Consider the following 53,046-nt stretch of genomic DNA (forward strand, 5'->3'; position numbering starts at 1 on the left):
CGCTCCGCCGGTTGGCCGGGTGGTGAGGCTGCCCCCGTCAAGAAGCCAGGGGCGTTCAAGCGCTGAGAGCTCCGCCGGTTGGCCGGGTGGTGAGGCCTGCCCCCGTCAAGAAGCCAGGGGCGTTCAAGCGCTGAGAGCTCCGCCGGTTGGGCCGGGTGGTGAGGCCTGCCCCGCCCTGTCAGGGAGCTGGGCGTTCAAGCGCTGAGAGCTCGGCCGGTTGCTTTCCGTCGGCGGCTGACCGCTCGTCGTGGCTTGTCGCGCAGTTCCCCGCGCCCCTTGAGGCCCTTGTCCCCCAAGCCCCTTTGCGTCCTGAGGCCCTTGTGCCCTGTCTGTGAGAAGGCCCCGCATCTGCGTGATGCGGGGCCTTCTGGCTTGCTGGTCGGGGGCTAGCCCAGCAAGCCGCCCACCAAGCCCGGGCGGCCCGTGGAGGAGGAGCCTCCGGTGCCTGAGCCGCCGGTCGAGCCCGAGCCGCCCGTCGTCGTGCCGCCGGAGGTGGGGCCGGTCGTGGTGCTCGGCGCCTGGTTCTCCGGGGTGGACTGCTGGGGCGGTGCCTGGCCCGCGGTGCCCTGGGTCTGGCTGGGGGAACCACCGGTGACGGTGCCGGTGTCGCGGGTGGCACCGGGCCTGGTCGTGGTGCCCGCGGTGGGACTCGCCGAGCCGGCCGTGGCGTCCTGGGTGGGCGAGGAGGAAGCCGACGGCGTCCGCTTCTCCTTGCGCTTGCCGGGCTCGCCCGGGAGCGGGGAGCCGGGCAGCTCGTTGCGCGGGGCCTCGCCGGGGCCCGGGACGACGACCCGGTCGGCGTCACGGACGGCGCCGCCGAGCAGCGACCCGACGAGCAGGGTGACGCCGGTGGCGATGGCCGTGACGAGGGCGCCGCGCCGCAGCACGTAACGGCGCAGGTCCCAGATGTCGGCGCGGGGGCCCAGACGGCGCCAGGCACTGCCGGCCAGCCGGCCGTCGACGGAGTAGACGGGGGCACCGGCGATGATCAGCGGGGACCAGGCGGCGAGGTAGATGATGTCGGGGGTCTCGTAGGCGGGGACGCTCTTCCAGCTGACCGTGACCAGCAGCGCCGCCGACAGCAGGGCGCCCAGACAGGCGGCGACCCGCTGCCAGCAGCCCAGCACCGTCAGGACGCCGACGATGACCTGCGCGAAGGCGATGACCAGGCCGGCGCCGACCGGGTGCTCCAAGGCGAACTGGCGCAGCGGCTCGGCGACTTCCCACGGGTGCAGGGTGTTGAGCCACTTGACCATGGAGCCGCGCTTGCCGCCTTCGAAGTAGACGGGGTCGCACAGCTTGCCCATGCCGGCGTAGATGGAGATGAAGCCGAGGAAGACGCGCAGCGGGAGCAGGACGACGCCGAGGTTCATCCGGCGCCCGGGGTAGTAGGCGTGCCGGGCCGGGTCGTCGCCGTGTCGCTTGGCCCGGCGCCCCATGTCGTCCGCTTCGGTGCCCAACTCGTCGAACTCGCCGTCTTCGTGGGCGGGTTCGTCGTAGGCACTGCCGACGGTACGCATGGGCGGCAGCAGCCGCGTGCCGTCGGCGGGATCGTGCGTGCGCTGCGGGCCGACGACCGGGGTCTCGACGGTCTGGGCGAGGTCGCCCTCGTAGCCGTCGCCCGCGTAGTCGTCGCCGCCGTAGCCCGCGCCCTGGTATCCGGGGCCGTCGTACCCCGGGCCCACGCGGGAGATGACCTGGGTGGCCCCGGTGTCGGAGGCGGGCTCGTCGGCGTGGCGGACGCTCTCGTGCCGGACGGCCTGCAGAAGCCGGTGCGCGCCGGTGTCGTCGGGGGCGGATCTTCCGCTCCAGACGACGGGCCGGCGGCGGGCGGTGGCCCCGTCCGCCCCGCTCCTCACCTGGGGGATGCGGGCGGTGTCCTCGGTGGCGGTCAGATGCCGTGCGACCCGGGGGGACTGGACGCGACGCGTCGAGACGCCCAACTGCACGCGGAAACTCGCGTGATTGACGATGACCTGCGCCGGGTCGCTCGGCACCTTCACCATGCTCAGCGCGGGAGCGTCGTCGAGTCCCGACGAGCGGTCCCCCGTGGGTGTGCGGGGTGTTCTGGTGTCCACACTCATCTAACCGAGTGACGTCGCGTTAGGACACTGCTTTGACCCGCCGGATCTGTCCGGACCCCGTCAAGCTTGCCCTCATCGCCCCGATGACACCGGAATTACCCCGTTCGGGTGAAGTTCCGGACGCCTGTTCAGCGACGTCGGCGAGCCGCCTCGTACAGCACGATCCCCGCCGCCACACCGGCGTTGAGCGACTCGGCGCCACCCGGCATCGGGATCCGCACCCGGAAGTCGCAGGTCTCCCCGACCAGCCGGGACAGGCCCTTGCCCTCGCTGCCGACGACGATGACGACGGGGCCGTCCAGCGCCTCCAGCTCACCGAGCTCCGACTCGCCGTCGGCTGCCAGGCCGACGACCGCGATGCCGGCCTTCTTGTACGCCTCCAGGGCCCGGGTCAGGTTGGTGGCACGGGCGACCGGGGTGCGGGCCGCCGTACCGGCGGACGTCTTCCAGGCACCCGCCGTCATGCCGGCCGCGCGGCGCTCGGGGACGACGACGCCGTGACCGCCGAAGGCGGAGACGGAGCGGACGACCGCGCCGAGGTTGCGCGGGTCGGTGACGCCGTCCAGCGCGACGATCAGCGGGTCCTCGCCGTCGTCGTGGGCGGCGGCCACCAGGTCCTCGGGGTGGGCGTACTCGTACGGCGGGACCTGGAGGACCATGCCCTGGTGGTTGAGACCGTTGGTCATCCGGTCGAGCTCGGGCCGCGGGGCCTCCATGAGGTTGATCCCGCCGCGCTCGGCGGCGACCTGGAGGGCCTCGCGCACCCGCTCGTCGTTGTCGATGAACTGCTGGACGTAGAGGGTCGAGGCCGGGACGCCTTCGCGCAGCGCCTCCAGGACCGGGTTGCGTCCGACGACCAGCTCGGACGTGCCCTTGCCGCCGCGGCCGCGCACGGTGGGCCGGCGTACGGCCTGCTTCGCCTTGGCGTTGGCGACGCGGTTCTTCTTGTGTCCCTTGCGCATCTCGGCGGGCGGGGTGGGGCCCTTGCCCTCCAGGCCCCGGCGTCGCTGGCCGCCACTGCCGACCTGCGCGCCCTTCTTGCCGGACATGCGGCGGTTGTTCGCGGCCATTGAGCTACTCGTCTCCGTGAGGTGATGTGTACGTACGACTGCGGCCGTACGGCTGTGTACGTCTGTTCCGTCTATGCAGTGTGCCGCCCGGAGGCCCGGGCGGCACAGTCGATCAGCCCGTGGGGCTCGTCTCAGCGCGGGCCGAGGCTCCAGCGCGGGCCCTGTGGGCCGTCCTCGATGACCAGGCCGGACTGGCTCAGCTGGTCGCGGATGGCGTCCGCGGTGGGCCAGTCCTTGCGGGCCCGGGCGGCCTCGCGCTGGTCGAGGACCATGCGGACGAGCGTGTCGACCACGCCGTGCAGGTCGTCGCCGCGGTCGCCCTCCCCGGCCCACTGGGGGTCCAGCGGGTCGAGGCCGAGCACGCCGAGCATCGCGCGGACCTCGGCGAGCCGGGCCACGGCGGCTTCCTTGTCGTCGGCGGCCAGCGCGCTGTTGCCCTGCCGGACGGTGGTGTGCACCACGGCGAGGGCCTGCGGCACGCCCAGGTCGTCGTCCATGGCCTCGGCGAAGGCGAGCGGCACCTCGGCGGCGGGCTCGACGACGCCGGCCTTCTCCACCACTCGCTGCACGAAGCCCTCGATCCGCGCGAACGCCGACTCGGCCTCGCGCAGCGCCTCCTCGCTGTACTCGATCATCGAGCGGTAGTGCGGGGTGCCGAGGTAGTAGCGCAGCACGATGGGCCGCCAGCGCTTGACCATCTCGCTGACCAGGACCGAGTTGCCGAGCGACTTGGACATCTTCTCGCCGCTCATGGTGACCCAGGCGTTGTGCACCCAGTACCGGGCGAACTCGTCGCCGTAGGCCTTGGCCTGGGCGATCTCGTTCTCGTGGTGCGGGAAGACCAGGTCCAGGCCGCCGCCGTGGATGTCGAAAGCGGCCCCGAGGTACTTGTGCGCCATCGCCGAGCACTCCAGGTGCCAGCCGGGCCGGCCGCGTCCCCACGGCGTCTCCCAGTCGGGCTCGCCGGGCTTGGTGGCCTTCCACATGGCGAAGTCGCGCGGGTCGCGCTTGCCGGTGATGCCCTCCTCGGCGGGCTGCCGCATCTCGTCGAGGTCCTGCCGGGACAGCTCCAGGTAGGAGGGCCAGGAGCGGACGTCGAAGTAGACGCTGCCGTCGGCCTCGTAGGCGTGCCCGCGCTCGATGAGGCCGCGCATCATCTCGACCATCTCGGTGATGTGGCCGGTGGCACGCGGCTCGTAGGTGGGCGGCAGGCAACCGAGCACGGTGTAGCCGTCGTTGAAGGCCCGCTCGTTCTCGTAGCCGATGGCCCACCAGGGGCGGTTCTGGTCGGCCGACTTGGCGATGATCTTGTCGTCGATGTCCGTCACGTTCCGCACGAACGTGACGTCGTAGCCGCGGTAGGCGAACCAGCGGCGCATGATGTCGAAGTTCAGCCCGGAGCGGATGTGCCCGATGTGCGGGGCGGCCTGCACGGTGGCACCACACAGGTAGATCGAGACGCAACCCGGCTGGAGCGGGGAGAAGTCACGGATCTGCCGGGCGCTGGTGTCGTACAGGCGAATAGTCACCCCTCCAGGGTAGTGGGCCGCGGGGTGTGCCTCGGGTACTTCCCCTCGGGGCGTCCGGATTCGTGACACAGACAACGGGACGCCCCGAACGCTCGCCCCTCAGCCGGCGCGTACCACCAGGGCCGTGGCCACCGCCATCAGCCCTTCCTCCCGGCCGGGGAAGCCCAGCCCGTCCGTCGTCGCACCCGAGACCGACACCGGGGCTCCGGCCGCCTCCGACAGGAGCTTCTGGGCCTCGTCCCGGCGCTTGCCGATCTTCGGGCGGGGACCCACCACCTGCACGGCGATGTTGCCGATCCGGAAGCCGGCCTCGCGCACGATGCGCGCGGCCTCCGTCAGGAGGGTGACTCCGGAGGCGCCCGACCATTCGGGGCGGCCGGTGCCGAAGTGCTGTCCGAGGTCGCCGAGGCCGGCGGCGGAGAAGAGGGCGTTGCAGGCGGCATGGGCGACGACGTCGGCGTCGGAGTGGCCGGCCAGGCCCGGGCCCGCGTCCTCCCACTTCAGGCCGGCGCACCACAGCTCACGGCCCTCCTCGAAGGCGTGGATGTCGGTGCCGATGCCCACCTGGGGCAGAACGGGCTGGTCAGTAGCCATCGTTGAGCCTCCTTCGGGCCAGGACCGCCTCCGCGAGGACCAGGTCCAGGGGACGGGTGATCTTGAAGGCCTCCTCGTGGCCGGGGACGGCCACGACCGTGAGGCCGAGCTGCTCGACCATGCCGGCGTCGTCGGTGACCTCGCCGGTCGCCGTCTCGTGCGCCCTGACCAGCGTGGCCCGGTCGAAGCCCTGCGGGGTCTGCACCGCGCGCAGCAGAGCGCGCTCCGGCGTGGCGACGACCGGCTCCGGCTCGCCGGGGGTGCCGGCGGGCTCGACCTGCTTGACGGTGTCGGCGAGCGGCAGGGCCGGGACCACGGCCGGTGCGCCGTCCCGTACGGCCTCGATCACGGCGTCGACCGTGTCCACCGGGACCAGCGGCCGGGCCGCGTCGTGGACCAGCACGATGTCGTGGCCGGGCGGCAGCGCGTCGAGGCCGAGCTTCACGGACTCCTGGCGGCTCTGCCCGCCCGGGACGACGAGGAAGTCCGTCCGCTCGGGCAGCGCGTGCGCGTCGAGCAGCGACTTGACCTCGGCGGCACCGTCGGGCGGGGCCACGACGACGACCAGGGAGACGGCGCGGGAGGCGGCCATCGCCCGGACGGCGTGGATCAGCATGGGGGTGCCGCCCAGCACGCGGAGCGCCTTGGGGGCGCCCGGGCCGAGCCGGACACCCCGGCCGGCGGCCGGGATCACGGCCGCCGTACGGGCCGTGTAGGGGCCTGCGGGCGGCGAGGGACGCGAATCGTCAGACATCGGTTCCTGTCAGGTTTGTGTGCTGGCCTGGCGTGGGTATGGCCTGGAGGAGTGCCGGGCGCGACGCGCTCGACCGGACCCTTCCGTGACGCCGGTCGAGCCGGCTGCCCGGGCCCGGCACCCCCGAACACCGGGGCGTGAGTGATAACACATCCCGGGGTGGCGGCGCACGGCGCCGGGGTACGAACATGCCGCAGCGCCCGGCGACAGGAATTTCGTCATCGGGCACCGCGGCATTTCGATGTGCAGGCGCGCGCTTGATCAGCTTCGACCAGCAGCCTTGATCAGCAGCTTCGATCGGCGCAGAGCGCTGAGCGACGGGCTTCGCCTCAGGAGGCGAGGACCTCGTCGAGCAGAGCCTCGGCCTTGTCCTCGTTGGTGTTCTCCGCGAGGGCGAGCTCGCTCACCAGAATCTGGCGGGCCTTGGCGAGCATGCGCTTCTCACCGGCGGAGAGTCCGCGCTCACGCTCACGACGCCACAGGTCACGCACGACTTCCGCGACCTTGATGACATCGCCCGAGGCGAGCTTCTCCAGGTTTGCCTTGTAGCGACGGGACCAGTTCGTGGGCTCCTCGGCGTATGGTGCGCGCAGCACCTCGAAGACCCGGTCCAGCCCGTCCTGACCGACCACATCACGCACGCCGACGAACTCCGCATTGTCCGCTGGCACACGTACCGTCAGGTCGCCCTGGGCGACCTTCAGCACCAAGTAGGTCTTGTCCACGCCTTTGATCTGGCGAGTTTCGATGGCCTCGATCAGCGCGGCCCCGTGATGGGGATAGACCACGGTGTCGCCAACCTTGAACGTCATGTGACAGGTACCCCTTCCGTGGCTATCCAGGGTAACACGGAAATCGCGGGTTCTGAATGGCGTTTTCGCAGGTCAGGGCGTATCTCGGGGCTTGACAACTCCGACAGGAACGTGCTTCGGACAGGGATCGGAAGAAGGTATTCGCAGGTGGGAGCGGCTCTTCGGGGCGAGCGAAACGCGTACGTTACACACATCCGGAGCATCCTCCAGAAGGCCGAACATCCCCAAATGTCCGGTTCCGTATGATCGACTTCCGCTACTCCGTTCGGAGGCCCGAGCCGGTTCCGGTCGAATCCGGAATTGATCACGAGGTGCCCCCACGGCCCGCCGGTGATCAATTCCGGGGCGGGCGCGCATTCCTTCACGGAACATTTGCGGTGCCGTCCGGGTCTCTTATGTGAATGCCGGACGGACACCACACCAATGTGACGCGGGAGCCATGTGTGACTCAGGTGGGATCACCGGTGCCGGGGGGTCGGGTGCGGCAGGACGAGGACGGCTCGGTAACCTAAGGCCCGCTGACAGACACTTAGGGCGGCTTTATCGGCCGCCCCGCTCGAGTCAAGGAGTTGCCGCCGCCGTGAGCAGCAGCCTTCGACGCGGCTCCCTCGCCGCGGCCGCCATCGCGTTCTCGATCGCCTCGCTCGCCGCGTGCGGCGCCGGCAACGACGCCCAGACGCTGGAGATCAAGCCGGACAACGCGGCGACGAGCGTCGGCGACATCAAGGTCCAGAACGCGATCGTCATCACGCAGCCCGACCTCGAGTCGACCGGCCCCGCCGCGATCTCCGCGACCCTCTTCAACTCGGGCAGGACTGCCGAGACGCTGGAGTCCATCACCCTCCCGGGCACCGGCAAGACCGCCGAGCTCAAGCCCGCCAAGGGCGGCAGCCTCAGCATCCCGCCCGGCGGTTCGCTGATCCTGGGCGGCAAGGACAACGCCACGGCGATGCTGCCGAGCAGCCGTGAGGCCGTGCAGGACGGCAACGCCCAGAAGGTCACCTTCACCTTCAGCAAGACGGGTGGCGTGAGCCTGCAGGCGTTCGTGGTCCCCGCCGAGCACTACTTCAAGGAGTGGGGCCCGACCGAGGTGCCGGCCGCGCCGGGCGCCTCGTCGTCCCCGTCCGGTTCGCCGTCGGGATCGCCGTCCGGTTCTCCCGCCGAGGGTGAGTCGGGCGCCCCCGCGGGCGGTGAGACGCCGGGTGGCCACCAGGCGTCCGGCACGCCGTCCGACGCGGCCTCCGCGAGCGCCGGCGCCGGGCACTGAGCAGACGACGCGAAGGGCGGGACCTCTCTCCGGAGAGAGGTCCCGCCCTTCGCGTCGCCGTAGTACGCGGTCGGCTTACGGCTCGAACTTGTAGCCGAGGCCGCGGACCGTCACCAGGTAGCGCGGGGCGCCCGGGTCCGGCTCGATCTTGGCGCGCAGCCGCTTGACGTGGACGTCGAGGGTCTTGGTGTCACCGACGTAGTCGGCACCCCAGACGCGGTCGATGAGCTGCATACGGGTCAGGACGCGGCCGGCGTTGCGCAGCAGCATCTCCAGCAGGTCGAACTCCTTGAGCGGCAGGTCGATCTTGGTGCCGCCGACGGTGACCACGTGGCGGTCCACGTCCATGCGGACCGGACCGGCCTCCAGGGCCGCCGGGGTGACCTCCTCGGGCTCGCCGCGGCGGCGCAGTACGGCACGGATCCGCGCGACCAGCTCGCGCGAGGAGAACGGCTTGGTGACATAGTCGTCGGCTCCTATCTCCAGCCCGACGACCTTGTCGATCTCACTGTCCTTGGCGGTCACCATGATGACGGGGACGTTGGAACGGCCGCGCAGCTGGCGGCAGACCTCGGTGCCCGGCAGGCCGGGCAGCATCAAGTCGAGGAGGACGAGGTCGGCGCCGTTGCGCTCGAACTCGTCGAGTCCGTCGGGCCCGGTGGTCGCGACCGCGACCTCGAAGCCCTCTTTGCGGAGCATGTACGACAGGGCGTCGGAGAAGGACTCCTCGTCCTCGACGACGAGCACACGGGTCACGGAAGGACCTCCGGGGCGGGAAGCGTTTCGTACGCGGTTGATTCGGGGGATGTGGGGGTGGACCGCCCGGCCTCCTCGTCGAGGCCCGCGCCTCCTGCGCGTGTCTCTCGGGCGGGTTGCTGCTGTGCGCCGCGGGCCGCACCGGCCTCCGGCAGCCGCAGGGTGAAGGTGGAGCCCTGGCCTTCGGCGCTCCACACCGTGACCTCCCCGCCGTGCGAGGCGGCCACGTGCTTCACGATCGCCAGCCCGAGTCCGGTGCCGCCGGTGGCACGGGAGCGGGCCGGGTCGACGCGGTAGAAGCGCTCGAAGATGCGCTCCTTGTCCTTGTCGGAGATGCCGATGCCCTGGTCGGTGACGGCGATCTCGATGTGGTCCCCGCCGGGGGCGTTCACGCTGCGGGCCGCGATGCCGACGCGGGTGCGGGCGGGTGAGTAGTTGACGGCGTTCTCGACGAGGTTGCCGAGCGCGGCGGCGAGCTGGCCGCGGTTTCCCCACACGCGCAGGTCGGCGGTGCCGCCCGCGGCCATGGTGATCTGTTTGGCGCCGGCCTGGTGCCGGCAGCGGTCGACGGCCTCGGCGACGAGCTCGTCGACCCGGACCGGTTCGGCGTCCTCCAGCGGGTCGTCGTTCTGCACCCGGGAGAGGTCGATGAGTTCCTGCACGAGGCTGGTGAGCCGGGTGGCCTCGATCTGCATGCGCCCGGCGAACCGCTCGACGGCCTCGGGGTCCTCGGAGGCGTCCATCACGGCCTCGGAGAGCAGCGAGAGCGCACCGACCGGCGTCTTCAGCTCGTGGCTCACGTTGGCGACGAAGTCACGCCGGACCGCCTCGATGCGGCGGGCCTCGGTCAGGTCCTCCACCAGCAGCAGCACCAGCCGGGAGCCGAGCGGCGCGACCCGCGCGGAGACGGCCAGGGCCTCTCCGCGTCCGGTGCCGCGCCGTGGCAGGTCCAGTTCGACCTGTCGTATCTCGCCGTCCCGCCGGGTGTCCCGGGCCATCTGCAGCATCGGCTCGACGGCGAGCTTGCCGCCGCGGACCAGGCCGAGGGCGTACGCCGCCGAGCTGGCCTTGACCACGGCGTCGGCCTCGTCGAGGACGACGGCGGACGACCGGAGGACCGACAGGACCGTGTCCACGCCGGGCGGGAGCACCGCGTCGGTGTGCAGGGAGCTGCGGGTGGGGCGCTTCTGCTCGCGCTCGCTGAAGCGGAACGCCAGCATGGCGATGACACCGGTGAGCACCCCGGCGATCGCTGCCGCTGCGGCGACCGCCGCGTTCACGTCCATGCACCCAGGTTAGGCATGGCTCGGGCACCCTCCACAGCCGTCGGGGTGCGAGCTCGAACACTCGTCGCCCAGAGTTCACCTTGGAGCCAGTATTGGTTCATTTGGGATGCCGGAAACGGACGCGTACGGGGCGGAACGTGGGAGCGTGGGGTTCGGACCGCCGGTAATACGACGGTCGTACCGCCGGTTGTCCGGTGGGCCCCGGCCCTTGGACCCCCGACTGAGACGCACGAGAGGGAAAGCCTGATGCGGGACGCGTACCACGAGGAACTGGACTCGATCGGCGACAGCCTGGTGGAGATGGCCCGGCTGGTCGGGTCGGCGATCGGGCGCGCCACGACCGCCATGCTCGACTCCGACCTGAAGCTGGCCGAGAACGTCATCGAGGCCGACCAGCGGGTCGACGAGCTCCAGCACGAGCTGGAGGCCCGGGCCATAGCCCTGCTGGCGCGGCAGCAGCCGGTGGCGACGGACCTGCGCATCGTCGTCACGTCGCTGCGGATGTCGGCCGACCTGGAGCGCTCGGGCGACCTCGCCCAGCACGTGGCGAAGCTCGCACGCCTGCGCTACCCGGACCGCGCGGTCCCGAGCGACCTGCACGCCACCATCCTGGAGATGGGCCAGCTCGCGCAGCGCCTGATGGCAAAGGCCGCCGAGGTGATCATCACCAAGGACGTCGACCTGGCGCTCCAGCTGGAGCAGGACGACGACGAGATGGACCTGCTGCACCGCACGCTCTTCCAGCACCTGATGGACGACCGCTGGAAGCACGGCATCGAGACGGCCGTGGACGTCACGCTGCTCGGCCGCTACTACGAGCGGTTCGCCGACCACGCGGTGTCGGTCGCCAAGCGCGTGGTGTACCTGGTGACGGGCGAGCACGCGGACGAGCTCCAGGCGGATGTGCAGCCGGAGATCCAGGCGGCGCCGGGGGCGGAGAGCGCCTGACGGGGCTGACCCGAGGGGTGGGCCGGGTACCGGTACAGGCCGCCCGGAAATCCAGGCCGAGGGCCGGGGCTGGGGCGCCGGGGCGCCTCAGTGCGCCGTTGATGCGCCCGGCCGGGCGGGCATCCAATGGGCACAGGCACCAGCCTCGAGGAGGGACCCATGGCCGAATCCCCCAGCACCACGCCCGACCCCGCCCGGCAGCGTGAGACCGAGCAGCCCGCCGAGATCAGGAGCCTGCCCCTGATCGCCGCGTGCGGCTGCGGCTCGGGCTGCGGGTGCGGGTGCCAGTCGGGCAGCCCCTGCCAGTGCGGCTGACGCCGGCGCTTCGTTGACCGTACGACCTGTGGGGCCCCGGCCGAGTCGCCGGGGCCCCTCGGCGTCGGGCTGGGAAACCTGAGGTCGCCCGGGTGGCCGTACGGGCGGAGCATGAGAGGTAGGCAAGGAAGGAGGCGCGAGGCATGCCCAAGTTCATGGATGTCCATCGCGGCATGGAGGGCATCACGGAAGAGCAGCTGCGTGAAGCCCACAACGCGGACCTCGCGATAGAGAAGGACGAGCAGGTCCACTTCGAGATGGCCTGGGCGGATCCGGAGTCCGGCCATGTCTACTGCCTCTCCGAGGCCCCCTCGGCCGAAGCGGTCCAGCGCATTCACGAGCGCGCCGGACACAAGGCGGACGAGGTCCACCCCGTGCCGTTGACGGTACGGTGACCTGCCCGGCACCCGGTTCCCGGCGTCGCGTCCCCGCCCGCCGGGTGCCGCGGGACGCGGCTCGTCAGCGGCGCCGTTGGCGTTGAGGCGGGCCGCCTGGCGGGTCAGCGGCGCCGTGCGGCGTTGAGGCGGGCCGCCTGGCGGGTCAGGTAATCGCGTTCGGCTAGGTCGGTGGCCTTGCGGGCCGCCTCGGCGTACAGCCGGGCCGCCGTTTCCGCGTCGCCGTCGCGTTCGTGGAGATAGGCCGCCACCGCGGCGTAGCGGGGCAGCGAGTCGTCCAGCGCGGCGAGCGCCGCGAGACCGGCGCGCGGGCCGTCGGCCTCGCCCACGGCCACCGCACGGTTGAGCCGGACGACCGGGTTGTCGGTGAGGCGCGCGAGCTCGTCGTACCACTCCACGATCTGCACCCAGTCGGTCTCCTCGGCGGTGGGCGCGTCGGCGTGCAGTGCCGCGATGGCGGCCTGGGCCTGGAACTCGCCCAGCCGGTCGCGGGCGAGCGCCGCCTGGAGGATCTGGACGCCCTCGGCGATCAGGCGGGTGTCCCACCGGCCGCGGTCCTGCTCGGCGAGCGGCACCAGGCCGCCGTCGGGCGCGGTACGGCCGGCGCGCCGGGCGTGGTGGAGCAGCATGAGCGCGAGCAGCCCCGACACCTCGGGGTGGTCGATCGCGGCCGCGAGCTGCCGGGTGAGCCGGATGGCCTCGGCGGCCAGGTCGACGTCGCCGGAGTAGCCCTCGTTGAAGACGAGGTAGAGGACGCGCAGCACGGTCCCGACGTCGCCGGGCTGGTCGAATCGCACGTCTGAGACGGTGCGTTTGGCGCGGCTGATGCGCTGCGCCATGGTCGCCTCCGGCACCAGGTAGGCCTGGGCGATCTGCCGGGTGGTGAGCCCGCCGACGGCGCGCAGGGTGAGCGCGACCGCGGACGACGGGGTCAGCGAGGGGTGGGCGCACAGGAAGTACAGCTGGAGCGTGTCGTCCACGTCGGACGCGGGTCCGGGCGCCGGTTCCTCGTCGACGAGGTCCTCGCGCCTGCGGCGGGCGCTGTCCGCCCGCGCCTGGTCGAGGAACTTGCGCCAGGCCACGGTGACCAGCCAGCCCTTCGGGTCCCGAACGGGCTCTCCCGTGCTCGAGCGAAGCCGAGAGCTTGGGGAAGGGTCGGCCGGCCAGACGCGGAACGCCTCGATCAGCGCGTCCTGCACGGCGTCCTCGGCCGCCGCGAAGTCGGCTCCGCGGCGGACGAGGATCGTGATCACGGCGGGAGTGAGGCTGCGGAGCAGTACCTCATCCATGGACCGAGCACTCCGGAACGGTGGGCGGGGCGGTCAGGAACGGGCGCACCTCCAGCCATTCGTGGATCGGCTTCCCGCCCGCACCGGGGGCCGCCGACAGTTCCCCGGCCAGCTCGACGGCACGGTCGTAGCCGTCGACATCGATGATCATCCAGCCGGCGATGAGGTCCTTGGTCTCGGCGAACGGCCCGTCGGTGACCGGCGGGCGCCCCTCACCGTCGTACCGGACCCACGCCCCCTCGGGGGCGAGCGCCTGGCCGTCGACGAACTCGCCGGTCTTCTCCAGCCGCGCCGCGAAGTCGTTCATGAACTGGATGTGCGCCGAGATCTCCTCCGGCGTCCACTGGTCCATCGGCACGTCGTTGACCGGTGACGGGGCGCCTCGGTAGTGCTTCAGCAGCAGGTACTTCGCCATGGTGGTTCTCCTCGGTGATGATGCGGCCCATCTTGGCCGCTCTCACCCCGGGGACGGAGCCGGACGCGGGTTCTCGACATCGCCGCCGAAGTTTTTTTCCGGCAGCATCCCCAAGGGCCCGGCCGGAGGATGCTCACTGCCCGACGCGGCCGTCGATCCGTTCGCGCAGGAGGTCGGCGTGACCGCAGTGCCGGGCGTACTCCGCGATCTGCGCGACCAGGATGTCGCGGACCTGGACCCGGCCGCCGGGTTCGGGGCCGAAGTCGGAGTGGCCGGCGTTGCCGGTGCCGAGGTCGGTGACACCGGCCAGGTAGCGGTCGGTGCGCTCGACCTCGGTACGCCACTGCCGCCAGGCGGCGTCCACGACCGCGGGGTCGGCGACCGCGCCGTTGAAGTCGCCGTCCCGGTCCTCCGGCGTGCGGTACAGCTTCGGCGCGTCCTCGCCGGCCATCACCCGGCGGACATGCCGCTCCTCCTCGGTCAGGTGCCGCACCAGCCCGAGCAGGGACATCGTGGACGGCGGGACGGATCTCCGGGCCATCTGCTCGGCGTCCAGGCCGGCGCACTTCATCTCCAGGGTGAGGCGGTAGGCCCGCAGGCAGTCGAGGAGCACGCCGCGTTCGCCGACGGGCTGGGCGTCGGTCTCACGTGGGTCGTCGTCGGGGTCGACCCACATGTCGGGGTAGACGGTCGCCCGTGTCCACCGAGTCGTATCCGCTGCCGCGGGCGTCGCTGCTTCGCCGGTGTGCTCACCTGAGACCATGCGGGCATGGTGGACGGAGCGGGGCGGGCCCGCCACCGAATATCGGGGCGTCAGCCGGTCTGCCGGGCTCTGGAACGTCAGCCGGTCTGCCGGGCGACGGGTTCGTCCTCGGCGCGCCACACCAGGACGCCCAGGCAGCCGTCACATCCCCACCGCGGCAACAGGGCCGCTCCAGCGGAGAAACCGCGGGCAGTGGCCTGGACCGGCTCTGTATGCCTCTCCGCCTGCCCCCGTCCCGCTCCGCTACGTACGGTCCAGCGCCGCGAAGACCGCCAGGCACAAGGTGAGACTCGCGGCGAAGGCGATGCCGCAGCGGGACAGGGCCGTGGGCACCGCGGCTCCCTCCCAGCGGGCGAGGGCGAAGGCGATCGCCGCGGCGACGACGGAGAAGAGGACGGCCACCGCCAGCGCGAGGAGCAGGAACGCCGGGAAGGTGTGGTTCATGAAGGCACCGCCTGGGTCGTGTGGTGTCGATGGGGAATTACGACGATCCCCGGGCGGAACCGCAGGTGGGACGGTTGGATGTTTCTCCGGTGACAACAGGGGGTTGTCCGGCGAACAATCCACGGGGGAGAACGAGTGGCCGGCGAGAGGAAGCGGGCGGGGCGGCCGTGGGGACCGGCCCGCGGCTCGTGCGTCGAGATCAACGAGCTGGTCGCGGTGGTGCGGTCCTGGCTCGACGAATCGACGGTGTCCGTGAGGGAGTTGCACGCACGGCTCACTCCCGAGCACTTCGTCGCCGGGACGGTGCCCGAGTTACGCCGGTTGCGTGACCGGCTGGCCGGCGATTCGCTGGAGTGGGACCTCGTCGAGGCCGTGGCCGACGTGTGTTTCCCCAACGAACCGGCCGACCTCGCCCGGCGGCGCCTCGGGGAGGCGAGGACGCTGTGGGACAGAGCGGGCACGAACCCCACGGCGATCGCGGAGACGCAGGAACTGGTGCCCGCCCGGGAGTTACTGGAGGCCAAGGACCGCACCATCGAGGTCCTCCAGGAGATGCAGCGAGCCCGGCAGGCCTACGAGGCCGGGGAACACGGGCGGCAACAGGCCCTGTCGATCGCCACGTTGTTGTTCGTCATGCTCGGGCAGGCCCAGGCGAAGGTCTCCGAACTGAGGCGCCGACTCGACGCCCTGGAGTCCGTGACGGTCGAACTCCACGACGGCCAAGGGGTGATGGAGCTTCTGTCACGGGCGCAACGGCAGGAGACGGACCTGCGCGAACAGCTGGTCCGCGCCGAGCGGGAGCGGGGCATCGCCCAGCAGGTCGCCGACCACGCGGCACGCCGTATCCAGCAACTGGAGGCCGAACTGGCCGAGTTGCGGCTTCGCATGGGGGAGGACGGGCCCTCCGGCACCCAGGAGGCGGCGCCGCCGCTGTCCCAGCCCGAACTGCACGCGCTCAGCCCCGACGACGCCGCGCTCGACGACGTCGACCGTGCGCTGGACAAGGCGCGCGCCGTGCTCGACGAGGAGCACGAGGCCGTTCAGCAGGCCGCCGACGAGGTGGGTTACTGGTCGTCCTCGATCCCCTCCGTTCCCTCGATCCCCTCGGCTGCTCCGGGGGAAGCCGGCGTCTCCGTGCCCGGGCAGGTCGGGCAGACCCCGGGGGGACAACCCTCCGGGTTGTCCGGAACAACCCCGAACAACCCGCCGACCAGTCAGGAGACGCCCTTCCCCGCGCTCGAATCCCCACGGTCCCCGGCCGCCGACCCCCAGGGCGACATCTCCGAAGCGGCCCATCGGATCACCCGGGGCAGGGACCCGGAGGACATCGTGAAGCGACTGTGCCGGGCCGTCGTCCCCACCGTCGCCGACGCGGTCATGGTCTACCTGCGGGACCCGATCCCGACGGGCGACGAAGAACACGTGGGCCCGCTGGTGCTGCGGCTGCAGCAGGTGCACCCGCTCCACGCCGGCGGGGGTGCCGCGCGGTGCGAGGTACGCCCGGGCAGCGCGCTCTTCGACGTACTGAACGGGGCGTTGCCGGTCGGTGGCGACTCGCCGGTCGGTGGGGCCGCGCTGCCGGAACTGCTCGGTGCGGGACATGAGACACCCGGCGGAGGCCACACCGTCCTCGTGCCCCTGCACGGTCGCAGGCGGATCATCGGCACGGCGGTCCTCGTGCGCCACCCCGCCGAGCAGGCCTTCCAGGACGCCGATCTGTCGGTCGCCGCCGAGTTCGCCACCCGCAGCGCGCTCGCCATCGACAAGAGCCACAATCTGCAGGCCGCGGTCCAGGACCTCCATCTCGCCCGCAGCCTCGCGGACACCCTGCAGATCGTCGCCGACGGAATCGTGACCGGTCTCGGCTACGAGCTGGCGTGCGTCAATCTCGTCCGCCCGGACGGCGATCTCGTGGTCGCCTCCTTCGCGGGCAATCCCGAAGCCGAGGCCCTCATCACCGGCCGCGTCGGCTCGCGCGAGTCCTGGGAGCGCCGCCTCGGCATGGGCCAGCACTGGGGCGACCTGGTGTTCATCCCGCACACCGAGGGCTGGGTCCTCGACGACGACGACGTCCCGCAGTGGTACACCGACGGGCCCGCCCCCCGCTTCGCGGACGAGTGGCACCCCTCCGACCGCCTCTTCGCGCCGATGTACGCCCGCAGCGCTTCCGGCGCCTCCGAGGGTGAGCTGATCGGTGTGATCTCCGTGGACCGGCCCCTCACGCGCCGCCGTCCCAGGCCGGACGAGCGCCGCGATCTGGAGGAGTACGCCTTCCAGGCCGCCATCGCCATCAGCAACGCGCGGCTGCGTGCGAACATGCAACGCGCGCTGGTGAGGCTGGAGAGGGAGCAGCAGTCGCTGCGGGCCAGCGAGGAGTCCTTCCGGCAGGCCTTCGAGTACGCGCCCAGCGGCATGGCCATCGCCGAGATGGGCGGTGACCAGCACGGGCGCATCCTCCGGACGAACGACGCATTGTGCCGCATGCTGGGCCGCCCGGCCTCCGCCATCCGCCGCTACTCGTTCTCGGACCTCGTCCACCCCGAGGACATAGAGGTCCTGCTCCGCACCAACGCCGAGGGCGGCCGCGCGGAACTGCGCCTCGGGCGCCGCGACGGCACCTACCTGTGGGTCTCGCTGCGCAACAGCGTGGTCGCGGAGGCCGCCGACGGCCCGCGCTTCCTCCTCACGCACGTCGAGGACATCGAGGAGCGCAAGCGACGCGAGTTCGTTCTCGCGCACCGCGCCTCGCACGACGATCTCACCGGCCTGCCGAACTCCTCCGAGCTGCACGCCCGCATCGGCGCCCGGCTCTGTGCACATCCGGAGCGAGGGGCCGACGCCGTGGAGGGGGCCGACGACCTCTACCCCGGCCACGCCGCCGAGGCGGCGATGCCCCACACCCATGTCCGGGCCCCCGTGGGCGACGGCAACACACACGGCCTGGCCGTGTTGTTCTTCGCCCTCCGCGACTTCAAGGCGATCAACACCCGTTTCGGGCGCGACGCGGGGGACGGCGTCCTCGTCGAGGTCGCCCGACGGCTCGATCAGGCCGTACGCGACGGCGACACGGTCGCCCGGTACGGCGGTGACGAGTTCGTCGTCCTGGCCGACGACCTGGGCCCCGCCGACGCGCACACCGCCGCGGTCTGGATGCAGTCCCGGATCCACCTGCCGATCCCCCTTGGCGACCAGAGCGTGCGCATGCACGCGGGTGTGGGCATCGCATGGGCCCAGTGCGGGACGGCTCCTGGTGACATCCTGCGAGCGGCACGGGGGTTCGCGTCGTGAGGGTGATCGCCGGGGCACCGGTGGTGAGCGCCGTTGTTGACTCTTTTCCGTTTCGCCGAGGAAATAGTTGACGGCGAACGGGTCATTGCATGCAGATGCTTCCATTCCCGGCTTGCGAGATAATCGATGTGGTGAATGCATGACTTCTCGACTGTGAAATGAGGGAAGACAATGGCACTCAGCGCTCACTTGACCGACACACAGGAGCAAGCGTTCAAACAGAACGCGGACGACCTCGCGAGGCTGGAACCTCAGCTGGACGAGGTGCACAGGACGGCCGTATCCCGCCTGGACAGCGCGGGTTTCACGGACATACTCAACTGTCTGGCCTGCAGCGCGTGCGAGGGATGGACCCAAGGCGACGACGGCAAATGCGGCAACTGCCCCCACGGCTTCTTCTCGCACAACGTGAAATAGCGGTGGTGGTCGACGAAACCACGGGCGCGTCGTCAACTCCTCCCGTTGCTTTGCGTTCGGGGTGCGCTGCGCCGCCGACGACTTCCGCCGAGACTCCGGACCGGCCGCAGTTTCTCAGAGGTGCCGCTTGGCTGTCCTGACCAGTCGGCTGACGTCGTCTCGGGTCCGTACCCGGGCGTCGTCGAGTTCCGCTCTGCCGTCTGTTTTGGCCAGCGCCGTGACGTCTGCGAGCACGTCCTCCGCGGCCCGGCTCAGCCCCTCGTCCTCGGTGAGCATCTGTACCCGGAACAGTGCCTCTTGAGCGTGGGAGCGTAGATCGTAGGCGCGGATCCGCACCGTGTCGGGATCCTCCGGTGGTGGCTGTTCGTGCTCGCAGAACCAGAGGTGAACCAGGCAACGGCGGTAGTTCACCAATGCGCCGGCGTAGGCGCTGTAGGCGTCGAGTCGTTCTTGTCGCAGCTTCTCCTGACGAGTGAACTGGTGGCCCCTGTCGGCGGTACGCTGCTGGAACGCCAGGGTGATCCCCGAACCGAGCAGGGTTCCCAGGACGGCTATGCCGCTGGCGATAATGGTCTCCACATCCCAAGCTGATCACGCATGGCCGTCCTCCGCTGGGTGTTGCCCGGCGCCGGTGCCATGGACGTCCGGTCGATGAGGTGGCCACGCCACCGGTCGGATCAGCCGCCGAAGGCAGATGTGTTGTCGCGTGCCCAGTCGGCGAAGGTGAGTGCGGGCCGGCCCAGGAGGTCAGCCAGGGTGTCGGTGGTGGGACCCGGGCGGTCGGCGTAGTCGGCCAGGGAGCCGAGCAGCCGGGCGGGGACCTCCTCGGGCAGCCCCTGGGCGAGCATGGCCTGCCGTACATGGTCGGGCGGGAGCTCCTGGAAGGTCAGGTTCCGGCCGATGGCGGCGCCGATGAGCCGTACCTTCTCGATCTGGTCGAGTGACTGCGGGCCGGTCAGTGTGTGGATCGCCTCCCTGTGCGGGCTGCCCCGCAGAGCGCGTACGGCGACCGCCGCGATATCGGCCTCGTGAAGGGGAGAGGTGGCGGCCCGGCCGTACGCGCCACGGACCACGTCACCGGCCCTGATCTGCGGTGCCCAGGCCAGTGCGTTGGCGGCGAAGTCGGCCAGGCGGAGGATCGTCCAGTCCAGGCCCGAGCTCATGACGGCTTCCTCGGCATGCTTGAACCGGGCGGCGAACCGGGCCTCCCCCGCGGGGTACTCCACGGTCGTGGCGGACAGCAGCACCGCCCGCCGTACGCCTTGCCCGGCGGCGAGCCTCAGCAGTTCGCCGAGGCCGGGTCCTACGGCGCGCGGGCTGATCTGCAGCGCTTCCACTCCGTGCAGCGCTGCCTCGATCCACTCGGGACGGAACAGGTCCCCGCGGACGGCCGTCACGCCGTCGGGGAGGCGGGCCTCACCGGTCCCGCGCGTGACCGCGGTGACGGCCGTGCCCTCCTGCAGCAGCTGTTTCATCACCTGACGTCCTACGACGCCGTTGGCTCCGGTAACGAGGATCATGATGGTTGCTCCTTGGCTCGACGCGTGGCGGTGACGAGGTGCGGTTCGGGCGAGGCGCATGCGGGTGGGCGACTTCAGACCACCCGCGCCCGGGGTGCCGGGGAGCCCGCGAGCGGGGACGAGTCCAGGTACTTGACCTCGTAGACGCGTTCGCTGAACTTCCAGCCGTCGGGAGTGCGCTCGTAACGGTCGTGATACAGGGCGTAGTTCAGGTGCGAGCTGCCGTCACGCATCCGCCCGAACTCCTGGACGTACGCACGGCCGGCCGCTGTGCCGCCGTCCAGCCGGATGACGCCCGGATACACGTTCTGCACGAAGAACTCCCAGAGTCCCTGCCCCCGTTCGACGCCCGCGCGGATCTCGTCCCGGCCGACGAACTCCATGCCGACGTGCGGCCACCGCACGATGCCCGCGGGAGTGAACAGCGAAGCGACACGGTCGTAGTCGCGCATCATCACCGCGTCGGTGATCTCGGCGCGCAGCGCCTCGATCTCGACGCGGTCGGCGACGGCCTGCACGTCACTCATCGGTACCCTGCCTTGTCGGTCGGTGGGCCAGACGTGCTCCGCCTGGCCGATCGGGCTGTGTTACGAGCATCAGCGCAGGTCAGCGACCGAACAAGAGGAAATGTGCGAGGCTGTCCATAACTCGGGGGTTATGTATGGAGCTGCGCGACATAGAGATCTTCCTGACCTTGGCCGAGGAACTGCACTTCGGCCGCACCGCCGAGCGGCTCCACGTGTCCCAGGCCCGCGTCAGTCAGGCCATCAGCAGGCAGGAACGTCGCCTCGGCGTCGCCCTGTTCGACCGCACCAGCCGACGGGTGGCCCTGACGCCTGTCGGCCGGCGCCTGCGCGAAGACCTCCAGCAGGCCGTCGACCTCCTCCAGGCAGGGTTGGCCCGCGCCCAGGCGGCCGGCGCCGGGGCGGGCCAGACGCTCAGGCTGGGCGTGTTCGGCCACGCCGGACACGAACTGCGCCCACTCGTCGAGGCGTTCCGCACGCGCCATCCCGGCAGCGACATCCAGTTCGGCGAGATCAGCGGCAGCGATCCGTTCACCGCTCTGCGCACCGGCGAGCACGACGTGCACGTGGTGTGGTTGCCCGTCTCCGAGCCGGATCTCACGGTGGGCCCCACCGTACTGACGGGAGCCCGCGTGCTGGCCGTGGCAGCGGACCATCCACTGGCCGCACGCGGCAGCGCGTCGTTGGAGGACCTCGCCGACAACCGCGTGGTCGACTTGGGTCCGGACGCCCCCGAGTACTGGGTGGCGTCCATGGTCCCCCTGCGCACGCCGCTCGGCCGACGCGTCCCGCGCGGGCCGATCGCGCGGACCTTCCACGAGGTCCTCACCCTGGTCGCCTCCGGAGAGTGCGTCCATCCGCTGGGCGAAGTCGCCGCCCGCTACAACAACCCCCCTGGCATCGTCTTCCTGCCCCTCCCCGACGCCCCAGCCCTCCCATGGGCCCTCGTCTGGCGGTCCACCGCCGACAACCCGACCATCCGCACACTCGCCGAAACGGCCGCGGACCTCGGCCCCATCACGCTGTGACGGTTTGAAGGGGCCCGACCACGACTCTCGTAGCTTGCTCGACGGGGAGACCCCGGTCGGCTTCAACCACTTCGGATTCCACATCGAGGACACGGCGACCACCACCGAGGCCCTGGTGACGGCCGGTACTCCGAAACCGGCCGAACGCTTCACCGACCGCCCTTTCGCCGAGTACCGCGCCATGGATCCGGAGGGCAACTGGTTCGACCTCTCGGAACACGGCTTCGGCGGCCCCCGCCCGCCGTCGGACTCCACCGGCTCCTGAACCGCGACGACCGGAAGGCTCCGCAGGGGTGGGCGGGGCCGCTGGAGGACTCTGTCAGCGCTGGAAGGGCATCGTCGAGCAGTTGGACGTGGCCGGTCTGCCCTCCAGACGGTCGGTGAGCCAGGAGATCGCCGCTCCTTGGTCAGTGATGAGCGGAGCGAGGTGGTTGGTGAGGATCCTGTCGCCGAGGTCGGGCAGGTTGACGGCCGCGTAGGTGACGTTGCCGCCCTTGCGGCACCAGTCCACGGCCAGCCGGCGGGCCTGGGCGTGCGGAACGATGTCGTCCTGGATGCCGGTGGCCACACGGACCGGACCGGCCGGCTTGAGCGTCCCGATGCGCTGCTCGTCGAGGACGGCCCGGGCACGTGGTTCGGCGGCGATGATCTCGGCGACGGACTCGCCGCTGTTCGTCCACGCGCTGCTCCGAGCAAAGCCGTAGCCGATGACGGCCTCGCCGACGCACATGGTCGACGCGTCGGCGAGGGCCTTGCGCCCGGCGTCGTTGAGGTTCGCCTCGGCGACGTCCCGCATGTCGGGGTACGCCTGGACGAAGCCGTTGATCGCCCAGCCCAGGGCAGCGGCCAGAGCGCTCCCGTCGATGCCCTTCATGACGGCGGTCAGGTCGGCGGGTGGCGCGCCCGCGTAGGTGCCCGCCAGATGGACGTCGGGCGCGTAGGCGGGCTGGAGTTCGGCCGCCGAGGCGCTGGCGCCGCCGCCCTCGCTGTACCCGTACAGGCCGACGCGGGAGCCGGCGGTGAGGGACGTGCCGGGAAGAGCGCGCGCCGCGCGGACGGCGTCCAGCACCGCGTGCCCCTCGTCCAGGCGGTTGACGTAGCTGTGCAGACGGTCGGTGGCGCCCAGGCCGACGTAGTCGGTGACGACGACGGCCACCCCGGTGGCGAGGAGACGGTAGATCGCGAGGTTGTCGTAGCCGACGGACAGCGTCTGCCCGCTGACGGTGAGCGGGTGCTGCAGGGCGAACGAGGGCGCGCACTGGTCGCCCTGGCCCATGGTTCCCGAGGCCACCGCCACCAGCGGGCGGGGCCCGTCGCCCTCCCACTGCGCCGACGGCTCGATGTAGGCGCCGGTCACCGCGACGGCCCGGCCGCCGGAGTCGGTGGACTTGTACATCAGCCGGGTCGCGGTGCCCGGCAGGGGCCGGCCGTCGAGGCCGGGCAGCGAGAGCCCCAGGGGGAAGGGTTGCTGCCGGATCAACGCGCCGTTATCGGCGGGCAGTTGGGTGGGCGGGGTGTAGAAGGCCGGGATGCTGACGCCCCGGGACACGACGGGTTCGGCGTCGGTCGCGACGGCATCGGCCGTGGTCGCACCGGCGCAGACGCAGGCCACGGTGGCGAGCGCGGCGGCGGTCAGACGGTTGAAGGTGGAACGCGGACGGCGGCGGTAACGGCTCACAGCTCACTCCTCGCGCTGCTGCGGTGCGTGATTGCGCGAAAAACTAGCACCGGTAGTTACCGCTGGTAACATCGGGAGGGGTCACGTTCCGGTAACTGTTTGCCGAAGCAAGCGCAAGGCGTTTCCCGGAGCACGGGGAGGGCGGCGCGAGGCGGGCACGTGCTCAGCGATCGGTGCGGCGGCCGGCTGGAGGACGCCTCGATGCCGCCACCGATCAGCGGTGCCCCGGACGGCACTGTCTTCGACACCACCAAAACGATGCGACACGACAACGGAAGGCTCGTACGCTCCGAACCGGGGGACCAGGGGGACCGGGGAGGACCAGGAGGACCGGATGACCAGGGAGACCGGGGATGACCAGGGAGACCGGGGAGCCAGGGAGACCGGGGAGGACCAGGGGACCGGGGGGAACCAGGAGGGGCAATGACGGACGAGTACATCTTGCTGGTGTGCGACGACACACCCCATGACGTGCTGCTCACGGACCCTGGTGCACACGTGATGGACGTCGTCCAGGTCGTGCGTCGGCTGACGGGGCTGAGCCTCTGGCGCAGCAAGGTTCTGGTGACGCGGGTTCCTGCCGTCGTTCTCGCCCACGTGCCCGAGGAGGACGCGACGGCAGCCGTCTCAGCCCTCCGCGATGCGGGAGCTCACGCAGAGACGAGGGAGCAGCGGGAGCCGGACTTCCGGAAGCACTGAGCACGACCCGATCACCCGGCTGAGGGCCCGTAGCCGGCCCAGGCCACCGCAAGCCCCCTACCGGGAAATCCGCAAGTAGGGGGCTTGTTCGTACGGGGTTACTTCTTCCCCTGGGTGTTGGCAGGGATCTTGGGGAGCTGGGTTTGCTACTGGTCACGGGCGATGGGATCGGCCGCCTGATAGTCGTCGTTGGTCGTCATCGGCCACTGTCGAGCGGCCTCGTACGGCCTTTGCACGGTCCAGATAACGGCCGGCGGCGGTCTACGAGCTGATGGGCAACTCCCGCGCTCGCTGGCGTGCTCGGGCCCGTAGCTCCTTCAGGCGACTGTGAAACACGTTGTGGCGGTTCTGGTCGAGGTTCAGCGGAAGATCGAGTTGGGAGATGAGTTGCGACTCCGACGTCCACGGTTCGTCTTGCTCGACCCAGCACACCCGCGCGTTGTCCGCCATCCACTGGTTGAGGGCGGCTTCGCCGGCCTTGCCGAAGGTCATCCGCTTGCCGCTGCCTACGCGGCGCAGCTCCAGTCCGAGCAGGCACCCAAGGGTGAGCCGCAGGGTTGAGCCAGCCGCGTTGCCCCGGTAGTGGTAGCGCACCCGCTTGCGCAGGTTCTGGGTGCTGGTCCGGTTGGCCATGTACCGCGGGGCTATTCCGACGTAGAGCAGGCGCCCGGTGTCCAGGTCCGAGTGGGGTGGCTGCTTGAAGTGCCACCCGTAGACCCCTGCCGCCGCCGGTACAGGGCTCGGCCGCACCAAGACCTCTTGCGCCGACCACAATCGGTCTGGACTGACGAGAGCGGCAGCTTCCACGAAGCCTCCAGGCGTTCCATGGCTGATCGCCGCAGGCTACTGGTCGACGCTGACATCTGACATCAGCTTGGGGAGCTTAGGTGTGTGTTCTGAGGATGGCCGGCCCGCTGAACTGCGGTGGAGCGGTGCCGGTGGGCGGTCGGTCGCAGTTCCTCGGTGTTCCCCGTGATTGCGCGCACGATCTGGCACGGGTCTGGCACGACCTCTTCATCCGCTTCTGGCAGTACAGGGCGGTGCCTGCCCGCTACGCTGCGCAGGCTGGGCGTCCACGCGATGGGGGAGGAACAATGAGGATCAAGGACCCGGAGTACCCGGCAGCGGTCGAAGCGGCCGTGGAGATCCTGCGAAAGCGGGCCCAGCAGGGACAAACCATCACGTACGGGGAACTGAGCGCCGAGTTGGCGACGCGAGGCTTCGACTCCATCCCGCCTCATCGCGGAGTCATGACCTACCTGCTCAAGGATGTCTGCCTCCACGGCAACGAGGACGGACGAGGGCCAATGCTCTCGGCGATCGTGGTGAACAAGGCCAGCCGGGAGCCGTCCGACCAGTTCTCCGGCCTTGCCCGAAGCCTGCCCTTCTCCCGGCCGGCTACCTGGGGCTGGCGGGACGAGCAGCAGCAGGTGTTCGCTCAGCACCGCCCGGAATGACGTAGGTCCCCGACACCCGCTGCAAGGAGTTCGATCTCTCGGCCTACCTGGGGCCTTGGCACCGTTGCTCGTTCTCTGCGCTCAACCGCTCGAGGCCGCGCCCTCGTTGATGTCAGCGGGTGATGTCAGGTCGGACGAATCTCCCCCGGACCCCGTGTGCTGCTCGCTCGGTCTGGCCGCCGACCGTGGACAGCAAGCGAGTCGCCCCATGGACGGCAGAGCGGGTCTTCGCCGTCCGGGCCGGCATGCCCGAGCGGTACCAAGCCATGGTCGACCTGGGCGACGGCTGCGGTCTCCGCCTGGGGGAGATCCTTGGCATCGCCGTCGACGCGATCGACTTTGCGGCGGGCACACTCCACGTGGTCCAGCAGCTCAAGCTGAGCCGTAGCAAGCCAGTGTTCGCCCCACCCAAGGGTGGCAAGCTGCGGGACGTGCCGCTGCCCGGTCCGGTCGCTGATGCCCTCCGGGGCCACATGAAGCGGTTCCCGCCGGTGGAGATCACCTTGCCGTGGAAGGTGGCGGACGGGCCTCCCGTGACCAAGCGGCTGCTCTTCACCGGGCCGCGTGGTGGTCATGTCTGGCGGACGTCCCTCAACGAGGAAGTGTGGAAGCGGGCGCTCGCCTCGGCCGGGGTGATCCCCGAGCGGAAGCCGGGCGGGTCCTACGCCGAGTCCCGCGAGAACGGCATGCACGCCCTCCGGCACTTCTACGCCTCGGTGCTCCTGGACGCCGGGGAGAACATCAAGGCCCTCGCCGAGTACCTCGGCCACTCGGACCCGGTCCTGACGCTCCGCGTGTACGCGCACCTCATGCCGTCCAGCCAGGAGCGCACCCGCAAGGCGATCGCTGCCGTGTTCGCATGATGAAGATTCCATGCACCGCACGCGCCCGTCCCTCGTACCCCGCAACATTACCGAAGCTAGTATTCGAAATCGCCACACGTGAATGTTCCACCCGCCGCGACATTGCCGAAGCTAGCATTTGAAATCACCACACGTGAATGTTCCACCCGCCGCGACATTGCCGAAGCTAGCATTTGAAATCACCACACGTGAATGTTCCACCCACCGCAACATTGCTGGGGCAGGTTTTTCGCGCCAGGACGTCCCCCACCTGGCCTCCTGGCCGCCCAGTGGCTGGGTGGGCCCATGGTCGGACGAGGCCGCTCCCGCCTGGCTGGGGCACCTACGAATTTTAGTAGGTGGCGTCATGGGCCCCTGAAGGGCCACTCGTCACGCCAAGATCGTGGCGGTGTGAAACTGGAAGCATACGACTACTCCGACGACTCTGACTGGGGATTTGTTACGTCCTCTATTAGGCCGCTAAAGTCCAACGTGCCGTCGAGAGAAGAAGAGGGGCCGCTCACTGGCATGAGCGGCCCCTCACCCGTCGGCACACGTTATTCACCACTGCTACAGGAGAATCCATGCGTCCTACGGAGAACGTTATGGTCCCACGACCCGGCCTGCGCATCGACCTCGTCCCTCGTGAGCTGCCGCTCGTCCTCATCGGCTTCGGCGGCGCGACCCTTGCCATCTGGGTCGGTGCCGAGACTGTCGCCGTCGTCCCGCTGGCCTTCCTGGTGTCAGTCCGCATGACGCTGCGCCGCATCTAAGCGCGACGGCCCAGGGACGGCCCAGTCCCACCAAAAAGCCCCCGCCCTGCCAGGAAACAGCAGGTCGGGGGCTTACTTGCGTCGGCTTACTTCTTCTTGCCCTGGTTCTTGACCGCCTCGATCGCCGCCGCGGCCGCCTCGGGGTCGAGGTAGGTGCCGCCCGGGTTGAGGGGCTTGAAGTCGGCGTCGAGCTCGTAGGAGAGCGGGATGCCCGTGGGGATGTTGAGGCCCGCGATGTCCGCGTCGGAGATGCCGTCGAGGTGCTTGACCAGGGCGCGGAGCGAGTTGCCGTGGGCCGCGACCAGGACCGTGCGGCCGGTCAGCAGGTCGGGGACGATCGCGTCGAACCAGTACGGCAGCATGCGGACGACGACGTCCTTCAGGCACTCCGTACGCGGGCGCAGCTCCGGCGGGAGGGTCGCGTAGCGCGGGTCGGAGAACTGGGAGTACTCGGCGTCGACGTCCAGCGGCGGGGGCGGGGTGTCGTAGGACCGGCGCCACAGCATGAACTGCTCCTCGCCGAACTCGGCGAGCGTCTGGGCCTTGTCCTTGCCCTGGAGGGCGCCGTAGTGGCGTTCGTTCAGGCGCCAGCTGCGGTGGACCGGGATCCAGAGGCGGTCGGCGGACTCCAGGGAGAGCTGCGCCGTGCGGATGGCGCGCTTCTGGAGGGACGTGTGCACGACGTCGGGGAGCAGGCCGGCGTCCTTGAGCAGCTCGCCGCCGCGCGTCGCCTCCTTCTCGCCCTTCGCGGTGAGGTTGACGTCCACCCAGCCGGTGAACAGGTTCTTCTCGTTCCACTCGCTCTCGCCGTGGCGGAGGAGGATCAGCTTGTACGGTGCGTCGGCCATGCCTCAGAGCGTAATCCACGCTTTCGCCCGTTCGTGTGGCTGCCCGGCAGGCGGACGTTTGACGGGATCTGTTAATTGAGTGGCCCCCGTCAACCACCCGCTTGTAATTTGCGCGTACCGCCAGCGCTGCTTACACGCGCCATTCACGTCTGTTGCCTCCGGGGGGCCCATGCCGTACACCCTGCGTGCCCGACGCGCCGTCCGGGAGACGGTCTCCGGCCTCCCCCGCGCGTTCTGGTGGCTGTGGGCCAGCACGCTCGTCAACCGCCTCGGTGGCTTCGTCGCCACGTTCATGGCGCTGTACCTGACCCTCGACCGCGGATACTCCGCCACGTACGCCGGTCTGGTCGCCGCCCTGCACGGGCTCGGCGGGGTGCTCTCCTCGCTGGGCGGCGGGGTGATGGCGGACCGGCTGGGGCGGCGTCCGACGCTGCTGATCGCACAGGCCTCGACGGCCGTGTCCGTGGCGCTGCTGGGGTTCGTGCACGACCCGGTCGCGATCGCCGGTGTCGCGTTCCTGGTCGGCATGGCGAGCAACGCCTCGCGGCCCGCCGTGCAGGCGATGATGGCCGACATCGTCCGGCCCGAGGACCGGATCCGCGCCTTCTCCCTCAACTACTGGGCCATCAACCTCGGCTTCGCCGTCTCCTCCATGGCCGCCGGATTCATCGCCGAGGTCAGCTACCGCGCCGGATTCCTGATCGAGGCGGGGATGACGCTGGTCTGCGCGATCCTCGTCTTCCTGCGGCTGCCGGAGTCCAAGCCGGCCGAGCGGGTGGTGGCGGCTGGCGCCCGGGACGACTCCGTGAGCCTGGGCACCGTACTGCGCGACGGGCGGTTCATGAGTGTCGTCGGGCTGTCCTTCCTCGTCGCGATGGTCTTCCAGCAGGGGTCGGTGGGGCTGCCGGTGGCCATGGGCGAGGCGGGCTTCTCCCCGGCCGAGTACGGCATGGCCATCGCCGTCAACGGTGTGATGATCGTCGTCCTCCAGATCCCGGTGACCCGGTTCATCGAACACCGGGATCCGCGCCGGCTGCTGGTCGTCTCGTCCGTCCTCGCGGGGTACGGCTTCGCGCTCACCGCCTTCGCGGGGTCCCTGGGCGTCATCGCGCTCACGGTGTGCGTGTGGACCCTGGCGGAGATCGTCAACGCGCCGACGCAGACCAGTCTCGTCGTACGGCTGTCCCCGGTGCACGGGCGCGGGCGCTACCAGGGCATGTACACCATGTCCTGGTCGGTGGCCGCCCTCGTCGCCCCGCTGCTGTCCGGGTTCGTCATCGACCGGTTCGGGGCGGCGTGGCTGTGGGGGCTGTGCGCGGTGGTGGGGACGGTGGCAGGTGTCGGGTACGCCGTGCTGATGCGGAGTCTGCCGGGCGTGGAGAAGGTGGCCGAGCCGTCGGTGGGGGTGCGGCCGCAGCCGGAGGTCGGGGCGGGGTGAGCCCGACCTGCCTTCGGTGCACAGTCGGTGCGGGGTGAGGCGGTCTACGTTGTGACCCTCCGGCCCGTCACATCGGCAGGAGCCGTGCGGGGTCCGCGCGAAGGCCCGTCACATCGGCAGGGAGTACAGCCGCACCCGCCCGGGAGGCCAGTGCGCGTCGTCGCGCAGGGGCGTCACCATCGTGTGCAGCGGCATGGTCACCACGCCGGAGCCGGGTTGTTCGACGAGTACGTCCGTGTCGAGCGGGTGCCATCCGAGGCGCCGGTACAGCGGCACGAGGGGAGGCCTGCAGAACAGGAGCGCGTGCCGGGGACCCTGCGTGCGAGCGTGGTCGAGGGCCGCCGCGAGCACGAGCCGGGCCAGGCCACGGCCCCGTACGTCGGGCGCCACAGCCACTCCGCCGACGCCCATCACCTCGGTCTCCTCACCCTCGACCGCGATCGGCAGTCGCAGCAGACCGGCGTGGGCCACGAGCCGGCCGTCGAGCCGGACGCCGAAGTGCTCCTCCTTGGGGAGCCAGGTCAGACCGGCAGCGGCAACGCCGAAGGGGTCGTCGCCGCTGCCGAGGATCTCGTCCTGTTCGGTCTTCGTGTAGCGGGGGAGCCGAGTGACGGTCGGCGTCCCACAGGGCTCGTTCGCCGACTGGTTCGCGTTCGCGGGCTGGTGCTCGTTCGCCGACTGGTTCGCAGACATACCGGCATGATGATCGAGGGGTGCGCGGCCGGCGCTGGCAGGTCTCCTCCTGGCGGTCGGCAAAGCCCGACCGTCGGTTGGGTCCCGGACGACATCTCCGGGCCGCCCCCGGACAGGCCGGGGATACAAACCATTCCCTCTGGAGCTGGAACCCCCGGAAGCCTGCCGCGCACTGGTGACCCTAAAGCCGGGCACTGACAACGGGCCCGGACGCCGGCGCCCCGCCTCCGACCACGCCGGGCAGGTCGGCCGAAGCGCTCCCGGAACGGCCGTCCACAACGCCCTCCGAAACCGGCCGCACTACCCGTCCACGAACCCGAGCTCCGTGTCCGGCCGGCACTGCGGGCAGGCCTTGACCCCCTCGGCGAGGGCCCGCCGGGCGTGGTCACGGTCGACGCCCTTGCTGCGCCGGCCCGCGTTCCAGCAGCCGCCGACATGGACGTACACCGCCTCCTGGCCGGACAGGCCGTGCTCGATCAGCCAGTCCGGCGCGGGGGGCCGGGCCAGGAGACCGCGTCGGTGTTCGCTCCGGCGGCGTTCCTCGTCCGCTATCCATCGGCGGGTGCGTGCCAGGTCGCGCTCCTGCACGCGCTCCAGGAAGCGGAGCAGCGCGAGCCGCGACTCTGGATCGTTCATGCGTTCGATTCTAGGAGCAGGGGGCTCCTGCGGCACCCACCCCACCCCACCTCCGGCGGCGACACCCCTTCAAGTCGTCCCTCAGGTCGTCAGGCGGCGGCTCAGCCAGACGTACGCGGCCATGGCCAACGAGCCGCGTGCCATGAAGTCGGCCCAGACGGAGAGCAGCAGGGCGGGGTCGTCCGTCCTCAGGACCGCCCAGGTCAGCGCCGACGTGAGGGCGACCGTCACCGCCAGGACGCAGGCGTACGCGGTACCGGCCCCACGGTTCCGGCCGAGCCGGGTGCCCAGCAGCCCGGCGGGGATCTGCACCGCCACGTGGTAACCCACACAGCTCAGCGCGATCGTCAGGAAGATCATGAACGGCGGCACGTCCGCCGATGGGTCGTGGGCCGGGGCCGCCCCGTAGGCGTCCAGGGCCCAGGCCGGTGGCACCAGGAAGGTGAGGAGCAGCACCGCTCCGCTCAGATGCATGGCGGCAAGGTGTGTCTTCACGGTCCCCCCACGGCCCGTCGGTACCGCGCCCCACCTCGGCGTCGGAAGTCCGCAGAGGTTACCTCCGAGGTAATCGACGCTCCCCGCGCGCCCCGGCAAGCTGGGTTCCATGACACCTGCCGACACCGCCGAAGTCACCATGACACCTGCCGACACCGCCGAAGTCACCCGCTCCACCGTCCGGAAGTTCCTCGAACTCCGGCTCGCCGGCGACACCGAGGGGCTGACGGCTCTCTTCGCCGACACCGTCGACTGGATGCTCGCCGAGAACCCCGCCACGCCGTGGATCCGGCCTCGGTCCACCGCCGCCGAATGTGCGGCGCAGGCCGATGAGCTGGCCCGGTACACCGTCCCCGAGGACGCTCGCGCGTCCGTCGACACGTTCCTCGTCGACGGGACGGACGCCGTGCTGATGGGGTATCTCTCCGGGACCGTACGGGCGACCGGCAAGTCCTTCGCGGGGCCCTTCGCGCTGCGGCTCACCGTCGAGGGCGGGCGGATCACCCGGCACCACCTGTACGAGAACAGCGTGTCGATCGCCGCGGCCTGCACGCCCTGACATCCGCACCACGAGCAGCCTTCGGCCGCGGTGCGGCCTGCACGCCGCCCTGACACCCACCGCACGAGTCACCGGGGCCGTGACGACGTCACCCCCTGCCCTCACCCCTCACGACCCGGACGTACTGCCGCCGGTCCTCGTCCCGCACGACCACCCCGAGCGCGAGCAGTTCCCCGCGCAACTCCCGGGCGTCCTCGGCACCGCCCTCCTCCGTGCGGGCCCGGGCGCGCGCCCGCAGCAGGGCGTCCGCGCCCGCGGGCAGGCCGGGAGTGCCGGGGACCCAGCGGCGGAACTCGGCGCGGTGCGGGTCCTCCTCCGCCCATGCGTAGCCGTGTGCGGTGAGGGCGTCCGCGAGGCGCCGCCAGTTCAGGCCGCAGTGCTCCCGCGCCAGTTCGAGGGTGTCCGGGCCGAGCAGGACGAGCTGCTTGCCGTCCCGGAAGAACACGGAGATCTCGTCGCGGGCGAAGTCCTGGACGCTGTCCCGGACGGCCAGGGTCACGTGGGTGTCGCGGACGCGGACGGACAGCGACTCGTGCGCCGCTGTGAAGCCGAGCAGCAGTCCGCCGAGCAGGCCGACCGCTGTCGTACCGAGGGTGAGGGCGGGTTCCGGGACCGATGTGAGCAGTTCGGCCGGGCCTTCGAGCGGCGCCCACGGCAGGGCGAGCAGCAGGCGGGCGAGGAGCGGGAGCAGCGCGCCGGCCACGGCACCGCAGGCGACGCAGAAGAGCACGATGGCCCAGGCCGATTCGGCGAGTTCCGTCGCCCTGCCGGCCTGCGGGCGGGGGCTCTTCCGCATGGGAACGTTCCTGGCTTCCTCCATACGGCCAGTCTCCTGAGCAGCCGTCCGCCCTGTCGTCAGCCGTTGGTCTACGGCCCCGCGACTTTGGTCGCCCGCCGGCCCGCCTCCCCGGCTCACGGGTGCATCCGCGCCCCCTTCACCACCTTGTCCACCGCGTTCTTCGGGCCGTGGACCGCGAGCCCCACGAGGTCCAGTTGAGCGGTCGGCACGGCCCGCACGGCGGCGCGGTTGTCGCGGTCGTTGCCGGTGGCGAAGAGGTCGGAGGTGAAGATCGCGCGGGGCAGGGCGCGGGAGAGGGCACGGGTGTGGGCGGTGGTCAGGGTTTCCTTCGTGGCCTCGAAGACCATGACCGGCTGGCGGAACATGGGGAGGTAGGGCACGCCGTCCGCGTCCTCGTACGGTTCGCCGATCACCTCGGGAATCTGTGTTCCGAGGCCGCTGACCAGGAACGATGTCACATTGAGGCGCTGCCAGGGCTCCAGGTCCGCGCGCAGCAGTACGGCGATCTTCGTGTCGAAGCGGATCGGTTCGGTGTTCATGGTCCGAGCGTGCCCGCCGGCCCCCGCCGGGGTCTTGTACGTTCTTTGCATGGCCTCCGAGTCCTCCCGGATCGTCTCCGCCTGGCGGCCCGCCGTCGAGGGTGTCGTCGAGGTCTTCCACGCGCGGTTCACCGAGTACGCGTATCCGATGCACGTCCACGACTCCTGGACGCTGCTGATCGTCGACACCGGCGCCGTGCGGTACGACCTCGACCGGCACGAGCACGGCACCCCGCACGACACCGTGACGCTGCTGCCGCCGCACGTGCCGCACAACGGCTCCCCCGTCACCGCCGAGGGCTTCCGCAAGCGGGTGCTGTACCTCGACGGGACGTACCTCGGGGACGAGTTCATCGGGGCCGCCGTCGACCGGCCCGATCTGCGTGATCCGCTGCTGCGGCGGCGGGTGGGCCAGGTGCACGGCGCGCTGGGGCGGCCCGGTGAGGAACTGGAGGCCGAGAGCAGGCTGTTGTTCATCGGGGAGCGGTTGCGCGGGCATCTGCGGAACGAGTCCGCTTCCGCTCGGCCGGCCGATCCCGTGCTCGCCCGGCGGCTGCGCGAGTTGCTCGACGAGCGGATCGTCGAGGGCGTCGTCCTGCGCGAGGCGGCGGGGCTGCTCGGCGCCCATCCGGCCCATCTGGTCCGGGCGTTCAGCACGGCCTACGGCATCGCCCCGCACCAGTACCTGACGTCCCTGCGTGTGGGGCGCGCCCGGCGGCTGCTTCTGGAGGGGCGCTCTCCGGGCGAGGTGGCGGTGGCGGCCGGTTTCTACGACCAGTCGCACCTCACCCGGCACTTCCGGAAGCTGGTTGGGGTGCCGCCGGGGCGTTACCGGGCCGGTTAGCGTTCGGGGCGCTGCGTGAGGTGGGCGAACGCGTCCAGGTTGCGGGTCGATTCACCCCGCGAGACCCGCCACTCGTACTCCTTGCGGATCGCCGAGGCGAAGCCCAGCTCCAGCAGGGTGTTGAAGGCGCCGTCGGAGGCCTCCAGGACCTGGCCGAGCAGGCGGTCGAGCTCGTCGGGGGTGACGGAGGGCAGGGCGAGGCGGCCGGTGACGTAGACGTCGCCGTGCTGGTCGACGGCGTAACTCACGCCGTAGAGCTTGAGGTTGCGCTCCAGGAGCCAGCGGTGGACGCCCTGTTCGTTCTCGTCGGGGTGGCGGATGACGAAGGCGTTCAGCGACAGGGAGTGGCGGCCGACGAGCAGGGAGAGCGTCGTCTTCAGCTTGCGGGTGCCGGGGAGCTGCGCGACGTACGTGCCGGGCCGGGGACTCTCCCACTCCAGGTCGGCGTCCTTGAGCACTCCCTCGATGACCTGTGCCGCACGCTGTTCCTGATCGGTTTCACCCATGCAGCGAGCGTACGCGACGGCGGTGCGCCTGCATCGCGGCCGTATAGACGTCCGCCGTGGCGGCGGCCGCCGTGTCCCAGCCGAAGGACTGGGCATGGCGGGCGGCCTGGTCGCCCAGCCGGGGCGCCAGCTGCGGGTCGTCGGCGAAGTCGCGCAGCACGCGCGCGTAGTCGGCCGGGTCGTGGCCGCGGACGAGGAAGCCGGTGTGCCCGTCGCGCACCGCGATCGGCAGGCCGCCGACCGACGCCGCGAGCACCGGGGTGCCGGCCGCCTGCGCCTCTATGGCGACCAGGCCGAAGGACTCGCTGTAGGAGGGCATGACCAGTACGGAGGCGGCGCGGAACCAGTCCGCCAGCTGTTCCTGGCCGACCGGCGGGCGGAACCGCACGACGTCCGCGATGCCCAGGCGGGCGGCCAGTTTCTGCAGGCCCTCGGGCTTGGCGAGGCCGCTGCCGGAGGGTCCGCCGACGACGGGCACGAGGATGCGCGAGCGCAGTTCGGGGCGCTCGTCGAGGAGGACGGCGACGGCGCGCAGCAGCACGTCGGGGGCCTTCAGCGGCTGGATGCGGCCGGCGAAGAGCGGGATGAGCGCGTCCTGGGGCAGGCCGAGGCGGGCCCGGGCGGCGGCGCGGCCGTCGGCGGGCGAGAAGCGGCTGAGGTTCACACCGGGGTGGACCACGGCGACCTTGTCGGTGTCGGCCGCGTAATGCCGTACGAGTTCGTCGGCCTCTTCGGTGGTGTTGGCGATGAGGCGGTCGGCGGCGGACACGATCTGGGTCTCGCCGATGACGCGGGCGGCCGGTTCGGGGGTGTCGCCGTCGGCCAGGTTGGCGTTCTTGACCTTGGCCATGGTGTGCATGGCGTGCACCAGGGGGACGCCCCAGCGCTGGGCGGCGAGCCAGCCGACGTGTCCGGAGAGCCAGTAGTGGGAGTGGACCAGGTCGTAGTGACCGGGGCGGTGATGGGCCCAGGCGTGCATCACGCCGTGGGTGAAGGCGCACAGCTGGGCGGGGAGGTCCTCCTTGTTGAGGCCCTCGTAGGGGCCGGCGTCGACGTGCCGGACGAGGACGCCGGGGGCCAGCTCGACCGTCGGCGGGAGGGCGGCGGCGGTCGCGCGCGTGAAGATCTCGACCTCGATGCCGTGCGCGGCGAGGCGCTGGGCGAGCTCGACGATGTAGACGTTCATGCCGCCGGCGTCGCCGGTGCCCGGCTGGTGGAGCGGGGAGGTGTGCACGGAGAGCATGGCGACGCGGCGGGGCCTGCGATGCAGCCGCAGCCGGGTCGGCGACGACGCGGAGCGCCGGCCGAGCCTGCCGATGTACTGGCTCACGTGGCGTTCCTCCTCGCTCCGGGCATGCCTTCGCAGGGCGCACGGTGCCCTCCGACGGGGTCCAACACCGGAGCGAGGTGCTCCATTTCCCGATTCGGCAGTTTTACCGAATCATTACCGCTTGTCGCTCAACCGTTCGAGGGTGGAGGCGCCCTGGCCTCAGCGGTCACCGGAGTACGACCAGGGCGGGTGGCGACCTCACCGTCCTCCGCTCCTGGCTCCCCACCCGCTGGCGGCGGCACCTCGCCCCCTGACCGGCACCGGGAGCCGCTTAACCTCGTAGGCATGACACCCCGCGCCGCCACCCGCCCCCTCGGCACGGTGACGCGCGGGACGACCAACCCCAACCGGCTGCGCCGCATGGACCGCTGGATCGCGGCCACGCACGGCGCCGAGCTGCGCCGCGCCGCCGACCCGGTGGCGGTCGACCTCGGGTACGGCGCCGCCCCCTGGACGGCCGTCGAACTGCTGCAGCGGCTGCGTACGGCCGCGCCACGCGCGCGCGTGGTCGGCGTCGAGATCGACCCGGCCCGGGTCGCGGCGGCGCTGCCCTACGAGCGGGCGGGGCTCGCCTTCCGGCACGGCGGCTTCGAGATCCCGATCCCGCAGCGGCCCCTGCTCGTCCGCGCGGCGAACGTGCTGCGGCAGTACGAGGAGGGCGAGGTCGCGGCCGTGTGGCGGCGGCTGTGCGCGCGGCTCGCACCGGCCGACCCGGCGACCGGCTCGCACGGCGGGCTGCTGGTCGAGGGGACCTGCGACGAGATCGGGCGCCGGCACGTGTGGGTCGCGCTCGGCCCGGAGGGACCGCGCACGGTCACCTTCGCGACCCGGCTGGGCTCCCTGGAGCGCCCCTCCGACCTGGCGGAGCGCCTGCCGAAGGCGCTCATCCACCGCAACGTCCCGGGCGAGCCGGTGCACGCCTTCCTGCGCGACTTCGACCGCGCCTGGGCGGCCGCCGCGCCCTACGCCTCCTACGGCGCCCGGCAGCGCTGGATCCGCGCGGTACGGGACCTGACCGCCGACTGGCCGGTGGCGGACGGACCGGCGCGCTGGCGGCAGGGCGAAGTGACGGTGCGCTGGGAGGCTTTGGCCCCGGGCGCCTGATCGCGTCCGCCCCGACAGGGCCCGTCGGAACGATCTCTTTGAGTCGTTCGTCACACAGACGGGGAGATCGTCATGCCGGGGCATACCGGCACGCGAGTGGCGGGAAGTACTACCTCTGTCGCTTTCCGAGCCGACGTGGCAGCATCCCCAGGCGAACCACAAGTTACTGATGGTTAATCAGTTTGGGGGCTGAGGTATGGGAACGGGCAAGCGTGGCCTGATGGCGACCGCGGTGGCCGTGGTCTGCGCGGTCACGGTGCTGGCGGCACCGGGCACGGCGTTCGCGAACCCCACCCCCTCACCCACCCCAGGTACGGGCGCGGCAAGCGCACCCGCCAAGGACCTCGAGGCCGTCCGCAAGAAGCTCGACACGCTCTATCGCGCCGCGGGCCGCGCCACCGACGAGTACAACGCCGCCGACGAGAAGGCGGACAAGCAGTCCGCCGAAGTCGTCGAGCTGGCCAAGAAGATCGTCAAGGGCCAGGAGAAGCTCAGGAAGCTCAAGGACCGCGCGGGCGCCGCGGCCGCCGCCCAGTACCGCGGGGGCGGACTGCCGCCCGAGGCCCATCTGGTGCTGAGCGACGACCCGCAGGACTTCCTCGACGGCGCGGGCCGGGTCCGCGAGGGCCACCACGCGACCAAGGGCCTCCTCGGCGAACTGACCCGCACCCAGGAGGACTTGGAGCAGTACGCCAAGGATGCCGCCGCGCAGCTGAAGAAGCTGGAGGCGGGCCGCAAGGCCAAGGCCGCCGCGCAGAAGAAGATCGAGAAGCAGATCGCGCAGGCGGAGAAGCTCGAGTCCGAGCTGCAGAAGGAGGAGCAGGAGCGCCTCGCCGAGCTGGAGAAGGAGGCCGCGAACAGGGCGCAGACCGCCTGGCTCGACTCCGGCATCCTGGAAGAGGTCGACGGCAAGGCCTCCGAGCAGGGCAAACAGGCCGTGAAGTACGCCACGGCCCAGATCGGCAAGCCGTACCAGTGGGGCGCCGAGGGCCCCAGGACCTACGACTGCTCGGGGCTGACGTCACAGGCCTGGCTGTCCGCCGGGCGCGGCATCCCACGCACCTCGCAGGAGCAGTGGAAGCGGCTGCGGCACATCGACATCCAGGACATGCGCCCCGGCGACCTCATCATCTACTTCGACGACGCCAGCCATGTCGCCATGTACATCGGCGACGGGGCGATCGTGCACGCGCCGCGCCCCGGGCGGACCGTGACGATCGCGGGCGCCGGAACCATGCCCATCCTCGGCGTGGTGCGGCCGGACGCCGGCACGGACGCCAACTGAACGCGAACGGCGGCCGGACGGCGGCTGAGGGACGGCTGGGGAACACCCGAAGAGTGGCCGGGGACGTCCGGAGGGCGGACGGGGGACGTCCGAGGGCGGCCGGGGGACGTCCGGAGGGTGGCACGGCCGAACACGTGGGCGCCGCACACCGGATATCGGACATCCGCGGTGACCTGGCCCACGTGACCCACCGCACGCCCCACCACGGGCAAAACCGTGCGCTGACGTGACGTTCGTCATCCCCGCAGCATCTCCGAGCTGTCCAACTGCGGGGCATATCGCGGCATATGACACAGGCCGGTGGCACAGCGGCGTGGCTCACACCATTCCAATGCGGCGCCGACACCCGCTATGGTCCCGCTCGGTGGGTCGAGGTCCCTCGCCCCACCGTGCCCTCGGGGGGAGGGAAGGAACCCAAGACGATGCCCGTACCCATACCGCGGCAGAGAGCGATCCCGGCCGTGGAGAGTGGTCAGGCGCAGGCCCCGTCCACGCGTGGCGGCTCGGCCGAGGAGTCCGTGAAGGACGCCTCGCCCGCCGGCCGCACGCCGGACACCGCCGGGAACACCACGGACAAGGTGGAGAACAACACCGCCCACACCAACCTGACGCTGCTGCTGATCGAGGACGATCCGGCCGGTTCGCCGATCGTGCCGGACATGCTCGACCAGGCAGGCAAGCCGATCCGCGTCCGCACGGCCCGCAACCTGACGGAGGCCGGCCGGCTGCTGACCGACGACGTCCACTGCATCCTGCTGGACCTGGCGCTGCCCGCGCCGGGCCACAGCGACTCCGCGGACGAGCTCGCCGTGCTCAGGCACGTGCTGGAGCTCGCGCCCCGGCACGCCGTCCTGGCGCTGACCGCGTCCGGTGACGCCGAGCGCGGCGCCGAGGCGGTGCGGGTGGGCGCCCAGGACTACCTCTTCCGCGACGAGCTGGACGGCAGGCTGCTGAGCCGGGCGATCCGCTACGCGGTGGAGCGCAAGCGTTCCGAGTCGGCGGAGCGCCGCCTCGCCGAGGGCCGGCTGCGCGCGCAGGAGAACCGCCGCCTGGAGCGCGGTCTGCTGCCGACGCCGCTGCTGGAGGGCTCCTCGCTGCGGTTCGCCGCCCGCTACCGCCCGGGCCGCTCGCGCGCGCTGCTCGGCGGCGACTTCTACGACGTCGTGCGCACGCCGGACGGCACGGTGCACGCCATGATCGGCGATGTCTGCGGGCACGGCCCGGACGAGGCCGCGCTAGGTGTGGAGCTGCGGATCGCGTGGCGGGCGCTGACGCTGGCGGGCCTGTGCGGCGACCAGCTGCTGGGCACGCTCCAGCAGGTACTGGAGCACGAGCGGGCCGACGACGAGATCTTCGCGACCCTGTGCACGGTGGACATCGCGCCGGACGGCCGACGCGCCGGGCTGTGCCTGGCGGGTCACCCGTCGCCGCTGCTGGCCCGCCCGGGCAAACCGGCCCGCCTGCTGCCGTACGACAACAACGGCCCCGCCCTCGGCCTGCTCCCCGGCGCCCGCTGGCCGCGGATGCAGGTGGAGCTGGGGGCCGAGTGGAGCCTGATGCTCTACACCGACGGCCTGATCGAGGGCCACATCGGCCAGGGCCGGGAGCGACTCGGGCAGGACGGCATGACGGAGATGATCCGCCGCCAGTTCGCCGAGGGCCTGCGGGGCGAGCAGCTGCTGCGGGCGGCGGTGAACGAGGTGCGCAACCTCAACGGCGGCGAGCTGACGGACGACGTGGCGGTTCTGCTGCTGGACCGGGTGCCGTAGCCCCCGGCGGTGCTGCTCCGGAGCCCTTACCGGCCGCCGTTCCACGGGCCGTAGGGGCCGTCGCTGCTGGAGCCGCGCCCGGTGCGGCCGCCGCCCGGGAGGGCCCGGATCGCGGGCCGTACGTCGACCATGTACACGATCGTCGCGATGAGGCCGATGATCGGCAGGAACGACAGGATCGGGAAGAGCAGGTTCACCACGAAGGCGATCCCGAGGATGATCAGCCAGAAGGGCTTGGTCTTCTTGTCGGCCGCGCGGTAGGCGTCCTCCCGGCGCACAGCCGCGTCGAGCAACGCGAAGCCGCTGAAAACGATCAGGGCCATGCTCAGAAGCCACATAAACCCTGCGAAGCCCTGCATCAGCACAACGTCCACCACCTGACTCGGCTCGTCCTACGCGGTCACCGTACCCGTACAACGGGCCGGGCACCCCCAGGGTGCCCGGCCCGTGTGCGCCGCTCCGCCGTACTACTTCGCGGGCGGGGTGGTCTTCTTGACGGTGGTGGTCTTGCGCGCCGGGGTCTTCTTGGCGGCGGGGGCCTTCTTCGCCTGGGCGGCGGCGGCCGGCTTCGCCGGCTCCTCCTTCACCTCGACCGGCTGCGGCTTCGGCTTCGGCTCGACGGCCACGGCCAGCTCCTCGACGCCCTCGGCGACGTCCTCGATGCTGTCGGCGGCCTCGCCGCGCCAGGTCCGGACGGCCTGCTCGCCGTGCTCGGCGACCTTCTCGTAGGTCTCACGGGCCTTGACGGCGTACTCGGCGGCCACGCCGACGCCGCGCAGCGCGAAGTCCTGGGCGCTCTCGCCGAACTTCTTCAGGTCCGCGTCGATCGTGCTGCCGAGCTTCTTGATGTCGACGTCGATGGAGCCGATGAACTCCGTGACCTTGGTCTGCAGGGTCTCCTGCGTCTCCTTGACGCGGGCGGAGGCCTCCTTGGCCCGGGCCGACGCCTTCTCCTGGACGGCCTTGGTGTCGGTGTTGCGTACGGCGTCGATACGCGCGGGGGCCTCGGAGCGCAGCTGCTCCACCAGGGCCGGCACCTTCTTGGCCTGCTGAAGGGCGAGGTCGGCGGTGCCTGCGGCGAAGTAGAGCGGGGTCGGGTTGCTGAGGGTCTTGCGCAGGTCGTCGGTGATGGCCATGGTGATGGTCCTCCCGGATTCTGTATCGCTTGAGGGTTCGGCTGAGGGTTGTGTGATCCGCGGCGGGCGGCCCATGCCCTGGTCCGGCTCAGCCGGCCGTCTGCTGCGGATCGGTGTCACTGCCGCCGGTGCTCTTGCGGGTGCGGCGGGTGGCGGTCGTACCGCCATCGTTCGTGCTGTCGCTCGGTACGGCGCTCTTGCGGCTGCGGCGCCGGGCGGGCCGACCGCCGTCGGCCGGGCCGGCCGGGGGTATCCCGGTGCCGGGAGCGTCCCCGTCGACGCTCACCGCACCGTCGGCGGTGACGACGCCGACGACGCCGGCACCGCCCGCCCCGTCCGTACCCTGCGAGCCGTCCGGGCCGTCGCCGGTCCCGAACCCGTTCTCCTTGCGGAAGGACTCGTAGATCTGCAGCAGCACCTGCTTCTGCCGCTCGTGCAGCGTCGGGTCGGCGAGGATGACGGCACGCGTCTCCACATCGTCCCGATCACGCTCGGCGTCGAGGATGCCGGCCCGGACGTACAGCGTCTCGGCGGAGATCCGCAGCGCCTTCGCGACCTGCTGCAGCACCTCGGCGCTCGGCTTGCGCAGTCCGCGCTCGATCTGGCTGAGATACGGATTGGACACCCCGGCGGCGTCGGCGAGCTGCCGCAACGACAGCTGCGCAGTGCGCCGCTGCTCGCGCAGATAGTCACCGAGGTTGCCGACGTTGAGCGATGCCATGCCTCCACAGTGCAACACCCCGCTAACTATTGCAAGCACCTGCTTGCAATAGTGCGCCACGCCACCCGGACGCCTCGAAGCGGGAGTGCGTCAGCGCGTCCGGGTGGGTGAGAGCGGGGCTATGAGCGCGCGGGTTGGTTGGCGATCAGAAGGGTGCTGCCGGCAGGGCGAAAGCCCAGGCGTGAATAGATGCGAGCGACGGCGTCCTCGGCATAGGCGAGGAAGACGGTGGTCACTCCGTGGTCACGCGCGTGGCGGGCCAGGGCCGCCGTGACGGCGGCCGCCAGGCCCTGGCGGCGGGCGGTGGGCAGGGTGCCGACGCCGCCGATCTCGGTGGTGGCGTCCGCCGGGTGGTAGTGGCCGGCGGCCAACGGGGTGCCGTCCTGGGCGAAGGCGGCGATGAGCGTTTTGTGTCCGGCGCGGAGGGTGGGACGGACCGTTGCCACCGTGCCGTCCTGCATCAGGTCCCCGGCCACCACCGACAGTTCCTTGCGACCTGCCGGTCCGACCATCGTGCCCTCCTTTGCGAAGGCCAGGCGGGGAAGGGCGAGGACTGCGGCCAAGGCGGGGTCGTCGGACGTCAGCACGCGGAGCGTCACGCCCGCCGGCAACGGCTGCGAGGAGAGCCGGTGACGCGGATCCAGAACCATCAGCGGGCGTTCCGCCACGGGCAGGCCGGCGGCCTCGACACGGGAGCGCAGCATCGGTGCCGCCTCGGCCATCCACTCGAAAGCCTCCGGCACGCCGAGCTCGCGCTGCCGTGCCCGCACCCGGGCGATGTCGGCGGCGGTGACCGCCGAGGCCCCCTCCGCGGTGGGCTGGGCGTGACCGGGACCGCCGTAGTACGGGGCACCTGGCTTCCTCCGCACGAACAGCCGTAAGGGACCGAAGTCTTCGGCCTCGGAGAACAGCAACGGCACGGTGGCGTAGTACTGCTCGATACGGGCGGTCAGCGAGTCGCTCATGCGGCGCATCCCACCACGGGAGAGCGCCGCAGTCACCCGGCATTCGTCACCCTGCCCCGCAGCGACTGCGCAGGAGCTCCACACCGTCACCTTCGAGTTCGTCGCAGCACGTCGCGCGTCCGGTCATGGCCATCAACAAGGCCAAGGTGGGGCCGGACACGACCGGCCCGGAACCGGTCGCGAAAGGGCTGTCATCAGCGACGAGCTTCAGCCCGTCGACGCGTCCCTTGGCGACGACCACGAGGTCCGAGCCCTGGTAGTACTCGGCTACCTGGGCGACGACCTCGCTCGGGTAGTCGCGGCGGATGCCCAGCGGACGCCGGATGTCTTCTCCGTGCACGATCGTCTCGCCCAGCATGGCTATGGCAGGCAAGGGAGGCTTGGTGGTGCTCGAAACGACGCGCCGAAATCGCTCAAGGGTCTCGGCCGGGGTCGTGCCCAACTGCTCGGCCAGCCGCATGGCCACCTGCTTGTCGAAGTCGAACCGGCAACGGATCACCCCTGCCATCCAGCGTACGGAGTTGAGGCTCGCGCCCGCTGTGAGGTGCGCGAGGACCTCACGCACCGTCAAACCAGTGCACAGCGAAGGCGTTTCCCATCGCTCGTCAGTCATGTCTGCGAGATCGACCACCAGCGCTGCCCGCTCAGCACGGATCAACGGCCAGACACCGGTGCTGCGGCCGCGGGCCACTGTCACTGCCGGATCAGTCATACGGAAGGATCTCCTGTCACGGGGTCGATTCCGACGGCGCACCCGAGCCGGTTCAGGCGTCCGGCACGGGGCGTTCGTAACGAAGACCGGCACTTCGGAGAAAACTCATCGCCCGCGAGTGGCTTTCCTCCGTACGCCCCCAGCCACGCGGAACGCTCAGGCCAGGAACGAGTGCAGCTCGGTCACCGCGAGGGTCTGTTCGGCTTCGTAGGCCTCGAAGGTGCTCACGCGTCGGAAGCCGAGGCGGGCCGCCAGGTCCAGGGAGCGGGTGTTGGCCGTCTGGGTCACGATCAGGACCGGCTGATCCGGCAGTTCGGAGGCGGCGGCACGCAACGCGGCGGTGGCTGCTTCGAAGGCCAGTCCCGTGCCCCAGGAGGCGCGGCGCAGGACGTAGGTCAGTTCCAGTTCCCCGCCCTCCGCGGTGACGTGTCCGGGGAGGTCGGCGGGGCGTCGGTGGATCAGGAGTACCCCGGCGAGGTCGTCGGTCGACCGGTCGGCGATGACGAACGTGCCGGGCTTGCCGGTGACGTGCGCGACGCCCATCGTGTCGAAGTACTGCTCGACCGCAGCCCGCGGCCTCGGGCCGCCGAGGTGTAACCGGACCTGGGGGTCGGTCTGCAGCTCGATGAGCCCGGCGCGGTCGGCGTCGTGCGCCTTGCGCAGCCGGAGCCGGGGCGTGGTGATCTCCGTGGCGGACAGGGTGGGTGAGGTGGCCGCCTGGGACGGGGTGTTCGGTGTGTTCGACGAGCTCATGAAACCCATCCTGTATCGAGCCGCCGCCCGTCGACGGGAAGTCGCCCCGGGGCGGGCCGACCGCCTCATTCAGGCTCGGCGAGACCCCCGACGATGCAGAAGGGATGTCCGGCCGGGTCCGTGAGCACCCGCCATCTGTCCGCGTTCGGCTGATGCTCCGGCTTGCCGGCGCCCAGCTTCAGCAGTCGCGTCTCCGTCTCGTCCAGGTCCGCGACCCGGAAACAGCAGTGCAGCTGCTGGGGAACGGCAGGGTCGGGCCAGCTGGGAGGCCGGTGGTCGTCGACGCGCTGGAAGGCGAGGGAGAGGCCGTTCTCCCCCTCCAGCGCGGCGAATTCGGCGTCCGACTTCGGATGCAGCTCCAGTCCGGTGGCCTGCTGGTAGAACGCCGCCAGGGCGAGCGGATCAGCGCAGTCCAGGGTTATCGCGCTCAACCTCATCCGGCTGGCACCTCCTGGCAGTCCGCCCGCAGGAGCGCGACGGCCGGTCCGGACTCGGCGAGGGAGGCAGGCACGGGTTGAGTCCTTCCAGCAGTGGTCGGGGCGGCACCATCAAATCGGTGGACGGACCGGGCGGGCCATCGGTTTGATCCACATCATGACGACTTCCCGGCAAGCCCTGGTCCGGGCCGCCGCCCGGAACAACGCCGAGTGGTGTGCTGCGATGTGCCGGACGCATGGAGTGCGGGGCGAGTTCGGTGCCGACGCCTGGGCCGCCCCGGTGCGGACGCCGCTCTTCTATCCCGACGCCGTGACGCTCGGGCCGGACGCCGACCCCGACGCGCTCACCGCCCGGATCGACACGGCCTCACCCGGCGCCTCGGTCAAGGACAGCTTCGCCGACCTCGACCTGGCGGAGGCCGGGTTCCGGGTGCTTTTCGAGGCGCAGTGGATCCACCGGCCCGCCGGGGCGGCAGCGGCGGCACCGGATCTCGAATGGGACGTGGCGGGCGACCCGGACACGCTGCGTGCCTGGGCCCAGGCCTGGGACGACGGGGCGGGGGCCGCCGACCTGTTCCGGCCCGGACTGCTCACCGAACCGGAGACCTTCGTGATCCTGGGACGCTCCGCCGGCGACACCGAGGGCAGAGTGGTCGCCGGAGCGGTCGCGAGCCGCAGTGAGCACGTGGTCGGCGTCTCCAACGTCTTCGGACCGGACGGCGCGTCCGACGCCGCCTGGCCGGTCGTCCTGCACGCGCTCGCACGGCTCTTCCCGACCCTGCCCGTCGTCGGCTACGAGCAGGGCGCCGACCTGGCGGCCGCCCTCCGGCACGGCTTCGAACCGGTGGGGCCGTTGCGAGTGTGGACGCACTCCGGTCAGCACAGCCCGTGTGACTGACCTCAGGTCACTGCCAGAAGACCGTGTGGCCGGACCTTCCTGCCGGCAGGGAGATCAGCGTCAGCCTCGATGCCCCGGAAGTAGGGGTCCTGTGCCGTGACCAGCTCGGCCCGAGCGGCGTCGACCGTCTTCCGCACGCTCTCCGGCAGGGTCTCACGGGCAGCTTGGGCCTTGAGTGTCCAGTCCATCTGCCACGGCGGACCCATGAATCCGTCGTCGGTCACTGGCCGGGCTCCAGCCGCCGCACCTGGTAGCGGATATTGGATGCCTCTTCGAGGAGCGCCTTGGCCTCAGTGATGTCGGTCGCTTCCGCCGCACGGTGTTCGAGATCGGTCACGTGGGCGTCGAGTTTCGGGTCGCGGACGATCGCGTACTGACCCCACCAGCGGGCCATGAATGCGGGCACCGTGCTGATGTCGTACGCGTCGGCTACAGCCCACTTCCAGTGCTCGTCGAAGTCGGCAAGGAGCTGGGGGGCGTGCTCCACGATCGCCTGGCGCAGGGCCTTCGGCGTCCGTTCGGGCATGGGGGGGACGCCCGATGTCGGTTCGGCGGCGTGGGCAGTCATGGCCGGTGAGCTCCTTCGACGCGTCGTGGTTACGACCATAGCCCGCTCCTTGCGTTGTGCGTGATCCGCCCGTGACCGTCTTCGCCCGCTTCGGGGTCCACGGTGTCCGGCACCGGCACGCGCATCCCCCGGGACTCGGCGACACGCAGCGCGTCGGTCAGGCACTCGGCGAGGCGGAGGCCGGCGAAGCGGACCTCCGTGTACGGCGACGCGGGGTCGTCCAGCACCTTGCGGGCCAGGCCGAGCACGTCGGTGCCGGTGGCGAGCTGGACAGCTTCCAATTCGTCGGCGAGACGGGAGAGGTAGCTGCCGTTGTCGTCGGTCACCAGGTAGCAGGGGTTGCCGTCGGGAGACGACCAGGGCAGGAGCCGGGGTGGTGGCGTGACGTGTGTCCGATCGGTGGGGCGTTCCATCAGGCGGCCACCTTCCGCATGCCGATCAGGTGCTGGTCGAGGTCGATCCCGAAGTCTGCGGCGAGCACGAGGGCCAGACGGCGACGTTCCTGAAGAGCGGTTTCGTGTTCGTGGGCGGCGAGGTAGGGGCGGACGAGGGAGGAGGCGGCCCCGTCGAGAGGACTGTGCAGGCCGTACGGGGAGCGGTGGCGGGGGAGCTGCGGCGGCTGGGATGCGGAGGGGCAGCTGACGAGGGTGAGGTGCACATGGGGGAAGAGGTGCCTGCGGGGACGGCACCGACGCCGTTTCCCGGTGCCCGGGGCGAAGAAGAGGCGCAGCCAGTGGAGGGCCCGGGGGATAAGGTCGTGCATGTCGACGCTCCTGTATCGGCGTTGGCCATGCCCCGGGAGGTCTAGTCCACCTCGCCGGGGTCTTTTCGTCTTCGACGTTACACCTGTATGCAGCCCTCTACATACAAGTACAGAGGGATCCACACGATTGGGCAGGTCGCTACCGCTCTACGTTGGACGTATGAGCGATACCGAAGGGTCGAAGCCCACCCTGGACCCGATGAGCGCGAGGCCGCTCTACATGCAGCTGGCCGATGTCATCGCCGGGAAGATCGCATCCGGAGAGCTGGCGCCGGACAGGCCCATCCCGTCCGAGAACCACCTCGCCGACGAATACGGCGTAGCACGACTCACCGCGCGACGGGCCGCACAGGAACTCCGCGAGCGCGGCTTGATCGTCACCGTGCGAGGCAAGGGTTCCTTCGTCGTCGAGCAGCCGGCCGGCAACGCCCCCGAAGAAGCCGAACCGAACGGCTGAGGACCCCACCCCACCGGGTCCGTCCCGCTACTGCGGCTTGTACGCCAGAAACGTCCCCGCCCGCCGCTTCGACCCGCCCTCAAGTTCCTGCACCACCCGCGTCGTGACCACCAGCCCGGCCCGGGCGAGGAGTTCGGCGATGTGCTCCGGCGGCAGCAGGTGTGACTCGTAGGACACCGGATGGTCGCCGTACGCCCGCGTCGGGCGCAGGTGCTCGCCGTCGCCCACATGGCCCGCCAGCATCAGCCGGCCCCCCGGCGCGAGGGTGCGGTGGAACTCGGCGAACACGGTCGGCAGCCACTGCGGCGGGGTGTGGTGGGTGGAGTAGTACGCGAGGATGCCGCCGAGTTCACCGTCGGCGATGTCCAGTGCTGTCATCGAGCCGACGGTGAAGCGGAGCTCCGGGTACGCCTCCCGGGCCAGTTCGATCATCTTCGGCGACACGTCCACTCCGAACACCGGAACTCCCAGGGCGGCCAGGTGTGCCGTCACCTTGCCGGGCCCGCAGCCCAGGTCGGCGACCGGTCCGAGGCGGGCCGTGAGTTCGGCGAAGGCGGCCAGCATGGTGCGGGAGACCGGGTCCAGCTCGGCCGGCTCCGGCACGCGTCGGGCGTAGTCGGCGGCGACGGTGTCGTAGGACTCGCGGACGGCGGTGACGTACGAGGGCTCGGTCATGCCGCGAAGGTAGGGGACGGCACTGACACGCTCGTACTCCGAGGCCGGTACGCCGGTTTACTCCCGCCGCAAGACGCCCGCACCGCCCCTCCCCCGGCACGGTGACAGCGTGAAGCCGAACCCGAAACCCAGCCGCCCCATCCGCCGGGCCGTGAAGCCGAACCCGAAACCCAGCCGCCCCATCCGCCGGGCCGTGAAGCCGAACCCGAAACTCAGTCGCCCCGCCCGCCGGGCCGTGCTGGTCGTCCACGTCACCGCCTCCGCGAGCTGGCTCGGGCTCTCGCTCGGGCTGCTCGCGCTCGGGACCACCGCGGCCTCCACCGGGTCCGCCGTGACCGTGGAGGCGTCCGTGCGGGCCATGAAGCTCTTCGCCGACTGGCTCCTGATCCCCGTAGCGCTGCTCACGCTCCTCAGCGGCCTGGTGCTGTCCCTGGGCACGGTGTGGGGTCTGGCCAGGTACCGGTGGGTGTACACGAAGTTCTGGCTGACCCTCGCCACGACCACCGCCACGGTGTTCGCCCTGCGCCCCGGGGTGAACTCCGCGGTCACCGCCGTCGCTGCGGACGGGCCGCTGCCGGACACCGGTGACGTGCTGTTCGGGCCGGTCGTGTCGCTGTCCGCCTACGTGTTCATGACGGTGATCTCCGTCCTGAAGCCCTGGGGGAGAACCCGACGGGGCAAAAGGTCGCGCATATTTGCCTAAAGGCTTTAGGGAGATGCACACTCTCTTCAGGCAGAAGGGAGAGTCCTCATGGCACGCGTGGGACTGACGCCGGAGCGGCTGACCGAGGCAGGCGCCGAGCTCGCCGACGAGGTCGGCTTCGACCAGGTCACCGTCTCAGCGCTCGCGCGGCGGTTCGACGTCAAGGTCGCGAGCCTGTACTCGCACGTGAAGAACTCACAGGACCTGAAGACCAGGATCGCCCTGCTCGCCCTCACCGAACTCGCCGACCGGGCCGCCGACGCCCTGGCCGGACGGGCCGGAAAGGACGCCCTGTCCGCCCTCGCGAACGTGTACCGCGACTACGCCCGGGCACACCCCGGCCGCTACGCCGCGGCCCAGCTGCGACTCGACCCGCAGACGGCGGCCGCCGGCGCCGGCGTCCGGCACGCACAGATGACCCGGGCACTGCTGCGCGGCTACGACCTGACGGAACCGGACCAGACCCACGCCGTCCGGCTGCTCGGCAGCGTCTTCCACGGCTACGTCAGCCTGGAGCTCGGCGGCGGTTTCAGCCACAGCGCCCCGGACACCGAGGAGACCTGGGCCCGGATCCTCGACGCCCTCGACACGCTGCTGCGGAACTGGCCCGCGGCCCCCACCGACCCCCGAGGCTGACACCCATGCACACCGAGCACGACTGGATCACCACGCCCCTCACGGCGGACCTGCTGCGCGGGGCCCTCGACGTGGAACGCACCGAGCACGGCCTCCTCCCCCACCGCCTGCCCGCCCCGGCCCGCGCGCAGAACACCAACGCCCAGCTGGCGATGGCCGAGGCCCAGCCCAGCGGGGTGCGGCTGGCGTTCCGCACCGCCGCGACCGCCGTCGAGCTGGACACCCTGCGCACCAAGCGCGACTACACCGGCTTCCCGTCGCGCCCGGACGGGCTGTACGACCTGCTCGTCGACGGCCGCCCGGCCGGCCAGGCCGCCGGGACCGACGGCAACGTCCTGACCGTCGACCTGGCCACCTGGGAGGGCGAGCTCACGTCCGGCCCGGTCGGCACCGTCCGCTTCACGGGCCTGCCCGCGCGGGAGAAGGACGTCGAGATCTGGCTGCCGCACAACGAGACCACCGAGCTGGTCGCCCTGCGCACGGACGCCCCCGTGGCGCCCGCGCCGGACCGGGGACGCCGGGTGTGGCTGCACCACGGCAGCTCGATCAGCCACGGCTCCGACGCCGCGAGCCCCACGGCCATCTGGCCGGCGATCGCCGCGCTGCGGGGCGGTGTGGAGCTGGTCAACCTCGGCTTCGGCGGCAGCGCGATGCTCGACCCGTTCACCGCGCGCGCCATGCGGGACACCCCGGCCGACCTGATCAGCGTCAAGATGGGCATCAACATCGTCAACGCGGACGCGATGCGGCTGCGCGCGTTCTCTCCCGCCGTGCACGGTTTCCTCGACACGATTCGCGAGGGGCACCCGGACACCCCGCTGCTGCTCGTCTCCCCCATCCACTGCGCCATCCACGAGGACACACCCGGCCCCACCGCCCCGGACCGCGACGAGATCGGCAAGGGCCGCCTGGTCTTCTCCGCCATGGGCGACCCGGCGGAGACTCCCCTCGGCAAACTGACCCTCACCGTCATCCGCGAGGAACTGTCGCGCATCGTCGAACAGCGCGCCGCCGAGGACCCCAACCTCCACTACCTGGACGGCCTCGACCTCTACGGCGCGAAGGACGCGAGCGCCATGCCCCTCCCCGACCACGTCCACCCGGACGCGGCCACCCACCGCCACATCGGCGACCGCTTCCACGCACTGGCCTTCACGAACGGAGGACCCTTCACCGCGGCGTAGCGACCGACCGGCACGGGCAAACCGGCCAGGGACAGCCGACCGGGGCAGACCGGCCGGGGCAGGCCGGTCAGTCCTCGAAGCCCTGGTCCGCCAGGATCCTGTCGATGCGGGCGCGGTGGGCCGACTCCCAGTCGTCCAGGGACTCCGCGGCCTCCTTGGCGAGCTTGGCCCGGGCCGCGGCCAGAACCTCCTCGCGACGGGCCCCGGGGACGACCACGACGCCCTCCTCGTCGGCGACGACGGTGTCGCCCGCCTCGACCACGACCCCGCCGCAGCGCACCCGCTCGTTCAGCGGCCGTGCGGCCGACTTGGTACCGGGGATGGGGATGACACCGCGTGCGAACACCGGGAAACGCATGTCCCGGACCTCGGCGAGGTCGCGGATCAGCCCGTCGGCGACGAACGCGGTGATGCCCCGGCGCCGGGCGACGGCGCACACGTTGCCGCCGGCCAGGGCGTAGTCCAGGTCGCCCGACTCCACGACGACGACAAAACCGGGACCGGCCCGGTGGATCGCGGCATGCAGCATCAGGTTGTCGCCGGGAGGGCACCGTACGGTGAAGGCCGGTCCGGCCACCCGCGGCACCGGCTCCCACAGCGGCCGGATCCCGATGTCCATGACCTGCCCGCGGCCGAGGAGATCGGCCAGGGTGGTCGTGGGTATGTCCGTGAACGCGTCGACGTCAGCCATGACTTGGGACCCTAGTGCTTTGACCGCGAAGGTTCGCCGAGTTGGCGACTGGAACGGTTGGATGAACGGTGAGCCTGTGCGGTGAGCGGCTGACCGGCCAGGAGGGGCAGAAGTGCCGCAGATCGTGCGCCGGGGATCCACGTCGCGGTGGCCGAGGCCGACCGGAGCGACCTCGCAGCCCGCCTGTGCATCGTCCGGCCGCTCCGCCCCGACCACCGCACCCGCACCCACCCAAAGGCGGTCTCGGACCGGGCGGTGTGGCGGTGCACGGCCAGGGCCCCCTGCGAGTCAACCGGTGTGCTGACGGCCGCCCGGCGGATCCGTACGGGCCTCAGGACATGGTGCCCCGGCACACCGTTCCCGTGGCTGGGGTGCGGCCCGTGCGGAGGTACTGGTTGACGGCCTCCGTGACGCAGCGGTTCTGCGGGTATGTGCCGTGGCCCTCCTCCTCGGCCGTCAGGAGCACGCCGACACCGTCGCCCAGGGCGCGGGCCATGTTGCGGGCGCCGGGATACGGGGTGGTCGGGTCGCCGGTGCCGCCGACCACCAGGACGGGGGCCGCGCCGTGGGCGTTCACCTGAGGCGTGACGCGCTCGCCGTCGAACGGCCAGTCGTAACAGAGGTAGACACCGGCGGACCAGGCCGCGCCGAAGACGGGCGAGGCGGCCTTGACGCGGGCCTCGTCCCGGTCGAGGCGTTCCAAGTCGGGGCGCAGGCTGGAGTCCGCGCAGGTGATCGCGGTCTGGGCGATGCGGCTGCTGTCGAGCGGGGGCGCCGCGCGGTCGGCGGAACCCATGTCGGCCGCGCCGTTGCTCAGCGGACCGCCGTCGTTGTGGTCGATCAGCGCGGTGAGGGCCTTGGCGAGCGGCGACCAGCCGTCCGTGCCGAGGACGAGATGGTCGCTGACGCTGTGCGCGAGGTCGTCGGCGTCCAGGTTCCTTCCGCCGCCGGCCGGGGCGGGCTTTTTCTCCAGGCGGTCGGCCAGTCGGGCCATGCGTCGCGCGGCCTCCTCGGGCCCGTCGCCGGTCGGGCAGTGGCGGATACGGGCCGCGCAGTGCGCAGCGAACCGGTCGAACGCCGCTTGGACCGCCTTGACCTGCGACACCTGCTCCTCGCTGAGGTCCTCGGTCGGATCGACGGGCGCTTCGAGGACGAGCCGCCCGACGTGCGACGGGTACAGGTGGGCGTAGACCGCGCCGAGCGCCGTTCCGTACGAGACCCCGAAGTAGTGCAGCCGCTCGTCGCCGAGGAGGTAGCGCATCAGGTCGAGGTCGCGCGCGGTGTGCGAGGTGCCGATGTACGGGAGGAGCGCCCCGGAGTGCTCGGCGCAGGCGTCGGCCCCGTCGTAGCCGGTGTCGTCCGCGGTCTTGCCGCAGCGCACGGGGATGGTCGCGCCAACGCCACGCGGGTCGAAGGAGACCAGGTCGTAGCGGTCGAGGAGCGGCTTGTACTGGTTGAGCCGTTCGGGCAATCCGCTCACGCCGGACACGCCGGGGCCACCGAAGTTGAGGACGAGCGAGCCGATGCGCCGGGCGTTCGGGCCGGTGGCCTTGCGGCGGATCAGGGCGACGTCGATCGTCCTGCCATCTGGTTTCCGGTAGTCGAGGGGGGTCTTCATGACGGCGCAGTCGTAGCCGGTGCGCGCGGTGGGCGGCGAGGTGCAGCGGGACCAGTGGAGGTGCTGGCCGGTGGTGAGCGCGGTGGGCAGACCGGCGGGCGGGTTGTTCGCGGTGAACTCCGTACGCGGCTCCGTACTCCGGCCGGGAGCGTCGTGCTGGAGCCAGGCGCCGACGGCCCCGATCGCGACGAGGACGACCCCGGCGATGATCAGCGCACCGACCGAGAGGCCCGGTCTGCGGCTTCGTATCGGATGTGCGTCACTCATCGAAATCCCCGCGCTCCCGCCCCTGGACGCCCGCCCCGTGCGCGCATGCCGTGTTCGTGATCGTCCGATC

General features: G+C 71.1%; 60 protein-coding genes and 1 pseudogene. 22 read left to right on the forward strand and 39 right to left on the reverse strand.

Annotation, left to right across the window (positions count from 1 at the left end; all coding sequences use genetic code 11):
- Nucleotides 1–386: 386 nt before the first annotated feature.
- The 6 genes from ACFY5B_RS33810 to ACFY5B_RS33835 all read right to left on the reverse strand — a co-directional run bounded on the left by ACFY5B_RS33810 (nt 387) and on the right by ACFY5B_RS33835 (nt 6,843).
- Nucleotides 387–2,084 (reverse strand): DoxX family membrane protein, encoded by a 1,698-nt coding sequence (locus tag ACFY5B_RS33810; RefSeq protein WP_389977138.1) that lies wholly within the window; start codon nt 2,082–2,084, stop codon nt 387–389.
- A gap of 128 nt (nt 2,085–2,212) precedes the next feature.
- Nucleotides 2,213–3,154, reverse strand: a complete 942-nt coding sequence (gene rlmB / locus ACFY5B_RS33815) for a 23S rRNA (guanosine(2251)-2'-O)-methyltransferase RlmB (protein WP_344466340.1) — start codon at nt 3,152–3,154, stop codon at nt 2,213–2,215.
- Between the two features lie 131 nt (nt 3,155–3,285).
- Nucleotides 3,286–4,683, reverse strand: a complete 1,398-nt coding sequence (cysS, locus tag ACFY5B_RS33820; protein WP_389977142.1) for a cysteine--tRNA ligase — start codon at nt 4,681–4,683, stop codon at nt 3,286–3,288.
- A 99-nt stretch (nt 4,684–4,782) separates the two neighbouring features.
- Nucleotides 4,783–5,277, reverse strand: a complete 495-nt coding sequence (ispF, locus tag ACFY5B_RS33825) for a 2-C-methyl-D-erythritol 2,4-cyclodiphosphate synthase (protein ID WP_389977145.1) — start codon at nt 5,275–5,277, stop codon at nt 4,783–4,785.
- Nucleotides 5,267–6,031, reverse strand: coding sequence for a 2-C-methyl-D-erythritol 4-phosphate cytidylyltransferase (gene ispD, locus ACFY5B_RS33830; RefSeq protein ID WP_389977148.1), 765 nt, complete (start codon nt 6,029–6,031; stop codon nt 5,267–5,269). Before ispD ends, ispF begins: the two co-directional genes overlap by 11 nt.
- A gap of 329 nt (nt 6,032–6,360) precedes the next feature.
- Nucleotides 6,361–6,843, reverse strand: coding sequence for a CarD family transcriptional regulator (locus tag ACFY5B_RS33835; protein ID WP_003953493.1), 483 nt, complete (start codon nt 6,841–6,843; stop codon nt 6,361–6,363).
- Between the two features lie 580 nt (nt 6,844–7,423).
- Here ACFY5B_RS33835 and ACFY5B_RS33840 point away from each other — a divergent pair.
- A complete protein-coding gene (locus ACFY5B_RS33840; RefSeq protein ID WP_389977151.1) occupies nt 7,424–8,110 on the forward strand; it encodes a DUF461 domain-containing protein in 687 nt (228 codons plus the stop codon).
- Between the two features lie 75 nt (nt 8,111–8,185).
- Here ACFY5B_RS33840 and ACFY5B_RS33845 read toward each other — a convergent pair whose 3' ends face one another.
- Together ACFY5B_RS33845 and ACFY5B_RS33850 are read right to left on the reverse strand one after the other, a co-directional pair.
- A complete protein-coding gene (locus ACFY5B_RS33845) occupies nt 8,186–8,866 on the reverse strand; it encodes a response regulator transcription factor (RefSeq protein ID WP_030243122.1) in 681 nt (226 codons plus the stop codon).
- A complete protein-coding gene (locus ACFY5B_RS33850) occupies nt 8,863–10,152 on the reverse strand; it encodes a sensor histidine kinase (RefSeq protein ID WP_389977156.1) in 1,290 nt (429 codons plus the stop codon). The genes ACFY5B_RS33845 and ACFY5B_RS33850 overlap by 4 nt, the downstream gene beginning before the upstream one ends.
- A gap of 246 nt (nt 10,153–10,398) precedes the next feature.
- On the opposite strand from ACFY5B_RS33850, the gene phoU reads away from it, so the two are divergent.
- From phoU to ACFY5B_RS33865, 3 genes are all read left to right on the forward strand, one after another.
- A complete protein-coding gene (phoU, locus tag ACFY5B_RS33855) occupies nt 10,399–11,100 on the forward strand; it encodes a phosphate signaling complex protein PhoU (protein ID WP_362236027.1) in 702 nt (233 codons plus the stop codon).
- A gap of 159 nt (nt 11,101–11,259) precedes the next feature.
- Nucleotides 11,260–11,415, forward strand: coding sequence for a hypothetical protein (locus tag ACFY5B_RS33860; RefSeq protein ID WP_167345925.1), 156 nt, complete (start codon nt 11,260–11,262; stop codon nt 11,413–11,415).
- A 143-nt stretch (nt 11,416–11,558) separates the two neighbouring features.
- Nucleotides 11,559–11,810: an SCO4226 family nickel-binding protein gene (locus tag ACFY5B_RS33865; RefSeq protein ID WP_053670838.1), complete on the forward strand. Its 252-nt coding sequence runs from the start codon at nt 11,559–11,561 to the stop codon at nt 11,808–11,810.
- A 104-nt stretch (nt 11,811–11,914) separates the two neighbouring features.
- Here ACFY5B_RS33865 and ACFY5B_RS33870 read toward each other — a convergent pair whose 3' ends face one another.
- The 4 genes from ACFY5B_RS33870 to ACFY5B_RS33885 form a co-directional block, all read right to left on the reverse strand.
- A complete protein-coding gene (locus tag ACFY5B_RS33870) occupies nt 11,915–13,099 on the reverse strand; it encodes an RNA polymerase sigma factor (protein ID WP_389977161.1) in 1,185 nt (394 codons plus the stop codon).
- On the reverse strand, nt 13,092–13,514 hold the full coding sequence (locus ACFY5B_RS33875; protein WP_389977164.1) for a YciI family protein: 423 nt from the start codon (nt 13,512–13,514) through the stop codon (nt 13,092–13,094). Before ACFY5B_RS33875 ends, ACFY5B_RS33870 begins: the two co-directional genes overlap by 8 nt.
- Nucleotides 13,515–13,647: 133 nt before the next feature.
- Nucleotides 13,648–14,277, reverse strand: a complete 630-nt coding sequence (locus ACFY5B_RS33880; RefSeq protein WP_389977166.1) for a DinB family protein — start codon at nt 14,275–14,277, stop codon at nt 13,648–13,650.
- A gap of 243 nt (nt 14,278–14,520) precedes the next feature.
- Nucleotides 14,521–14,721 (reverse strand): hypothetical protein, encoded by a 201-nt coding sequence (locus ACFY5B_RS33885; protein ID WP_344466360.1) that lies wholly within the window; start codon nt 14,719–14,721, stop codon nt 14,521–14,523.
- 1,758 nt (nt 14,722–16,479) lie between these two features.
- On the opposite strand from ACFY5B_RS33885, the gene cdgB reads away from it, so the two are divergent.
- Complete coding sequence (gene cdgB, locus ACFY5B_RS33890; protein ID WP_389977479.1) at nt 16,480–18,009, forward strand: diguanylate cyclase CdgB; 1,530 nt, start codon at nt 16,480–16,482, stop codon at nt 18,007–18,009.
- Nucleotides 18,010–18,540: 531 nt separating this feature from the next.
- Here cdgB and ACFY5B_RS33895 read toward each other — a convergent pair.
- From ACFY5B_RS33895 to ACFY5B_RS33905, 3 genes are all read right to left on the reverse strand, one after another.
- Nucleotides 18,541–19,005, reverse strand: a complete 465-nt coding sequence (locus tag ACFY5B_RS33895; RefSeq protein WP_389977169.1) for a hypothetical protein — start codon at nt 19,003–19,005, stop codon at nt 18,541–18,543.
- Nucleotides 19,006–19,103: 98 nt separating this feature from the next.
- A complete protein-coding gene (locus tag ACFY5B_RS33900; RefSeq protein ID WP_389977172.1) occupies nt 19,104–19,946 on the reverse strand; it encodes an NAD(P)H-binding protein in 843 nt (280 codons plus the stop codon).
- A 74-nt stretch (nt 19,947–20,020) separates the two neighbouring features.
- Nucleotides 20,021–20,473, reverse strand: coding sequence for a nuclear transport factor 2 family protein (locus tag ACFY5B_RS33905; RefSeq protein ID WP_389977175.1), 453 nt, complete (start codon nt 20,471–20,473; stop codon nt 20,021–20,023).
- 134 nt (nt 20,474–20,607) lie between these two features.
- Here ACFY5B_RS33905 and ACFY5B_RS33910 point away from each other — a divergent pair, with 134 nt between their 5' ends.
- Nucleotides 20,608–21,498, forward strand: coding sequence for a LysR family transcriptional regulator (locus ACFY5B_RS33910; protein ID WP_389977178.1), 891 nt, complete (start codon nt 20,608–20,610; stop codon nt 21,496–21,498).
- Between the two features lie 34 nt (nt 21,499–21,532).
- Nucleotides 21,533–21,763 carry a VOC family protein gene (locus ACFY5B_RS33915; RefSeq protein ID WP_389977181.1) on the forward strand — a complete coding sequence of 77 codons (231 nt, stop codon included), beginning with the start codon at nt 21,533–21,535 and terminating at the stop codon, nt 21,761–21,763.
- A 54-nt stretch (nt 21,764–21,817) separates the two neighbouring features.
- Here ACFY5B_RS33915 and ACFY5B_RS33920 read toward each other — a convergent pair whose 3' ends face one another.
- The gene (locus ACFY5B_RS33920) at nt 21,818–23,176 is read right to left on the reverse strand and encodes a lipase family protein (RefSeq protein WP_389977184.1); all 1,359 of its coding nucleotides are present in this window, start codon (nt 23,174–23,176) and stop codon (nt 21,818–21,820) included.
- A 423-nt stretch (nt 23,177–23,599) separates the two neighbouring features.
- Between ACFY5B_RS33920 and ACFY5B_RS33925 the strand changes: the two genes are divergently transcribed.
- Nucleotides 23,600–23,875, forward strand: coding sequence for a ribosomal protein L7/L12 (locus ACFY5B_RS33925; RefSeq protein WP_389977187.1), 276 nt, complete (start codon nt 23,600–23,602; stop codon nt 23,873–23,875).
- A 261-nt stretch (nt 23,876–24,136) separates the two neighbouring features.
- On the opposite strand, the gene ACFY5B_RS33930 is transcribed toward ACFY5B_RS33925, so the two are convergent.
- Nucleotides 24,137–24,508, reverse strand: a complete 372-nt coding sequence (locus ACFY5B_RS33930) for a GIY-YIG nuclease family protein (protein WP_389977190.1) — start codon at nt 24,506–24,508, stop codon at nt 24,137–24,139.
- 269 nt (nt 24,509–24,777) lie between these two features.
- Between ACFY5B_RS33930 and ACFY5B_RS33935 the strand changes: the two genes are divergently transcribed.
- The 3 genes and pseudogenes from ACFY5B_RS33935 (at nt 24,778) to ACFY5B_RS33945 (ending at nt 26,947) form a co-directional block, all read left to right on the forward strand.
- A complete protein-coding gene (locus tag ACFY5B_RS33935; RefSeq protein WP_389977193.1) occupies nt 24,778–25,332 on the forward strand; it encodes a hypothetical protein in 555 nt (184 codons plus the stop codon).
- Between the two features lie 137 nt (nt 25,333–25,469).
- Nucleotides 25,470–26,195, forward strand: a pseudogene (locus ACFY5B_RS33940) (tyrosine-type recombinase/integrase); the annotation flags it as partial.
- A 584-nt stretch (nt 26,196–26,779) separates the two neighbouring features.
- The gene (locus ACFY5B_RS33945; RefSeq protein ID WP_389977196.1) at nt 26,780–26,947 is read left to right on the forward strand and encodes a hypothetical protein; all 168 of its coding nucleotides are present in this window, start codon (nt 26,780–26,782) and stop codon (nt 26,945–26,947) included.
- 86 nt (nt 26,948–27,033) lie between these two features.
- Here the strand turns inward: ACFY5B_RS33945 and ACFY5B_RS33950 are convergent, their stop codons facing one another.
- On the reverse strand, nt 27,034–27,795 hold the full coding sequence (locus ACFY5B_RS33950; RefSeq protein ID WP_389977199.1) for a phosphoglyceromutase: 762 nt from the start codon (nt 27,793–27,795) through the stop codon (nt 27,034–27,036).
- 169 nt (nt 27,796–27,964) lie between these two features.
- Here ACFY5B_RS33950 and ACFY5B_RS33955 point away from each other — a divergent pair, with 169 nt between their 5' ends.
- The gene (locus ACFY5B_RS33955) at nt 27,965–29,233 is read left to right on the forward strand and encodes an MDR family MFS transporter (RefSeq protein ID WP_389977202.1); all 1,269 of its coding nucleotides are present in this window, start codon (nt 27,965–27,967) and stop codon (nt 29,231–29,233) included.
- Between the two features lie 108 nt (nt 29,234–29,341).
- Here the strand turns inward: ACFY5B_RS33955 and ACFY5B_RS33960 are convergent, their stop codons facing one another.
- The 3 genes from ACFY5B_RS33960 to ACFY5B_RS33970 form a co-directional block, all read right to left on the reverse strand.
- On the reverse strand, nt 29,342–29,926 hold the full coding sequence (locus ACFY5B_RS33960; protein WP_389977205.1) for a GNAT family N-acetyltransferase: 585 nt from the start codon (nt 29,924–29,926) through the stop codon (nt 29,342–29,344).
- 300 nt (nt 29,927–30,226) lie between these two features.
- Nucleotides 30,227–30,562, reverse strand: coding sequence for a DUF6233 domain-containing protein (locus ACFY5B_RS33965; protein WP_389977208.1), 336 nt, complete (start codon nt 30,560–30,562; stop codon nt 30,227–30,229).
- 81 nt (nt 30,563–30,643) lie between these two features.
- Nucleotides 30,644–31,057, reverse strand: a complete 414-nt coding sequence (locus tag ACFY5B_RS33970; protein WP_389977211.1) for a hypothetical protein — start codon at nt 31,055–31,057, stop codon at nt 30,644–30,646.
- A 109-nt stretch (nt 31,058–31,166) separates the two neighbouring features.
- Between ACFY5B_RS33970 and ACFY5B_RS33975 the strand changes: the two genes are divergently transcribed.
- Nucleotides 31,167–31,616, forward strand: coding sequence for a nuclear transport factor 2 family protein (locus ACFY5B_RS33975; RefSeq protein WP_389977214.1), 450 nt, complete (start codon nt 31,167–31,169; stop codon nt 31,614–31,616).
- A gap of 88 nt (nt 31,617–31,704) precedes the next feature.
- Here the strand turns inward: ACFY5B_RS33975 and ACFY5B_RS33980 are convergent, their stop codons facing one another.
- Entirely contained in the window at nt 31,705–32,412 is a 708-nt protein-coding gene (locus tag ACFY5B_RS33980; protein WP_389977216.1) for a hypothetical protein, read from the reverse strand.
- 116 nt (nt 32,413–32,528) lie between these two features.
- On the reverse strand, nt 32,529–32,954 hold the full coding sequence (locus ACFY5B_RS33985; protein WP_389977219.1) for a DUF2000 family protein: 426 nt from the start codon (nt 32,952–32,954) through the stop codon (nt 32,529–32,531).
- A 49-nt stretch (nt 32,955–33,003) separates the two neighbouring features.
- On the opposite strand from ACFY5B_RS33985, the gene ACFY5B_RS33990 reads away from it, so the two are divergent.
- Nucleotides 33,004–33,798 (forward strand): AraC family transcriptional regulator, encoded by a 795-nt coding sequence (locus ACFY5B_RS33990; RefSeq protein ID WP_389977222.1) that lies wholly within the window; start codon nt 33,004–33,006, stop codon nt 33,796–33,798.
- Here ACFY5B_RS33990 and ACFY5B_RS33995 read toward each other — a convergent pair.
- Together ACFY5B_RS33995 and mshA are read right to left on the reverse strand one after the other, a co-directional pair.
- Nucleotides 33,795–34,304, reverse strand: a complete 510-nt coding sequence (locus ACFY5B_RS33995; protein ID WP_389977224.1) for a YbjN domain-containing protein — start codon at nt 34,302–34,304, stop codon at nt 33,795–33,797. The two genes, ACFY5B_RS33990 and ACFY5B_RS33995, sit on opposite strands and share 4 nt — an antisense overlap.
- Entirely contained in the window at nt 34,297–35,634 is a 1,338-nt protein-coding gene (gene mshA, locus ACFY5B_RS34000) for a D-inositol-3-phosphate glycosyltransferase (protein ID WP_389977227.1), read from the reverse strand. Before mshA ends, ACFY5B_RS33995 begins: the two co-directional genes overlap by 8 nt.
- A 285-nt stretch (nt 35,635–35,919) precedes the next feature.
- On the opposite strand from mshA, the gene ACFY5B_RS34005 reads away from it, so the two are divergent.
- From ACFY5B_RS34005 to ACFY5B_RS34015, 3 genes are all read left to right on the forward strand, one after another.
- Complete coding sequence (locus ACFY5B_RS34005) at nt 35,920–36,738, forward strand: class I SAM-dependent methyltransferase (RefSeq protein WP_389977230.1); 819 nt, start codon at nt 35,920–35,922, stop codon at nt 36,736–36,738.
- A 196-nt stretch (nt 36,739–36,934) separates the two neighbouring features.
- Nucleotides 36,935–38,023, forward strand: a complete 1,089-nt coding sequence (locus ACFY5B_RS34010) for an NlpC/P60 family protein (protein ID WP_389977233.1) — start codon at nt 36,935–36,937, stop codon at nt 38,021–38,023.
- Nucleotides 38,024–38,445: 422 nt separating this feature from the next.
- Nucleotides 38,446–39,792, forward strand: a complete 1,347-nt coding sequence (locus ACFY5B_RS34015; protein WP_389977236.1) for a PP2C family protein-serine/threonine phosphatase — start codon at nt 38,446–38,448, stop codon at nt 39,790–39,792.
- Between the two features lie 26 nt (nt 39,793–39,818).
- Here ACFY5B_RS34015 and ACFY5B_RS34020 read toward each other — a convergent pair whose 3' ends face one another.
- From ACFY5B_RS34020 to ACFY5B_RS34050, 7 genes are all read right to left on the reverse strand, one after another.
- A complete protein-coding gene (locus ACFY5B_RS34020) occupies nt 39,819–40,151 on the reverse strand; it encodes a DUF2516 family protein (RefSeq protein WP_389977482.1) in 333 nt (110 codons plus the stop codon).
- Nucleotides 40,152–40,259: 108 nt separating this feature from the next.
- Nucleotides 40,260–40,928, reverse strand: a complete 669-nt coding sequence (locus ACFY5B_RS34025) for a hypothetical protein (protein WP_389977239.1) — start codon at nt 40,926–40,928, stop codon at nt 40,260–40,262.
- Nucleotides 40,929–41,016: 88 nt separating this feature from the next.
- Complete coding sequence (locus tag ACFY5B_RS34030) at nt 41,017–41,649, reverse strand: helix-turn-helix domain-containing protein (RefSeq protein ID WP_389977242.1); 633 nt, start codon at nt 41,647–41,649, stop codon at nt 41,017–41,019.
- Nucleotides 41,650–41,768: 119 nt separating this feature from the next.
- Nucleotides 41,769–42,614 (reverse strand): GNAT family N-acetyltransferase, encoded by an 846-nt coding sequence (locus tag ACFY5B_RS34035; RefSeq protein WP_389977245.1) that lies wholly within the window; start codon nt 42,612–42,614, stop codon nt 41,769–41,771.
- 46 nt (nt 42,615–42,660) lie between these two features.
- A complete protein-coding gene (locus tag ACFY5B_RS34040; protein WP_389977248.1) occupies nt 42,661–43,326 on the reverse strand; it encodes a maleylpyruvate isomerase family mycothiol-dependent enzyme in 666 nt (221 codons plus the stop codon).
- A 156-nt stretch (nt 43,327–43,482) separates the two neighbouring features.
- Nucleotides 43,483–44,079 carry a GNAT family N-acetyltransferase gene (locus ACFY5B_RS34045; RefSeq protein WP_389977251.1) on the reverse strand — a complete coding sequence of 199 codons (597 nt, stop codon included), beginning with the start codon at nt 44,077–44,079 and terminating at the stop codon, nt 43,483–43,485.
- Nucleotides 44,080–44,144: 65 nt separating this feature from the next.
- On the reverse strand, nt 44,145–44,516 hold the full coding sequence (locus ACFY5B_RS34050) for a VOC family protein (RefSeq protein ID WP_389977254.1): 372 nt from the start codon (nt 44,514–44,516) through the stop codon (nt 44,145–44,147).
- Between the two features lie 157 nt (nt 44,517–44,673).
- On the opposite strand from ACFY5B_RS34050, the gene ACFY5B_RS34055 reads away from it, so the two are divergent.
- Nucleotides 44,674–45,414 carry a hypothetical protein gene (locus tag ACFY5B_RS34055; RefSeq protein WP_389977257.1) on the forward strand — a complete coding sequence of 247 codons (741 nt, stop codon included), beginning with the start codon at nt 44,674–44,676 and terminating at the stop codon, nt 45,412–45,414.
- Nucleotides 45,415–45,416: 2 nt separating this feature from the next.
- On the opposite strand, the gene ACFY5B_RS34060 is transcribed toward ACFY5B_RS34055, so the two are convergent.
- Genes ACFY5B_RS34060 through ACFY5B_RS34075 form a run of 4 tightly spaced genes read right to left on the reverse strand, consistent with a single transcriptional unit; the run spans nt 45,417 to nt 46,745 of the window.
- Nucleotides 45,417–45,638 (reverse strand): hypothetical protein, encoded by a 222-nt coding sequence (locus ACFY5B_RS34060; protein ID WP_389977260.1) that lies wholly within the window; start codon nt 45,636–45,638, stop codon nt 45,417–45,419.
- Entirely contained in the window at nt 45,635–45,982 is a 348-nt protein-coding gene (locus ACFY5B_RS34065) for a hypothetical protein (RefSeq protein ID WP_389977262.1), read from the reverse strand. The genes ACFY5B_RS34060 and ACFY5B_RS34065 overlap by 4 nt, the downstream gene beginning before the upstream one ends.
- Before the next feature lie 29 nt (nt 45,983–46,011).
- Entirely contained in the window at nt 46,012–46,395 is a 384-nt protein-coding gene (locus tag ACFY5B_RS34070) for a hypothetical protein (protein WP_389977265.1), read from the reverse strand.
- Nucleotides 46,395–46,745 carry a hypothetical protein gene (locus ACFY5B_RS34075; protein WP_389977268.1) on the reverse strand — a complete coding sequence of 117 codons (351 nt, stop codon included), beginning with the start codon at nt 46,743–46,745 and terminating at the stop codon, nt 46,395–46,397. Before ACFY5B_RS34075 ends, ACFY5B_RS34070 begins: the two co-directional genes overlap by 1 nt.
- A gap of 160 nt (nt 46,746–46,905) precedes the next feature.
- Here ACFY5B_RS34075 and ACFY5B_RS34080 point away from each other — a divergent pair, with 160 nt between their 5' ends.
- Nucleotides 46,906–47,202 (forward strand): GntR family transcriptional regulator, encoded by a 297-nt coding sequence (locus ACFY5B_RS34080; protein ID WP_389977271.1) that lies wholly within the window; start codon nt 46,906–46,908, stop codon nt 47,200–47,202.
- Nucleotides 47,203–47,229: 27 nt separating this feature from the next.
- On the opposite strand, the gene ACFY5B_RS34085 is transcribed toward ACFY5B_RS34080, so the two are convergent.
- Nucleotides 47,230–47,877 carry a class I SAM-dependent methyltransferase gene (locus tag ACFY5B_RS34085; RefSeq protein ID WP_389977274.1) on the reverse strand — a complete coding sequence of 216 codons (648 nt, stop codon included), beginning with the start codon at nt 47,875–47,877 and terminating at the stop codon, nt 47,230–47,232.
- A 193-nt stretch (nt 47,878–48,070) separates the two neighbouring features.
- On the opposite strand from ACFY5B_RS34085, the gene ACFY5B_RS34090 reads away from it, so the two are divergent.
- Genes ACFY5B_RS34090 through ACFY5B_RS34100 form a run of 3 tightly spaced genes read left to right on the forward strand, consistent with a single transcriptional unit; the run spans nt 48,071 to nt 50,400 of the window.
- On the forward strand, nt 48,071–48,580 hold the full coding sequence (locus ACFY5B_RS34090) for a DUF2269 domain-containing protein (protein ID WP_389977485.1): 510 nt from the start codon (nt 48,071–48,073) through the stop codon (nt 48,578–48,580).
- A 48-nt stretch (nt 48,581–48,628) separates the two neighbouring features.
- On the forward strand, nt 48,629–49,216 hold the full coding sequence (locus ACFY5B_RS34095) for a TetR/AcrR family transcriptional regulator (RefSeq protein ID WP_389977277.1): 588 nt from the start codon (nt 48,629–48,631) through the stop codon (nt 49,214–49,216).
- A gap of 5 nt (nt 49,217–49,221) precedes the next feature.
- Complete coding sequence (locus ACFY5B_RS34100) at nt 49,222–50,400, forward strand: GDSL-type esterase/lipase family protein (RefSeq protein WP_389977280.1); 1,179 nt, start codon at nt 49,222–49,224, stop codon at nt 50,398–50,400.
- A 67-nt stretch (nt 50,401–50,467) separates the two neighbouring features.
- On the opposite strand, the gene ACFY5B_RS34105 is transcribed toward ACFY5B_RS34100, so the two are convergent.
- The gene (locus tag ACFY5B_RS34105) at nt 50,468–51,091 is read right to left on the reverse strand and encodes an RraA family protein (protein ID WP_389977283.1); all 624 of its coding nucleotides are present in this window, start codon (nt 51,089–51,091) and stop codon (nt 50,468–50,470) included.
- Nucleotides 51,092–51,422: 331 nt separating this feature from the next.
- A complete protein-coding gene (locus tag ACFY5B_RS34110; RefSeq protein ID WP_389977286.1) occupies nt 51,423–52,976 on the reverse strand; it encodes an alpha/beta hydrolase in 1,554 nt (517 codons plus the stop codon).
- Nucleotides 52,977–53,046: the final 70 nt, after the last annotated feature.

Origin of the sequence: Streptomyces sp. NPDC013187 (assembly GCF_042899705.1) — a bacterium.
GTDB classification, from domain to species: Bacteria; Actinomycetota; Actinomycetes; order Streptomycetales; family Streptomycetaceae; genus Streptomyces; species Streptomyces hawaiiensis_A.

Excerpts from the sequence above, each read along its gene's own strand:
- ACFY5B_RS34045 (WP_389977251.1), bottom strand. The coding sequence starts at position 44,079 with ATGAGCTCGTCGAACACACCGAACACCCCGTCCCAGGCGGCCACCTCA.
- ACFY5B_RS33910 (WP_389977178.1), top strand. The coding sequence starts at position 20,608 with ATGGAGCTGCGCGACATAGAGATCTTCCTGACCTTGGCCGAGGAACTG.
- ACFY5B_RS34080 (WP_389977271.1), top strand. The coding sequence starts at position 46,906 with ATGAGCGATACCGAAGGGTCGAAGCCCACCCTGGACCCGATGAGCGCG.
- ACFY5B_RS34075 (WP_389977268.1), bottom strand. The coding sequence starts at position 46,745 with ATGCACGACCTTATCCCCCGGGCCCTCCACTGGCTGCGCCTCTTCTTC.
- phoU (WP_362236027.1), top strand. The coding sequence starts at position 10,399 with ATGCGGGACGCGTACCACGAGGAACTGGACTCGATCGGCGACAGCCTG.
- ACFY5B_RS33990 (WP_389977222.1), top strand. The coding sequence starts at position 33,004 with ATGGCCTCCGAGTCCTCCCGGATCGTCTCCGCCTGGCGGCCCGCCGTC.
- ACFY5B_RS34100 (WP_389977280.1), top strand. The coding sequence starts at position 49,222 with ATGCACACCGAGCACGACTGGATCACCACGCCCCTCACGGCGGACCTG.
- ACFY5B_RS33960 (WP_389977205.1), bottom strand. The coding sequence starts at position 29,926 with ATGTCTGCGAACCAGTCGGCGAACGAGCACCAGCCCGCGAACGCGAAC.
- ACFY5B_RS33980 (WP_389977216.1), bottom strand. The coding sequence starts at position 32,412 with ATGCGGAAGAGCCCCCGCCCGCAGGCCGGCAGGGCGACGGAACTCGCC.
- ACFY5B_RS34085 (WP_389977274.1), bottom strand. The coding sequence starts at position 47,877 with ATGACCGAGCCCTCGTACGTCACCGCCGTCCGCGAGTCCTACGACACC.
- ACFY5B_RS34055 (WP_389977257.1), top strand. The coding sequence starts at position 44,674 with ATGACGACTTCCCGGCAAGCCCTGGTCCGGGCCGCCGCCCGGAACAAC.
- ACFY5B_RS33880 (WP_389977166.1), bottom strand. The coding sequence starts at position 14,277 with ATGGTCTCAGGTGAGCACACCGGCGAAGCAGCGACGCCCGCGGCAGCG.
- ACFY5B_RS33945 (WP_389977196.1), top strand. The coding sequence starts at position 26,780 with ATGGTCCCACGACCCGGCCTGCGCATCGACCTCGTCCCTCGTGAGCTG.
- ACFY5B_RS34050 (WP_389977254.1), bottom strand. The coding sequence starts at position 44,516 with ATGAGGTTGAGCGCGATAACCCTGGACTGCGCTGATCCGCTCGCCCTG.
- ACFY5B_RS33900 (WP_389977172.1), bottom strand. The coding sequence starts at position 19,946 with ATGATCCTCGTTACCGGAGCCAACGGCGTCGTAGGACGTCAGGTGATG.
- ACFY5B_RS34030 (WP_389977242.1), bottom strand. The coding sequence starts at position 41,649 with ATGGCATCGCTCAACGTCGGCAACCTCGGTGACTATCTGCGCGAGCAG.
- rlmB (WP_344466340.1), bottom strand. The coding sequence starts at position 3,154 with ATGGCCGCGAACAACCGCCGCATGTCCGGCAAGAAGGGCGCGCAGGTC.
- ACFY5B_RS33975 (WP_389977214.1), top strand. The coding sequence starts at position 31,167 with ATGACACCTGCCGACACCGCCGAAGTCACCATGACACCTGCCGACACC.
- ACFY5B_RS34110 (WP_389977286.1), bottom strand. The coding sequence starts at position 52,976 with ATGAGTGACGCACATCCGATACGAAGCCGCAGACCGGGCCTCTCGGTC.
- ACFY5B_RS33965 (WP_389977208.1), bottom strand. The coding sequence starts at position 30,562 with ATGAACGATCCAGAGTCGCGGCTCGCGCTGCTCCGCTTCCTGGAGCGC.
- ACFY5B_RS33995 (WP_389977224.1), bottom strand. The coding sequence starts at position 34,304 with ATGGGTGAAACCGATCAGGAACAGCGTGCGGCACAGGTCATCGAGGGA.
- ACFY5B_RS33875 (WP_389977164.1), bottom strand. The coding sequence starts at position 13,514 with ATGGCGAAGTACCTGCTGCTGAAGCACTACCGAGGCGCCCCGTCACCG.
- ACFY5B_RS33835 (WP_003953493.1), bottom strand. The coding sequence starts at position 6,843 with ATGACGTTCAAGGTTGGCGACACCGTGGTCTATCCCCATCACGGGGCC.
- ACFY5B_RS34040 (WP_389977248.1), bottom strand. The coding sequence starts at position 43,326 with ATGACTGATCCGGCAGTGACAGTGGCCCGCGGCCGCAGCACCGGTGTC.
- ACFY5B_RS33905 (WP_389977175.1), bottom strand. The coding sequence starts at position 20,473 with ATGAGTGACGTGCAGGCCGTCGCCGACCGCGTCGAGATCGAGGCGCTG.
- ACFY5B_RS34010 (WP_389977233.1), top strand. The coding sequence starts at position 36,935 with ATGGGAACGGGCAAGCGTGGCCTGATGGCGACCGCGGTGGCCGTGGTC.
- ACFY5B_RS33930 (WP_389977190.1), bottom strand. The coding sequence starts at position 24,508 with ATGGCCAACCGGACCAGCACCCAGAACCTGCGCAAGCGGGTGCGCTAC.
- ispD (WP_389977148.1), bottom strand. The coding sequence starts at position 6,031 with ATGTCTGACGATTCGCGTCCCTCGCCGCCCGCAGGCCCCTACACGGCC.
- ACFY5B_RS33985 (WP_389977219.1), bottom strand. The coding sequence starts at position 32,954 with ATGAACACCGAACCGATCCGCTTCGACACGAAGATCGCCGTACTGCTG.
- ACFY5B_RS34095 (WP_389977277.1), top strand. The coding sequence starts at position 48,629 with ATGGCACGCGTGGGACTGACGCCGGAGCGGCTGACCGAGGCAGGCGCC.
- ACFY5B_RS33810 (WP_389977138.1), bottom strand. The coding sequence starts at position 2,084 with ATGAGTGTGGACACCAGAACACCCCGCACACCCACGGGGGACCGCTCG.
- ispF (WP_389977145.1), bottom strand. The coding sequence starts at position 5,277 with ATGGCTACTGACCAGCCCGTTCTGCCCCAGGTGGGCATCGGCACCGAC.
- ACFY5B_RS33860 (WP_167345925.1), top strand. The coding sequence starts at position 11,260 with ATGGCCGAATCCCCCAGCACCACGCCCGACCCCGCCCGGCAGCGTGAG.
- ACFY5B_RS34005 (WP_389977230.1), top strand. The coding sequence starts at position 35,920 with ATGACACCCCGCGCCGCCACCCGCCCCCTCGGCACGGTGACGCGCGGG.
- ACFY5B_RS33870 (WP_389977161.1), bottom strand. The coding sequence starts at position 13,099 with ATGGATGAGGTACTGCTCCGCAGCCTCACTCCCGCCGTGATCACGATC.
- ACFY5B_RS34020 (WP_389977482.1), bottom strand. The coding sequence starts at position 40,151 with ATGCAGGGCTTCGCAGGGTTTATGTGGCTTCTGAGCATGGCCCTGATC.
- ACFY5B_RS34015 (WP_389977236.1), top strand. The coding sequence starts at position 38,446 with ATGCCCGTACCCATACCGCGGCAGAGAGCGATCCCGGCCGTGGAGAGT.
- ACFY5B_RS33925 (WP_389977187.1), top strand. The coding sequence starts at position 23,600 with ATGACGGACGAGTACATCTTGCTGGTGTGCGACGACACACCCCATGAC.
- ACFY5B_RS33850 (WP_389977156.1), bottom strand. The coding sequence starts at position 10,152 with ATGGACGTGAACGCGGCGGTCGCCGCAGCGGCAGCGATCGCCGGGGTG.
- ACFY5B_RS33865 (WP_053670838.1), top strand. The coding sequence starts at position 11,559 with ATGCCCAAGTTCATGGATGTCCATCGCGGCATGGAGGGCATCACGGAA.
- ACFY5B_RS34025 (WP_389977239.1), bottom strand. The coding sequence starts at position 40,928 with ATGGCCATCACCGACGACCTGCGCAAGACCCTCAGCAACCCGACCCCG.
- ACFY5B_RS33935 (WP_389977193.1), top strand. The coding sequence starts at position 24,778 with ATGGCCGGCCCGCTGAACTGCGGTGGAGCGGTGCCGGTGGGCGGTCGG.
- ACFY5B_RS33885 (WP_344466360.1), bottom strand. The coding sequence starts at position 14,721 with ATGAACCACACCTTCCCGGCGTTCCTGCTCCTCGCGCTGGCGGTGGCC.
- ACFY5B_RS33955 (WP_389977202.1), top strand. The coding sequence starts at position 27,965 with ATGCCGTACACCCTGCGTGCCCGACGCGCCGTCCGGGAGACGGTCTCC.
- ACFY5B_RS34070 (WP_389977265.1), bottom strand. The coding sequence starts at position 46,395 with ATGGAACGCCCCACCGATCGGACACACGTCACGCCACCACCCCGGCTC.
- ACFY5B_RS34105 (WP_389977283.1), bottom strand. The coding sequence starts at position 51,091 with ATGGCTGACGTCGACGCGTTCACGGACATACCCACGACCACCCTGGCC.
- ACFY5B_RS34065 (WP_389977262.1), bottom strand. The coding sequence starts at position 45,982 with ATGACTGCCCACGCCGCCGAACCGACATCGGGCGTCCCCCCCATGCCC.
- ACFY5B_RS34035 (WP_389977245.1), bottom strand. The coding sequence starts at position 42,614 with ATGAGCGACTCGCTGACCGCCCGTATCGAGCAGTACTACGCCACCGTG.
- ACFY5B_RS33950 (WP_389977199.1), bottom strand. The coding sequence starts at position 27,795 with ATGGCCGACGCACCGTACAAGCTGATCCTCCTCCGCCACGGCGAGAGC.